The following is a 57,671-nucleotide window of genomic DNA, read 5'->3' as shown; positions in this document are numbered from 1 at the left end:
GCGGGCCGCTCAGCGGGAAACTTCTCTGCCGGTGGTGCTAATGAACGCCCCGGCTGGCAACTGGGCACAGGGTGAACGGGGACTCGCAGCATTGCCCGGTCGAGACCAGGAATTTCATCACAGCCTGAACGTGGCGCGAGATTACGCCACCGCACTGGGTTGTCGCCGGGTTCACGTTATGTCCGGCTTGCGCTGCAATCACCTGACGCTGCACGCCCAGCGCGACCTCCTGACGAATCGACTGCGCATCGCCTGCGATGTGATGGCAGACGCGGAAATCGATGTACTGATTGAACCATTAAATTCGCAGGATATGCCCGGTTATTTTATTGACAGTTTCCCGCTGGCTGAATCTATCATTCACGAGGTTGGTAAGAAGAATATCGGCTTACAGTTTGATATTTACCACTGTCAGAAAACTCATGGCAACGTGGCGAAAAATATCGAACGCTATTTTACCCTTATTAAACATTTTCAAATCGCTTCTGTTCCTTATCGCCATGAACCGGGAACCGGGGAGTTAAATGAAGCATGGCTATTTAATTTTATAAGAAAAATGAATTACCAGGACTGGATTGGCTGTGAATATCAACCATCAACATCAGGGCCGGAATCATTACGCTGGATAACGCCTTACCTATAATTTTAATATCTCTGTACCGGAGGAAAAAATGTCGGATACTGTTATTATTTCGCTGGCACCCGTTGCCGCAGATTGCCCCAGAGTTATACCCGAAGAACTGGCGCAGGAAATACTCGCCAGCGTAGAACATGGCGCGTCCATCGTCCATTTACACGTTCGCGATAAACAGGGACGCCTGACGCCAGATACTACCGACTTTCAGGCAACCATTGACCGCGTTATGCGCCATTCAAACCTGATTATTCAGGCTTCTACCGGCGGCGTCTCTTCGATGTCCATCGCCGAGCGCTGCGCGCCACTGGCCTGCCCCGGCGTGGAGATGGCCTCGCTGAACGTCGGTTCCGTTAACCTCGGTGATGCGGTGTATTTTAATCCCGGTCCGGACGTGGAATATTGTTCACGGCAAATAACTGAACGCAATATTATTCCAGAGTTTGAAGTTTTTGAAATCGGCATGATTAATAACATCCTGAACCTTGAAGATAAAATAAAATTTCAAAAACCTATGCTCTTTAATATTGTTCTCGGTCACCGCGGCAGTACGCCTGCAACCGTTGATGCATTAATTGCTCTGCGTAGCATGATCCCACGCGACGCCTTATGGGGAATTACTCATTTTGGCAGAAGGAATTTCGATATTATCGCTGCCGCGGTCGCTATGGGTGCCAGTGAAGTGCGAATCGGCTATGAAGATAGTTATTATTTAAGCGCCGAAGAAAAAGCTCAGCATAATTATCAGCAGGTCGCCAAACTCGCTACGCTCATTCGCAGTATGGATAAAAAAGTTGCTACGCCGGAAATTGCGCGGCGCATGTTATCTATTCCACCCCGGCAGCAATAACAACAGCAAGGACATTTCAACATGACTATGACCACTGTTATTCACAAAACCGGACTCGGCGTCAGCGTTGCGGGCGTGGCGCTGGCGATTATCGGCGCGCTCATCCAGTCCACGGCGCTGTGGCAGCCGGGGCTGGTGATGTTCACCGTCGGATTCGCCGCCGGTGCAGGCTACTGGCCTAGTTTACGCAGCTATCAGTTTACGCTGTGGATCATCGCCGGCTTTGTTGCCGCCATGACCTGGTCTACGGATCTGATCGTCTGGGGCGGTTTCAATATCACCCATAAATGGATCGTGTTCCTTGTGATTCAGGCCACCATGTTCAGCATGGGCACCAAGCTAACGATCCAGGATTTTATTGATGTCGCCAAAATGCCGTGGGCAGTTTTTATCGGTACCTTCTGCCATTTCGTGATCATGCCCCTGCTCGGCCTGAGCATTACCCTGATCTTTGATTTTCCGCCTGAAGTGGCGGTGGGCATTTTGTTGATTGGCGCTTGCCCCAGCGGTCTCTCGTCGACGGTGATGGTTTACATCGCCAACGCCAACCTCGCGCTGGCGGTGTCAATCGCCGCAGTCTCAACGCTGGCGGCAACGGTAATGACGCCACTGTGGGTTAATCTGCTGGCGGGTTCGATGATCGATATCCAGCTCACCGCGATGGTGATGGACGTGGTGAAAATCGTATTAATTCCCATCGGAGCAGCAATTCTGCATGACTATCTGAAATCCTATGCAGGCGTGCGCGGACGCCGTGTTGTCCAGATGCTGGCCGGGATCGGCGCAATTTGGCTGCTGTATATGATTGCCGGCGGCTGGGACGCGCTGTTTGGTCATGCCAGCGCCGAAGCGCAGATGTACGCGGTGGTCCTCAACTTCGTAGCAGGCGGCCTCGTTTGGGCATTGTTCTACAACTGGCTGTATGGCCGCGTGGCGGGCGTGAAGAAGGTCATGCCAACCATCTCAATGATGGGGATCATTTTCTTTACCACCACCGCCGCCGCAGCCGGGCGCGACAACCTGGTGCAGGTCGGTTTCCTGCTCTGCTTCGCCATGTTGATGCATAACCTCGGCGGCTTCCTGATTGGTTATCTGATGAGCCGCTGGATCTTCCGCATGGACGTGCAGTCTGCCCGTACCGTGGCCTTTGAAGTCGGCCTGCAAAACGGCGGTATGGCGTCAGGGCTTGCCGCCGCGATGGGCAAACTGGCAACGGTTGGACTCGCATCAGCGGTGATGACACCGCTGGGTAACGTTAGCGGCTCGCTGCTCGCCAACTACTGGCGCAAAAAAGACGCCAGACAGGCGCAGGTAACAGCAGCCAAAGATCCCGTTCAACCTGCTTGCGAAAATCTGTCGAAAGGATAATCACGATGACAACTCTCACTCTGGGACAGGCCCTGCGCGCCGTAACCTGTGCGCTCGAACTCGCCGAAACACGTTATGCAAATCGCCCGTTAAGCGTGGCCGTATGCGATGCCAATGGAGAACTGCTTAGCTTTGCGCGGATGGATAACGCCAAACTGTTAACCATCGAGTTAACCCAGCGTAAAGCGCGCACCAGCAGCCGCCTGGGCTGCACCACGCAGGCATTTTTACAGCGTCTGCAAAAAGAGCAGCTGGATATTAGCTATTTTGCCGATCCGCGTTTTACGGCGCTGCCGGGCGGGATCCCGATTCTGCACCAGGGGAAATGCCTTGGAGCCGTCGCGGTGGGCGGTTTATCCGCGCAGGAAGATCATGATGCGGCGCTGTCCGTCGCAGAAATATTACTTAAGGAGATTGCCCAATGAAAAAGGTCGCCATGCTGCATACCAGTGCAGCCACCCTTGCAATGATGCAACAGCTGATCGCCGACATTATGCCGGAAGTGGAAGTGATGCATCTGGTCGAGGAGTCGATGATTAAACAGGTGATGAAAGCCGGAGGCGTATCACCAAATATTGCCGCCCGCATCGCCGACTATGTGCATATTGCTGAAAAGGCGGACTGCGATATCTTTATTACCGCCTGTTCTTCAATTGGTACTGCGGTGGAGCAATGCCAGTTTATGACTCCACTCCAGCTCGCGCGCATTGACTGCGCGATGGTGGAAGAGGCGATTGAAAAAGGCGAACGGATCGCCGTGTTAGCAACCGTGGCAACCACGCTGAAGCCAACGCTGGATTACGTCCAGCGTAAAGTTCAGCAAAGCGGTAAATCGCGAACCATTACGCCTGTATTAATGGAGGAGGCATTCCACGCGCTGCTGGCGGGAAATATGGATACCCATGACCGTATCGTCAGTGAAGGGTTACAGAGCGCCTTTACCCAGGCGGATGTCGTGATGCTGGCACAGGCTTCGATGGCGCGCGTTTTACAACAGCTCCCTTCCCCGCCGGTGCCGGTAATGACCTCACCGGAAAGCGGAATTCGCTGGTTGAAAACGCTGGCTGAACGCTAAATTCCCGGCAAAAAAAAGGCCATCATCAGATGGCCAACCATGTCGAAACGGGACCAGCCCTTGACTATGCAGAGAGTCAGGGCTGTTTTTTTATTTCTTACTTAATAACGGTTTTCAGCGCTTCGCCGATATCGGCCAGGCTACGAACAGTTTTCACGCCTGCGGCTTCCAGCGCAGCGAATTTCTCATCCGCTGTACCTTTACCACCCGCGATAATCGCACCCGCGTGACCCATACGCTTACCTTTCGGCGCAGTCACGCCCGCGATGTAACCTACAACCGGCTTGGTTACATGATCTTTGATGTAAGCAGCCGCTTCTTCTTCCGCGCTACCGCCGATCTCACCGATCATGACGATCGCTTCAGTCTGCGGATCTTCCTGGAACAGCTTCAGGATGTCGATGAAGTTAGAGCCAGGGATCGGGTCGCCACCGATACCCACACAGGTAGACTGGCCGAAACCATAGTCGGTGGTCTGCTTAACCGCTTCATAGGTCAGGGTACCTGAACGGGAAACGATACCCACTTTACCCGGCTTGTGAATGTGGCCCGGCATGATACCGATTTTACATTCACCCGGAGTGATAACGCCTGGGCAGTTCGGGCCGATCATGCGTACGCCAGCTTCATCCAGCTTCACTTTCACGGTCAGCATATCCAGCGTTGGGATACCTTCGGTGATGGTGATGATAAGCTTGATGCCTGCATCGATTGCTTCCAGAATGGAATCTTTGCAGAACGGTGCCGGAACATAGATAACGGTGGCGGTTGCGCCGGTCGCTTCTACCGCTTCACGTACGGTGTTGAACACTGGCAGACCCAGATGCGTGGTGCCGCCTTTGCCCGGCGTAACGCCACCGACCATTTGCGTACCGTAGGCGATCGCTTGTTCGGAGTGGAATGTCCCCTGGCTACCGGTGAAGCCCTGGCAGATAACCTTGGTATCTTTATTAATTAAAACTGACATTATTTCCCCTCCACTGCGGCAACAACCTGCTGAGCTGCATCCGTCAGACTTTTCGCTGCAATAATATTCAGGCCGCTATCAGCCAGTTTTTTCGCGCCGAGTTCAGCGTTGTTACCTTCCAGTCGTACCACGACCGGAACATTTACACCTACTTCTGCTACCGCGCCGATGATACCGTCAGCGATCAGGTCGCAACGTACGATACCGCCGAAGATGTTAACCAGTACGGCTTTAACATTGTCATCAGAGAGGATAATTTTGAACGCTTCGGTTACACGCTCTTTGGTCGCACCGCCGCCAACGTCGAGGAAGTTAGCCGGTTCGCCGCCGTGCAGCTTAACGATGTCCATGGTGCCCATTGCCAGGCCCGCACCGTTAACCATACAACCGATGTTGCCGTCCAGTGCGACGTAGTTCAGTTCCCACTGTGCAGCCTGCGCTTCACGCGGATCTTCCTGAGACTGGTCGCGCATTTCGCGCAGGTCAGCCTGGCGGAACAGTGCGTTGCCGTCAGCGCCCAGTTTGCCGTCGAGGCAGATCAGGTCACCCTGCTTGGTCACCACCAGTGGGTTGATTTCGATCAGCGCCAGATCGCGCTCCAGGAAGATTGTCGCCAGACCCATGAAGATCTTGGTGAACTGCTGAACCTGTTTACCTTCCAGACCCAGTTTGAACGCCAGCTCACGACCCTGGTAAGGCATCGGGCCTGCCAGCGGATCGAGCGCCACTTTGTGGATCAGGTGCGGGGTTTCTTCCGCTACTTTTTCGATTTCCACGCCGCCTTCGGTAGAGGCCATGAAGACCACGCGACGGGAGCTACGGTCAACAACTGCGCCGAGGTAAAGTTCTTTACCAATGTCGGTCGCGGCTTCAACCAGAATCTGATTTACCGGTTGGCCATGAGCGTCTGTCTGGTAAGTGACCAGACGTTTACCCAGCCAGTGTTCAGCAAAAGCGCGAATGTCTTCTTTGCTGTTTACCACCTTCACACCGCCCGCTTTACCACGGCCACCAGCGTGAACCTGACATTTCACTACCCACGGGCCAGCGCCGATTTTAGATGCAGCTTCTTCGGCTTCACGCGGAGTAGTACAGGCATAACCCACCGGTGCCGGTAAGCCATAGCGGGCAAAAAGTTGTTTTGCCTGATATTCATGTAAGTTCATGTGTTCTGTCCATCCTTCAGGTAATCGTTATCTTTTACCCGTAGGTCTGATAAGCGTCCAGACCTACGGGGCAGGTGATACTCTTATTAACTACACGTCCAGCAGCAGACGCGTTGGATCTTCCAGCAACTCTTTAATGGTTACCAGGAAGCCTACTGACTCACGACCATCGATCAGACGGTGGTCATAAGACAGCGCCAGATACATCATCGGCAGGATTTCAACCTTGCCGTCTACCGCCATCGGACGATCTTTGATGGCATGCATACCCAGGATGGCGCTCTGCGGTGGGTTGATGATCGGCGTGGACATCAGGGAACCGAACACACCACCGTTAGTGATGGTGAAGTTACCACCCGTCAGATCTTCGACCGTCAACTTGCCGTCGCGACCTTTAACTGCCAGTTCTTTAATATTCTTCTCAATGTCAGCCATACCCAGCAGATCCACATCACGCAGGACCGGCGTGACCAGGCCACGCGGCGTGGAGACCGCCATGCTGACATCAAAGTAGTTGTGGTAAACCACGTCATCGCCGTCGATGGACGCGTTCACTTCCGGATAGCGTTTCAGCGCTTCAACAACCGCTTTCACGTAGAAAGACATAAAGCCCAGACGGATACCGTGGCGTTTCTCGAACGCATCACCGTATTGCTTACGCAGGTCCATGATTGGCTTCATGTTGACTTCGTTGAACGTGGTCAGCATGGCGGTAGAATTTTTCGCTTCCAGCAGACGCTCGGCTACGCGTTTGCGCAGACGGGTCATCGGAACACGTTTTTCGCCACGCGCGCCCAGTTGAGCCTGCGGTGCAGGTGCTGCAGCCGGCGCTTTTGCTTCGGCTTTCGCAGCCGGAGCTTTCGCCAGATGTTTTTCAACATCTTCACGGGTGATACGACCGCCGACACCGGTGCCGTTGATAGCGCTGGCTTCGAGGTTATGCTCACCCAGCAGGCGACGGATCGCCGGGCTCAGGGCATCGTTGTTCTGCTCAGCAAGAGACGCCTGCTGGCGCTGTGCCGGAGTAGAATCTTTCTCTTCAGACTTAGCACTGGTTTCTTTACCGGTGCTGTTGCCTTCACGCAGGCGACCGAGGATCTGGCGAGAAGTGACGGTTGTCCCTTCATCTTCCAGAACCGCATCAAGAATACCGTCCGCTGATGCCGGTACTTCCAGTACCACTTTGTCAGTTTCGATTTCTACCAGTACTTCATCACGACGTACTGCATCGCCCGGTTTTTTGTGCCAGGTTGCAACCGTTGCATCCGCTACGGATTCAGGCAGGTCGGGAACAAGAATATCTACGCTACTCATTATTTATCCTTTATTTAATCGACGTTCAGCGCGTCATTTACCAGATCTTGTTGCTGCTTCTGGTGAACGGACATATACCCTACTGCCGGAGAGGCAGAGGCCGGGCGACCTGCATAACGCAGAGCTGACCCAAATGGAATTACTTCACGGAAATGATGCTGGCTGCAGTACCATGCGCCCTGGTTGAGCGGCTCTTCCTGGCACCAGACAAAATCATGTACGTGAGCAAATGGTTTCAGCGCTTCCTGCACCGCTTTATGCGGGAACGGATAGAGCTGTTCGATGCGCACAATGGCGACATCTTTTTGGTCGTTCTTGCGGCGTTGCTCCAGCAGGTCGTAATAAACCTTACCAGAACACATCACGACACGCTTCACGCCTTTAGGATCAAGTTCATCTACTTCGCCAATGGCTGGCAGGAAAGTACCATTTGCCAGTTCGTCCAGCGTAGACACCGCCAGCGGATGACGCAGCAGCGACTTCGGTGACATCACCACCAGCGGACGACGCATACCGCGCAGCGCCTGACGACGCAGCATGTGGTAAACCTGCGCCGGGGTAGACGGGACGCAAACCTGCATGTTTTGCTCAGCGCAAAGTTGCAGATAACGTTCCAGACGCGCGGAGGAGTGCTCCGGACCCTGACCTTCATAGCCGTGCGGCAGCAGCATAACCAGACCGCACATACGGCCCCATTTCTGCTCGCCGGAAGAGATGAACTGGTCGATAACGACCTGTGCACCGTTAGCGAAGTCACCGAACTGTGCTTCCCAGATGGTTAGCGTGCGCGGTTCTGCTGTGGCATAACCGTACTCGAACGCCAGCACGGCTTCTTCAGACAGTACGGAGTCCCATACGCGGAAGGTGCCCTGTCCGTTATGCACATGCTGCAGCGGAGTGTAGGTTGAACCGTTCGCCTGGTTATGAATCACCGCGTGACGGTGGAAGAAGGTTCCGCGACCGGAGTCTTCACCCGACAGACGGACCGGAATGCCTTCGTCAACCAGCGTGGCGTAAGCCAGATTCTCTGCACCACCCCAGTCAAACAGCTTCTCGCCTGCGGCCATGGCCTGGCGGTCGCCGTAAATCTTGGCAACACGCGATTGCATTTCAACCGCTTCAGGTACGGTGCTGATGCGTTTTGCCAGCTCCTGCAGACGCTTCATCTCAACTTTGTTCGGGTAGTTTTCATCCCATTCGTGGTTGAGGTACGGCGACCAGGTGAAGGAGTGCATGTTCATTGGACGCCACTCTTTCACTACGCATTCGCCAGCATCCAGCGCGTCACGGTACAGATTGACCATCTCGGTCGCATCTTCCAGCGTGGCGACCTTGTCCGCTTCCAGCTTATCAGCGTAGATTTTGCGTGGGGTCGGATGCTTTTTGATTTTCTGATACATCAGCGGCTGGGTTGCGCTCGGCTCGTCGGCTTCGTTGTGGCCGTGACGGCGGTAGCACACCAGATCGATAAAGACATCGCGTTTAAAGGTATTACGGAAATCCAGCGCCAGGCGGGTCACGAAAGCGACCGCTTCCGGGTCATCCGCGTTCACGTGGAAAATCGGCGCCTGAACCATCTTACCGATGTCGGTACAGTACGGTGTAGAACGCGCATCCAGCGGGTTAGACGTAGTGAAGCCCACCTGGTTGTTGATAACGATGCGAACGGTACCGCCCACTTCGTAACCACGCGCTTTCGACATGTTCAGGGTTTCCTGAACCACGCCCTGCCCGGTAACTGCCGCATCACCGTGAATGGTGATTGGCAGGACTTTATTGCTGCTCGGCTCGTCCAGACGATCCAGACGCGCACGTACGGAACCGATAACCACCGGGCTAACGATTTCCAGGTGCGACGGGTTAAACGCCAGCGCCAGGTGCACCAGACCGCCTTCGGTTTCGATATCTGACGAGAAGCCCATGTGGTACTTCACGTCACCGGTGCCGAGGTGTTCTTTATGTTTGCCCGCAAATTCGTCGAACAGTTCCTGCGGGCGTTTGCCCAGTACGTTAACCAGAACGTTCAGACGACCACGGTGCGCCATGCCCAGTACCACTTCACGGGTACCGCTGTTACCGGCGTGGCGGATCATCTCTTTGAGCATTGGGATTAACGCATCGCCGCCTTCCAGCGAGAAGCGTTTCGCGCCCGGGAACTTAGCGCCCAGGTAGCGTTCCAGACCTTCTGCTGCGGTCAGTTCACTGAGAAAACGTTTCTTCTCTTCGCTACTGAATGCGGCACGGCCAGACTCGATACGCTGCTGAAGCCAACGTTTTTCTTCGGTGCTGGTGATGTGCATATACTCGGCGCCAATTGGGCCGCAGTAGGTTTGTTTCAGCGCAACAACCAGGTCGCTCAGCTTCATCGTGTCTTTGCCGCCGGCAAAAGAACCTACGTTAAAGCTTTCCTGGAAATCCGCATCGGTCAGATCGTGGAAAGACGGGTCCAGATCGGCCACATTTTCTTGCTGCCACAGTCCCAGCGGATCAAGATTCGCATGCTGATGACCGCGGAAACGATAGGCGTTAATGAGCTGCAGGACTTTAACCTGCTTCACATTGGCATCAGGGTCGGAAATAGAAGAAGAGTAACGTGGGGTAATCAACGCCTGTCGACGGAAATAATCACGTGTTTTTGAGTGAAGTTGATCCGGTTTGACTCCGGTACCAGGTAACTGCTGGAACGTCGAACGCCAGTTAGCATCTACCGAGTCAGGGTCGGTTAAGAAGTCTTCATAGAGCTGTTCTATCCAGCTCTGGTTAGAACCAGAGAGGTAAGAAGAGTCCAACCAGGCTTTCAAAGCGCTGTTCTGCATCGTGATCCCTTAAGCATTTGTATGCTTACTTCGCCGTGGATACTACCACGCACACCGATGTGCGTGCCGGGGTTCACTTGTTGCGGACTGTCGTGTCATCTGCGTCCGCTAAGGAACCTTTAAAAACTGTCTAATAATGTGGCAGTTTTTAGAGGTTTCCTGCACTTAAATTGCCTGATGGCGCTTCGCTAATCAGGCCTACAAGGTACGTAACCCGTAGGCCGGATAAGACGCTACGTCGCATCCGGCAACCATTGCCTGATGGCGCTTCGCCTATCAGACCTACAAGGTACATAACCCGTAGGCCGGATAAGACGCTACGTCGCCATCCGGCAACCACTACAACTACTTACGCACTACGTTTGAGCAGCATCGACTTAATATGGCCGATGGCGCGCGTCGGGTTCAGTCCTTTCGGACATACGCTGACGCAGTTCATGATGCTATGGCAGCGGAATACGCTGAAAGCGTCACTTAAACCTTCCAGGCGGCTGTCGGTCTCGGTATCGCGGCTATCAATTAAGAAGCGATATGCTGCCAGCAGGCCTGCCGGGCCAATAAATTTGTCCGGGTTCCACCAGAATGATGGGCAGGACGTTGAGCAGCATGCACACAAAATACATTCATACAGCCCATCGAGCTTCTCACGCTGCTCTGGCATTTGTAAATGCTCACGAGCTGGCGGATTTTTCCCATTATTCAACAAGTAAGGCTTAATCTTCTCATACTGTGCGTAGAATTGCCCCATGTCTACCACCAAATCGCGCACAACCGGTAAACCCGGCAGCGGGCGAATGACAATTTTTTTGCCCGGCTGATTCAGCGCAGAAATAGGAGTGATACAGGCCAGTCCATTTTTGCCGTTCATGTTCAGACCGTCGGAGCCACAAACCCCTTCACGGCAGGAGCGACGAAACGACAGCGACGGATCTTTTTCTTTCAGCTGCATCAATGCATCCAGCAGCATCATGTCGCGCCCTTCTTCCGCCTCCAGGGTGTAATCCTGCATGCGCGGAGCGTCGTCAACATCCGGGTTATAGCGATAAACTGAAAACTCGAGTTTCATTGTCCTGTCTCCGCATTAATAAGTACGAATCTTCGGCGGGAATGCCGGGCGCAGCTTCGGTTCCATATTGACTTGACGTCGCGTCATGGATTCCGACTCTGGCAGGTACAGGGAATGGCACAGCCAGTTTTCATCATCACGTTCCGGGAAGTCGAAGCGGCTATGCGCGCCACGGCTTTCGGTACGGAAGTTTGCAGATACTGCAGTGGCGTACGCGGTCTCCATCAGGTTATCCAACTCCAGACACTCAACGCGCTGTGTGTTGAACTCGCTGGAGGTATCGTCCAGACGGGCATTTTTCAGGCGTTCGCGGATCGCTTTCAGCTCTTCCAGACCTTTCGCCATCGCATCGCCTTCGCGGAATACCGAGAAGTTATGCTGCATACATTCTTGCAGCGCTTTGCGAATCGCCACCGGGTCTTCACCGTTACGGTTACCGTTCCAGCGGTTCAGACGCGCCAGAGAAGCGTCGATTTCATCTTCGGTCGCATCCAGCAGGTCACCCTGCTCAGCGATGGACTCCTGCAGATGCAGACCAACCGCACGACCAAATACGACCAGGTCCAGCAGCGAGTTACCGCCCAGACGGTTGGCGCCGTGAACCGATACGCAGGCGATTTCGCCGACGGCAAACAGCCCAGGGATCACCACATCTTCGCCCTGCTCATTCACGGTCAGCGCCTGGCCAGTTACTTTGGTCGGAATACCGCCCATCATATAGTGGCAGGTTGGGATAACCGGAATCGGCTCTTTGACCGGGTCAACGTGAGCAAAGGTACGGGACAGTTCGAGAATACCCGGCAGACGGGATTCCAGCACTTCTTTACCCAGGTGGTCGAGTTTCAGTTTGGCGTGCGGACCCCACGGGCCGTCGCAGCCGCGACCTTCGCGGATTTCGATCATAATGGAACGCGCCACCACGTCACGACCCGCCAGGTCTTTCGCATTCGGGGCATAACGCTCCATAAAGCGCTCGCCGTGTTTGTTCAGCAGGTAGCCACCTTCACCACGGCAGCCTTCTGTTACCAGAACGCCTGCACCGGCGATACCGGTTGGGTGGAACTGCCACATCTCCATATCCTGCACTGGCACGCCAGCGCGGATAGCCATACCAACACCGTCACCGGTATTGATGTGGGCATTAGTGGTGGACTGATAAATACGGCCAGCACCACCGGTCGCCAGCACGGTCGCGCGGGCTTTGAAGTAAACCACTTCACCGGTTTCGATACACAACGCGGTACAACCGACAACTGCGCCATCGGCGTTTTTCACCAGGTCCAGCGCATACCACTCGGAGAAGATGGTGGTATGGTTTTTCAGGTTCTGCTGATACAGCGTGTGCAATAGTGCATGACCGGTACGGTCGGCCGCTGCCGCAGTACGTGCCGCCTGCTCGCCGCCGAAGTTCTTCGACTGGCCGCCAAACGGACGTTGATAAATTGTGCCATTGTCGAGGCGAGAGAACGGCAGCCCCATGTGGTCCAGCTCCAGAATCGCTTCCGGACCGGTTTTACACATATATTCAATAGCGTCCTGGTCACCAATGTAGTCCGACCCTTTAACGGTGTCGTACATGTGCCATTCCCAGTTATCTTCATGGGTATTACCGAGCGCAACGGTGATGCCACCCTGCGCGGATACGGTATGGGAACGGGTTGGGAACACTTTGGAGAGCAGCGCACAGGTCTGACCGCTCTGGGAAATTTGCAGCGCCGCGCGCATACCTGCGCCGCCGGCACCAATCACAACAGCATCAAATTCTCTGACTGGCAGTTTCATTACACACCCCACACCACAACAAATCCATAAATGACGTAAACCACCAGCGCAACGACGATAGCCAGTTGCAGAATCAGGCGCACAGCCAGAGGTTTAACGTAGTCGGTCAACACCTGCCACATGCCGATCCAGGCATGAATCAAGATGGAGAAAAGTGCCAGCAGGGTGAAGACTTTGGTGAATGCCGATGAGAAGAAACCGGTCCAGACTTCATACGTCAGCTCGCCGCTGGTGGCGAAGAAACCGACCATATAGATGATGTATAACGTCAGAACGATAGCGGTAGCACGGACCAGAATGAAGTCATGTACGCCGTTGCGTCCTAATGCGGAGGCGTTGCTTACCATACGAGGACTCCTGCGAGAAGTGAAAGCACGACAATGATAACGAAACAAATTTTGGCGGAGCGTGTCCCTGCTTCGAGGGTTTCTTCGATATAGCCAAAATCCATCAACAGATGGCGAATGCCCATTACGGCGTGATATGCCAGCGCAATCAGGATCCCCCACAGAATTAACTCCACAAAGAAGTTATTCATAATGGATGACGCGGTGAGGAAACCTTCAGGGGAGGAAAGGCTGGTACCCAATAACCACAACAGAATCCCGACCGCCACAAAGGTGATCACTCCGGATACGCGATGGAGAATGGACGCTATCGCCGTGATTGGGAACCGGATCGTTTGCAGATCCAGATTGACAGGTCTTTGTTTTTTCACATTTCTTATCATGAATAACGCCCACATGCTGTTCTTATTATTCCCTTTAGACTTCGGGTACAGAAGATGAAGACACCTGTAGCCTGAAAGACGACGGGATTTCCTTCCTCCGGTCTGCGTGCGGGTCAGACAGCGTCCTTACTATAACTACGCGTCATATAAAACACTGCTTCCAGATGCTAAAACGACACGTTACAACGCTGGTTGGCTCGGGATTGCAGGGTATTCCGGAGACCTGGCGGCAGTATAGGACGTTCACAAAATCATTACAATTAACCTACATATAGTTTGTCGGGTTTTATCCCGAACAGTGACATAGGTCACGATAACAACATTATTTTAATTTTTAATCATCTGATTTGACAATCATTAAACAAAGTTGTTACAAACGACACCAGAAAAAGCATATAATGCGTAAAAGTTATGGGGTCACTCTTTCACCGGAGATTTAGTTATGTAACAGTGTGGAAGTATTGACCAATACCTTCAGGACAGTTATTAGTGATAGACAGGTTAAATAATTCGGATTGCTAAGTTCTTGATTTGCAGTTTATTCGCCATGAAAAGACCGTTTTACCTGCAAGCGCCCATAGCTCTGTACCCAGGTCATCCCCTCTTTCGCAGAGCGGCGAGCCAAATAACAAACTGGTAACGGTTTATTGATGCACGAAGGCAAATTTAAGTTCCGGCAGTCTTAAGCAATAAGGCGCTAAGGAGACCGTAAATGGCTGATACTAAAGCAAAACTCACTCTAAATGGTGACGCTGCTATTGAACTGGATGTGCTGAAAGGTACGCTCGGTCAAGATGTTATTGATATTCGTAGCCTTGGCTCAAAAGGGATGTTTACTTTTGACCCAGGTTTCACCTCTACCGCATCCTGCGAATCCAAAATTACTTTCATCGACGGTGACGAAGGTGTTTTGCTGCATCGCGGCTTCCCGATTGACCAACTGGCGACCGAGTCCAACTATCTGGAAGTGTGTTATATCCTGCTGTACGGCGAAAAACCGACGCAGGAAGAGTACGACGAGTTCAAAACCACAGTCACTCGCCATACCATGATCCACGAGCAGATCACCCGTCTGTTCCACGGTTTCCGCCGCGACTCTCACCCGATGGCCGTTATGTGCGGTGTAACCGGAGCGCTGGCAGCGTTCTATCATGACTCGCTGGATGTAAACAACGCGCGTCACCGTGAAATCGCCGCCTTCCGCCTGCTGTCCAAAATGCCAACCATGGCAGCGATGTGCTACAAATATTCCATCGGGCAGCCGTTCGTGTACCCACGTAACGATCTCTCCTACGCCGGTAACTTCCTGAACATGATGTTCTCTACGCCGTGCGAAAAATACGAAGTGAATCCGATTCTGGAACGCGCAATGGACCGTATCTTAATCCTGCACGCTGACCACGAACAGAACGCCTCAACCTCTACCGTACGTACCGCGGGCTCTTCTGGCGCTAACCCGTTTGCCTGCATCGCGGCAGGTATTGCTTCCCTGTGGGGACCGGCACACGGCGGCGCAAACGAAGCTGCGCTGAAAATGCTGGAAGAAATCAGCTCTGTTAAACACATTCCGGAATTTGTTCGCCGCGCGAAAGACAAGAATGATTCCTTCCGCCTGATGGGCTTTGGTCACCGTGTTTATAAAAACTATGACCCGCGCGCTACCGTCATGCGTGAAACCTGCCACGAAGTGCTGAAAGAACTGGGTACCAAAGATGATCTGCTGGAAGTGGCGATGGAACTTGAGCACATTGCGCTCAACGACCCGTACTTCATTGAGAAGAAACTCTACCCGAACGTAGACTTCTACTCCGGCATCATCCTGAAAGCGATGGGTATTCCGTCCTCCATGTTCACCGTGATCTTCGCCATGGCACGTACCGTTGGCTGGATTGCACACTGGAACGAAATGCACACCGACGGCATGAAAATCGCGCGTCCGCGTCAGCTGTACACCGGCTACGACAAGCGCGATTTTAAGTCTGCTATTAAGCGTTAATTGTCTGCCGGATGGCGCTAGCGCTTGTCCGGCTTAAAATTATAAACGCTCTCAGGTCGGATAAAGCAGTGATGCCTGTGTCCGGCCTGTTTTTATTTGATCCAAATTATTTTATTCTTATCGTGCTTTCTCTATGATTTACTGAGATTTCTCACATTTTACTCAGGAGCATGGGATGCCTGTTTTGCAGTGGAGCCTGTTGTTTGTGCTATCGCTCCTTCTTTCCCTGCTCTTTCTGTTTATCCATCTTCCAGGCCCCTTGCTGCTCGGTTCGATGATCGTCGGCATCATCTTCAGTATGCGCGGCATCTCGCTGCATCCTCCTCGTTGCACATTTCTTGGCGCACAGGCGATTCTCGGCTGCATGATTGCCCAAAATCTGACCGGTTCAATCTTCACAACCCTTGCAGCCCACTGGCCGATGGTGATTGTTATCCTGCTGGCTACCCTTATCAGCAGCGCGATAATCGGCTGGCTGCTGGTTCGCTATAGTAATCTACCGGGAAATACTGGTGCGTGGGGCTCGTCACCAGGCGGTGCAGCTGCAATGGTCGCAATGGCCCAGGATTATGGCGCCGACATCCGGCTGGTGGCGTTTATGCAGTATCTGCGCGTACTGTTGGTGGTCGGCGCGGCAGCGCTGGTCACCCGGCTGGTGATGGGCGACCAGGCCCAAACGGTCAGTGAACAAATCATCTGGTTTCCGCCGCTAAGCGGCAATCTTTTCAGCACTCTGATGCTGGCCGCCGTTGCCGGCACGGCTGGGCGCCTACTGCGTATTCCCTCTGGCGTTATGCTATTGCCAATGCTGGTGGGTGCCATGCTGAATGCAAGCGGAGTGATGGTGATTGAACTGCCGGAATGGCTACTGGCAATAGCCTATATGTCAATTGGCTGGCAAATCGGTCTTGGCTTTGACAAGCAGATCTTTTTGATGGCGTTACGACCACTGCCACAGATTCTGTTGTCCATTTTTTCACTGATGGCGATCTGCGCAGCCATGGCCTGGGGACTGGCGCATTACATGCAGATCGATTTTCTCACTGCCTATCTGGCAACCAGTCCTGGAGGAGTGGATTCTGTTGCGGTGATCGCCGCAGGAAGCCACGCTGATATGGCGCTCATCATGGCGATGCAAACCCTGCGACTGTTCAGCATTTTGTTAACTGGCCCCGCAGTCGCGCGGTTTATTTCGGTGCACGCACCAAAACAACCCGCTTAGTGCTGACAACCCGGGCACCAGTAAAAGGGGCGCGAAGAGAGCATCGTTTTCTCGATTATTCCACCACAACGCTCACAGGTTTCGCCGTCCCGATGAAAGACCTTAAAGCGAAACAACGCACCGTGATGTTTATTCTCATCGACCAGGCCGCGGGTAGTATAAGACAGCCGCGGAATATCAAGCAGCGCATGTGCCAGTTGATCCAGTTGCTCATCACTAAGCTGCGACGCTTTATGCTGCCCGGTCAACCCAACCTGCCAAAGGATCTCTACCCGCAGGTAGTTACCTAATCCCGCCAGAAACGCCTGGTCCAGTAGCAGACCAGAAAACTGGCGATTGCGAAAACGCGGAGATAACAGACGCGCTTTAACCTCATCGGGCGTTAAACGTAAATCCAGTACATCCGGCCCTACCCGTTGCAGGAACGGATGGGTGGAGAGCTGTTCTGGCGTCAGCATTTCGATATCAGACGCGCTATAGAGCAGGATAGTTTTGTCGTGTGTCTGCAGCCTGACGCGCAGTACCCGCGAAGTTTGCGGAATTTTGCCTGTATCCACCACTCGCCACACGCCATAGAGCTGATTGTGACTGTACAGCGTCAGGCCATTAGAAAAATGGGTCAGTAATGCTTTCCCCCGCGTTTCAAGCTGGGTAACACGTTGCCCAATCAGTTGAGATTGATACGGTTTTAACTGCTCAAAGGCAAACCAGACATCCGTCAGGGGTTTGCCTTTGACTGCCGCCTCCAGGTTATCCGCCGCGCGGCGGATCTCCGGGCCTTCAGGCATAATACTGTCCTTTGTTAATGTGTTGCGCCGCCCGTCACTGCGATATCGCTTTCCACCTGCAAGGCGGTGGCAATCGCAATCTCCAGCGCACGGCGCACCGTTTCTGTCGCCATACTTGGCGCCCCGGGATGCTGTGCAGCCTGTTGCGGCAAATAAGGGATATGAATAAAGCCGCCCTTCACCGCCGGTACGTCGCGTAGTTTATGCAGCAGGCCATACATCACGTGGTTACACACGAAAGTACCCGCAGTCTGGGAAACCGAGGCCGGAATTCCCGCGTTGCGCATGGCGACAACCATCGCTTTAATCGGCAACGAACTAAACCATGCCGCCGGGCCATCGACCACAATCGGCACATCGACCGGCTGTTGCCCCTGGTTATCCGCAATACGCGCATCGTCAACGTTAATTGCCACGCGTTCCACGGTAATATCCGTGCGACCACCCGCCTGCCCCACCGCCAACACCAGTGATGGCGACAACGCGTCAATCGCGGCGTTGAGTACGGCGAGAGACTCGCCAAAGACACACGGTAGTTGGCGGGCTATTACGCGGCATCCGCCGATAATAGCATTGTCGAGGCTCGAGACCACTTCCCAGGAAGGGTTAACTGACTCGCCGCCAAAGGGTTCAAATCCCGTGATGAGTACTGTTTTCATCCTTCCTCCTTACAGGAACATCAGGAAATACATCAGGAACACGTTGACCAGCAGCAGCAGTATGCCGGTTGGCACCTGCGCTTTAATCACCGCATTTTTGTCCGGTAGCTCCAGCAACGCTGCGGGAACAATATTAAAGTTCGCCGCCATCGGCGTCATCAGCGTCCCGCAATAGCCGGAGAACATACCAATCGCCGCCATTACCGCTGGGTTGCCGCCGTGTTGCAGTACGAGGATTGGAATACCAATCCCAGCGGTCACGATCGGGAAAGCAGCAAACGCATTACCCATAACCATGGTCAGCAATGCCATGCCGATGGTGTACACCGCCACCGCGATAAAGCGACTATCCACCGCCAGATATTCCTGCGTCAGGTATGAAATGCCGCTACCGACACCCGCCGCTGTAAACAGCAGCCCAAGCGTAGCCAGAATCTGCGGCAGAATGAACGCCCAGCCAATGGAGTCCAGCAGACGGCGTGCCTCCTGAATCGGTTGATGCACCCGCTCATGGGTCATTTTTATCGCCATCGCCAGACCAATCAACGAGCCCGCTGTCATTGAAAAGAGCGTTACCAGCGTGGCGTGATTACCCGGCCCGAACAGCGCATCCTGTAAGCCCGGAATATGGTTGAACATCAGTACGCCAATGACCGTTACCACCGGAATCGCTAATGCCGGGAAAAACAGGCGGTTGCCCAGGCGGCTGGCGCTTTCTTCGCGCTGTTGCTGCGTGCGTTGATGGTAGCTTCCCAGCTTCACACCACCAAAACCCGCGATCAGGGCCAGCACAACCACCGCAACGCCGACGGCAATATGCACTGCGCGTTTATCGCCAAACAGCGAGTATGTCCAGTCACCAAGCAGAAACAGTACGCCATATATGCCCCAAAACAGGCCTGTGGTGAAACGGCGCGGGTTTGCTTTGTCCTGCCAGGACATCAGCGCCACAATCAGTAATACCGCACCTGCCAGCCAGTAGAGATAGCTTTGTTGAAAATTCATTTCGCTTCCCCTTTCGCTGCGGCATTCGCTTTCGCCACTTCACGTTGCAAATAGCTATCCAGACGCCACAAACGCGTGCCGTGGATCAGGAAAGCACAAATTGCCGTTGGGATCCCCCACAAGGCGATATGCAGAGGTTCGGTCTGGATCCCTCCAGACTCCAGCATAAAGTTGTGCATGAATATGATCGCGCCGAAGGCAACAAAGATATCTTCACCGAAAAACAGCCCGACGTTATCGGTCGCCGCTGACATTGCGCGCAGGCGATAGCGAACCGTGCCGGGTATCTCTCCGTGATTTTTCTCGGCGGCCCCTTCCGCCATTGGCGCCAGCAGCGGGCGCACCATCTGCGGATGCCCCCCCAGACTGGTCAACCCTAACGCAGCGGTCGCTTCGCGAATGAACAGATAGACAATAAGCAGACGGCCACTGGTGGCACTGCGGATTTTCGCAATCCACGCCTGAGCACGCTCTTTGAGTCCGTGACGTTCCAGCAGGCCAATAACCGCCAGCGGGATCAGCAGGATAAACGGCAGGTTGCGGGTGTTAAGAAAACCTTCACCCAGCTTCTCGAGGATGGTGGCGATCGGCATATGCGCCGCCAGTCCCGTGACGATCCCGGCAATAATAACCACCAATACCGGATTAAAACGTAAAAGAAATCCGACCACGATGACGGCGATCCCCGTCAATGGCCAGAGAGAAATTACCTCTCCCATAATTCATTCCCGTATATGTTGTTGTGTAATATATTGTTGTTTTGTATGGTAAATCTTATGCACCAATTTCAATATTGCATGCATTAAAGGCGCTACGCAAGCGACGGGCAAAAGCGAGTGCGTGCTCGCCATCCCCATGAATGCATACCGTCTGGGCGGTCACGCTTGCCCATGTTCCACTTTGGCTTTTTACTCTGCCGGATTGCACCATTTCTAACGTTTGCGCCAGCGCCTGCTCTTCATCCTCAATCAGTGCGCCCGGCTGGTTACGTGGCACCAGACTGCCATCGGCCTGATAACCCCGATCGGCAAAAACCTCTTGACGCGTTATCAAGCCATAGTGTTCTCCAGCGCGAATCAGTTCGCTTCCCGCCAGCCCGACCAGAACCAGCGACGGATCACAGGCATGAACCGCTTTCGCAATCGCATCAGCCAATTGAGGATCTTTCGCCGCCTGGTTATAGAGCATGCCATGCGGTTTGACATGGCGCATCACGCCGCCTTCTGCCCGCGTGATGGCAGCCAGCGCGCCAATTTGATACAGCGTCTGTGCATACACCGTTTGTGCAGGCAGGGTCATGGCGCTACGACCAAAATTTTCCCGATCCGGAAAGCTGGGGTGCGCGCCTACCGCCACACCATTTTTTAACGCATCACGCACGCTTGAGAGCATAGTTTGCGCATCGCCGGCGTGAAACCCACAGGCGATGTTGGCCGATGACACCAATTGCAGCAACGCTGCATCGTTCGCACATCCCTCACCGAGGTCTGCATTGAGATCAATTTTCATTGTTAAGTCGCCATGCTAACTGTTCCAGATAACGCTGCTGGTCGTACCGCGCCTTCAGCGCTTCCTCCAGCGAACACTGCACAAAATGAATCGGCTGACCGAGCGGGATCTGCGCCAGATGATACATATCTGCCTCGATAATACAGGCGATGCGGGGATAGCCACCCGTCGTCTGAGCATCGTTCATCAGCACGATTGGCTGGCCATTATGCGGAACCTGCACCACGCCGGGGAGCAAACCATGCGACAGCAGCTCGCGATCGGTCGTGCGCGTCAGCGGTTGCCCCTGAAGACGATACCCCATACGGTTACTTTGCGGGCTAAGCTGCCACGGCGAGCGCCAGAAAGAGGCCTGCGATACCTCATCAAACTCCTGATATTCAGGGCCGGGCAGTGCGCGAATCAGATTACCCCACATCAGTTGTTTTACACCTTGTGGCCCGCTGAATTGCCGGGTAGATATGCCAATCGCCAGTCGATCGCCATCACGCAGCAGACGCCCTTCAAACCCACCAATGCCCACTTTCAGATCGGTACTACGCGAACCCATCACTTCGGGAACATCAATACCGCCCGCTACAGCCAGATAACTGCGCATACCATGAAGAGGTCGTTTTAGCGTCAGGCGCTGCCCGGCTTTTACCGGTAACCGCCATCCGCTCCATACGGGAGTTCGATCCAGATGCGCTTCGCATCCGGCACCGGTCAGGGCAAACCAGCCATCGGCTTCAAACTCCACCACCAGTTGCCCCAGCGTGATTTCCAGCGCTGCGGCATTCGCATCATTACCCACCAGCAGGTTAGCCACGTTCAGCGCCGGTTTATCCAGCGCGCCACAGTGACTAATTCCGGATTGACGAAAACTATGGCGTCCCCCGTCCTGTACTGAGGTGTACATGCCAGCGCGGATGATGTTTAACATATCCCCTCCTTCTGCGGGACAAAACGCACGGTATCGCCAGCCCGTAACAGAATCGGCTCCTCCCGTTTTGGATCAAATAACGAAACGGAGGTACGCCCAATCAATTGCCATCCACCAGGTGTTGCAAGCGGGTAGATCCCCGTTTGAGATCCACCGATACCGACAGAACCTGCCGGAACAAGCAAACGCGGTTCCGCACGTCTGGGGGTATGCAGCTGTTCAGGTAAGCTCCCGAGATAGGGAAATCCCGGCTGAAAACCGATAAACCACACCACATAGTCAACTGACGCATGAAGTTCGACGACCTGCTTGTCGCTTAATCCGCTGTGTCGGGCGACCTCTGCCAGATCGGGGCCAAACTCACCGCCATAGATCACGGGTATTTCAATAAAACGTGAATCCGGCTCCAGTGCTTCGCTCTCTTCCCACCAGCGCTGCAGGCGTTCAATCGCATCCAGCGCCAGTGTTTGCGGGTCGCGCAGGGTAACCGTGATATTGTTCATTCCCGGAATAGCTTCAAGCACATTCGGGGCATCAACTAAACGCTGAGCCAGACGCCAGATGCGTTTCTGAGTCGCCAGCGTGATGGGGGGTTCCAGTTCGAGAACCACCGCCGTTTCACCTAACAGATAACAACGCGCTCGCTGCACTTTCATCCCTCTTTATTACGCTGGATTAGGAATATCGATAAAGGTTACGTCCAGATCGGAATTTTCATTCAGCCATTCGCTTAATGCGCGAATGCCGCCGCGTTCGGTCGCATGGTGACCGGCAGCATAAAAATGCAGCCCCTGCTCGCGGGCTGAGTGAATGGTTTGCTCAGAGACTTCACCGGTAATAAAGGCGTCGACACCAAATCGGGCTGCGCTATCAATAAAACTTTGACCGCCCCCGGTACACCAGGCAACGCGCTGAACTTTCTCCGGCCCGGTATCACCGCACCATAACGGTTTACGGCCTAAACGCGCTTCAATCCACGATGCCAGCTCCAGCCCCGGTACCGGCATGGAGAGTTCTCCCCATGGCACCAGCGGTTCAATTTCCCCCATCACGGTGATTCCCAACAGCGCGGCCAACTGCGCGTTATTCCCCAATTCCGGGTGTGCATCCAGCGGCAAGTGCCAGCCATACAGGTTGATATCATTTTCTAACAGCGTTTTCAGACGATTGCGCTTCATGCCGTGAATAACCGGAGATTCGCCTTTCCAGAAATAACCGTGGTGAACGATAACCGCATCCGCTTGCTGGCGTACCGCCTCGTCCAGCAATGCCTGGCTTGCAGTCACACCGGTCACGATTTTATGCACCGTCTCTTTGCCCTCAACCTGCAAACCATTCGGCGCATAATCGCTAATGGCGGCGCTGTTTAGTTTGTCGTTGATCAGTTGTTCCAGTTCGGTGTTTTTCATCATCGTCCTCGTAGTCATCATTTCTGCCTGCCCAATCAGCAACACAGCTTAGGTTAAAATAGCGTCCCCGCCTGCGTTCGTCGATAGCCATTTCACTGACACATAAAGAAACAATCACACCCGCTTTGAACGTGATTTGCTTACCACTACGCGATCTAATTCATGTATATTTATGCAATCAGACAGCATATTGCAAAAATAATCAGATCTGTATCAAAGTTACAACTTTAAGGAAACACACTCGCGCAGCACGTTCAGCCAGTCGCGAGGCATTTACTTCGAGAAAATAATGAATAAACAAGCATCTCAACCACGGGCGATATACTACGTTGTCGCGCTACAAATCTGGGAATACTTCAGTTTTTACGGCATGCGTGCGCTGCTGATCCTGTATCTCACTAACCAGCTTAAGTACGACGATAATCACGCATATGAACTGTTCAGCGCCTACTGCTCGCTGGTCTATGTCACCCCTATTCTCGGGGGATACCTGGCCGATAAAGTGCTCGGCAATCGAATGGCGGTGATGATCGGCGCATTTTTAATGGCGGTGGGACATCTGGTATTAGGTGCCAGTGAAATGGCTCCGGCGTTCCTCTATTTGTCGCTGGCGATAATTGTCTGCGGTTACGGTCTGTTTAAATCAAATATCAGTTGCCTGCTGGGCGAGTTATATCAACCTGAAGACCCGCGTCGCGACGGTGGATTCTCTCTGCTCTACGCCGCCGGTAACATCGGTTCGATCATCGCACCAATTGCCTGCGGATACGTGCAGGAAGAGTACAGTTGGGCGATGGGCTTTGCGCTGGCTGCCATCGGCATGCTGGCAGGGCTGGTGATTTTCTTATGTGGTAATCGCCATTTCGCCCAAACCACCGGCGTCAACAAGGCCGTTCTATGTGCTAAAACCTTTATTCTGCCAAACTGGGCCTGGCTGTTAGTTCTGCTAGTTACCACACCGCTGCTGATTACCGTGCTGTTCTGGAAAGAGTGGTCCGTTTATGCACTGATTGTTGCCACTGTTATTGGTCTGGCAGTTCTGGCGAAAATTTATCGCCAGGCACAGACGCAGAAACAGCGCAAAGAGCTGGGGCTTATCGTCACGCTGACCTTCTTCAGCCTGTTGTTTTGGGCCTTTGCTCAACAGGGTGGCAGTTCGATCAGCCTGTATATCGACCGCTTCGTTAACCGCGATATTCTGGGGTATTCCGTCCCTACCGCGATGTTCCAGTCGGTTAACGCTTTTGCCGTTATGCTGTGCGGTATCGTACTGGCGTGGGTAGTCAAAGAAAGCGTAAGTGGCAATCGTACCGTACGTATCTGGGGTAAATTTGCCCTTGGCCTCGGCTTAATGAGCGCTGGGTTCTGTATTCTAACCTTGAGCGCTCGCTGGTCCGCTGCTTACGGCCACTCTTCCATGCCGCTGATGGTACTTGGGTTGGCGGTCATGGGCTTTGCCGAACTGTTTATTGACCCGGTGGCAATGTCGCAAATTACGCGTATTGAGATCCCTGGTGTAACCGGCGTGTTAACCGGCATTTATATGCTGCTTTCCGGCGCCATCGCCAACTACCTGGCAGGCGTTATCGCCGATCAGACCTCGCAAGGTTCGTTTGACGCTGCGGGCGCTATCAACTACTCCATCAATGCATACATTGATGTCTTTAGTGAAATTACCTGGGGCGCGCTGGCCTGTGTGGTGCTGGTGCTGCTGATTTGGCTGTACCAGTCGCTTAAGTTCAGAAACCGTTCACTGGCGGTAGAATCCTGAGTGTAGGGGCCCGATGATGTAATCTGATTCGGGCTTTTTTTCAGGAATTACGCATAGCTGGCAGTCAACTCCTCTTCAGAAAGACCTGTAACCAGAAGCACCATATTGCGATCTATTCCCTGCTCCAACATAGTTTGCGCTATACGTAATGCGGCTTCTCGTTTGCCTTGCTGCAACCCTTCCTGTAATCCATCTAAGCGTAACCGCTCGGCAATCGTCATCAGCTTCTCCTTATGTTGGGGGATCCGTTGCGCCATCTCTTGTATAAATTCATTAAAGCGAGATTCATCGCCGGATTGCAGGATGTAATTAAACATCGCCTGTAGTTGCGTGTCATTAGCGCACCCTGTAAGTAACAGCGTGGCCAGTTGATCTACCAGCCCCATCAAATCCCGCTGACGGATATGTTTTTGCATTAGTTCCAGCAGTGCCATTCGCCTGTGAGCCATGATTTCGTCATCGGGCACCACTGTGATATCCACCAATGGAAATGCGCTGGCATAAAGTTGCCGTGCCGTTACAGGATCGGTAAACGCATCAAGCCAGCACAGTGAGTACGGATACGGACTTCGACAGCCATGATAAAACAGCATGGGTATCACAATCGGCAGTTCTTTGTGCCCGGCATCCAAATGACGCTGCATCGCCGCTATTGCGTAACGCAGCAGACGAAAAGCCATATGCGGATCGGCTGAACTCTGGTGTTCTATAACCACGTATACATAACCTTCACCATCGTGCGTATGCACAGACCAGAGCACGTCGGAGTAGCGGGTACGTAAATCCGCTTCAATAAAGCTTTCTGACTCCAGCTTCAGCGTATTTAAATCGCAAAGCGTTTGCAGATCTGCGGGTAGATGAATTTCGAGGAAGTCCCGAGCTGTTTCTGGATGATGTAAAAACGTTTTAAATACCGCATCGTGCGGTGTAGATGTCGTTGGTGTTGTCATCAAATTCCGTCACCTGAATGAAGATGACGGCACTTTACTGCTGGCGGAAAACCTCTTCATCAAGGCATTAGCAGCCTTGCGTACACGCTTCAGCGCTAAATGCCCCCCACTGCAACATATTCATTCTGCTGGAAGGTATTACGCAGAAATCCGCTGCGTGCTTATCCCTTACGTGCCGCCTCATATGCCGCCAGCGTCGCCAGCCTTGCCTGTTTATGATCCACAATCGGGCGAGGATAACTCAGTGTTACCTGCGCTTTTTCAGCCCACGACCACGGTTCATGAATGGCTTTACCCGGCACGTCGCGCAGTTCCGGCACCCACTGGCGGATAAACTCACCGTCACGATCAAATTTTTCGCCCTGAGTCGTGGGGTTAAAGATACGGAAATACGGTGCGGCGTCAGTTCCGGTTGAGGCTGCCCACTGCCAGCCGCCGTTATTGGCCGCCAGGTCGCCATCGATCAGTTGCGACATGAAATATTGTTCGCCTTTACGCCAGTCGATCAGCAGGTCTTTCACTAAAAAACTGGCGGTAATCATGCGTAAACGATTATGCATCCAGCCCGTGGCGTTGAGCTGACGCATGGCCGCATCCACAATGGGGTAGCCTGTATTCCCTGTTTTCCAGGCCTGGAAATGGGTCGGATTATTCTGCCATTGCACGCGATCGGTCCAACGAATAAAAGGTTGATACCGACATAGCGCCGGATGGTAAGTCATCAGATGACGATAAAATTCGCGCCAGATAAGCTCATTCAACCAAACGCTGCCTGTCCCATCCTCAAGCGCCTGCGGCTGCTCCACGAGCAGTCGATTCAGGCACTGGCGCGGTGATAGTCCTCCTGTCGCCAGGCTCGCGGATAATCGACTGGTTCCATCAATCGCCGGAAAGTCACGCAGTTGTTCATATTCTCCGGCGGCCTGCTGGCAAAAATGGCGTAACTGCGCGATGGCCAATTTTTCTTCTGCCGGAAATTGCTGCGAATCAAAATCCTGCTGCGGGTAGCTCAGCGTGATGGATGTTAATGGAGAGTCAAGAGCACCGCTTTCTCTCACCTTCGGCGCACTGACACATTCTGGGATCCCGTCTTTTATCCGCTTCAGCCAGGCATTTTTAAACGGCGTAAAGACTTTATACATCTCGTGATTACCGGTCATGACCGCCCCCGGAGGCAGGATCACGCTGTCGTCAAACCCTTCGCACACCACCTGAGGTATTGACTTTTCAACGGCAGCATCACGCTGGCGTTCGTTTATTTCATATTGATAGTTATAAAATATTCGACTGACGCCATGCTGTACGCAGACGTTTTTGACGGTTTCCACACTGGTCGCAAAATCACCGACTTCATGAAACAGAAGCGGGATGCCCTTTTCTGCCAGCGCCGTTTGCAACGCGTTCAACTGCGCGTTAACCAATGCCGCCTGACGTGAGGCCATATCATGCGCCTTCCACTGTTCAGGCGTGGAGATATAGAGCGCGAGTACATGTGCAGAACGATCCCGACAAGCCGCCGCCAGCGCGAGATTGTCATGCAGGCGTAAATCACGCCGAAACCAGACCAGATGCGTGGTCATAACACTCCCTGATAAAAATTAATCATTGCCCTGTAAACGCCAAATCGCAGGCCAGAGTTCAAAATAACGTTGCCCGGACAACCAGGTGTTCGGGTGCTCAGCCATATAGTGTTTGAGGAGCATTAAGGGTGCAAGTAGCGGCTGCGCCTCGCGTCGATAGTTATCGATTATCGAGGTCAATTCCTGACGTTGACGCAGATCGAGCTGATTACGGAAATAGCCCTGTACGTGCATCAATACATTGGTATGGTTACGCCGGGTAGCAGGATTTAATAACAGATGGGTCAATCGTAGGCGATACTCGGTAAAAAAAGCATCGAGATCTTGCCATTCATGGATTGCGGCAACGAAGGGGCCAAGCTCCCGATACTCTGGCTGGGAATGCGCCAGTAGTACCAGTTTGTAGCGGGTATGATAGTCAATTAATACGCCCCGCGTTAATTTTCGCTGACGCAGGCGGTGCAATTCATGCAAAGCGTAAACACGTATTAATGTATTTTCGTCGAACTGAGGTGCCTCACTCGCTTCTGTGGTCAGACAGGTGCGGATACCAACAGGAATTCTCGTGCTCATCGCCACTCCTTATCCGTTACTCAGATAAGTGTAGACCTCGGCGTATAAAAAAACCGCCACATTGCTGTTGGCGGTTTTCTTGAACAATAACGACAACTTAATAGAAGTCGCAGGTGGCTTTTTCAGCCTGCTCCATCCACACCGGTTTATCACTGGTTTTGGACCAGACGCGGTGCAGATAGCTGTAAAAACGGGCGCGGTCTTTCCAGAACAACATGACCGGCAGCGCCAGCACGCCCGCCACAACGGCAAAGGTACGGCGCAAGAAAACAATGTGTGCTGGATATTCTTTATAAAAGTCCATAATCCTCTCCCATATATCTGTTCGGTGAATCGCACCGGAAAAATAAACTTGGTTAACTGATGAAAATAATACCGCCTTGTGTGTAATTTTGCTACTCATCCGACCACTTATTTTTATCTATTGATGCTCCGTTTAGCTAAAAACCGTAATTAAGTTACATAAAAGTTAAATTAATACTAATCATTAGTTAAATAATGGTCTTTGCCATTTTTATACTTTTTTTACACCCCTCCCACTGATTTTTGCGAAATCTTTGCAAGCAAAAATCTACGCTCTGGTTATCACATTTATGCCACTGGAGGTGCACCGTGAGTGCAGGCGTGATAACCGGCATTGTGCTGGTCTTTTTATTATTAGGTTATCTGGTGTATGCCCTGATTAATGCGGAGGCGTTCTGATGGCGGCCCAAGGATTTTTACTCATTGCCAGTTTCTTGCTGGTACTGTTTATCATCGCCAGACCGCTGGGTTTTGGCTTGGCTCGGCTGATCAATAATACGTCCCTGCCGGGTCTGGCTGGCGTGGAACATCTGCTCTGGCGCGGTCTGGGCATCTCGCAGCAGGAGATGAACTGGCGGCAGTATCTGTTGGCGATCCTCGTGCTCAATGTGCTGGGTTTGCTGGTCCTGTTTTCAATGCTGATGGCGCAAAACCTGCTGCCGCTAAATCCGCAACAGCTACCTGGGCTTTCGTGGGATTTGGCGCTCAACACGGCGGTAAGTTTTGTCACCAACACCAACTGGCAATCCTATGCTGGCGAAACCACCTTAAGCTACTTCAGCCAGATGGTCGGGCTGACCGTGCAGAACTTCCTGTCAGCGGCAACCGGGATTGCGGTGATTTTTGCCCTGGCCCGTGCCTTTACTCGCCAGAGTATGAACACGCTGGGCAACGCCTGGGTCGATCTGGTTCGCATTACGCTGTGGATCCTGCTCCCCATTGCATTGCTCATTGCGTTGTTCTTCATTCAGCAAGGTGTGCTGCAAAACGTGTTGCCCTATCAGCCCATTACTACCCTTGAAGGGGTGAAACAGCTGCTGCCGATGGGGCCCGTCGCCTCACAGGAAGCGATTAAGATGCTTGGCACTAACGGGGGCGGGTTCTTTAACGCTAACTCATCACATCCGTTTGAAAACCCTACCGCGTTGACCAATCTGGTACAGATGCTGGCCATTTTCTTAATTCCTACCGCGCTGTGTTTTGCCTTTGGTGATGTGGTTGGCGATCGTCGCCAGGGGCGGACCCTGCTGTGGGCCATGTCGCTGATATTTGTAGTCTGCGTAGCCGTGGTGATGTGGGCCGAAGTTCAAGGCAACCCGCACCTGATGGCATTCGGTGCAGACAGTAATATCAACATGGAAGGCAAAGAAAGCCGCTTTGGCGTGCTGGCTACGAGTCTTTTTTCCGTCGTGACGACAGCGGCATCTTGCGGCGCTGTCGATGCGATGCATGACTCCTTCACCGCGCTGGGCGGGATGGTGCCGATGTGGCTAATGCAGATTGGCGAAGTGGTCTTCGGTGGTGTCGGTTCGGGCCTGTACGGCATGTTGCTGTTCGTGTTATTGGCGGTGTTTATCGCGGGCCTGATGATTGGTCGCACGCCGGAATATCTGGGTAAGAAAATAGACGTGCGTGAAATGAAAATGACCGCGCTGGCGATTCTGGTCACCCCTGCGCTGGTGCTGCTCGGTACGGCGATAGCGATGATGAGCGACGCCGGACGCAGCGCCATGCTCAATCCTGGCCCACATGGCTTTAGTGAGGTGTTGTACGCCGTATCGTCTGCCGCGAACAACAACGGCAGCGCCTTCGCCGGATTAAGCGCCAACAGCCCGTTCTGGAACTGTCTGCTGGCCCTGTGCATGTTCTTCGGCCGTTTCGGCGTGATCATCCCCGTGATGGCAATTGCCGGATCGCTGGTCAGTAAAAAGATCCAGCCAGCAAGTCCAGGCACGCTGCCTACCCACGGTGCACTGTTTGTCGGGTTGTTAATCGGTACGGTGTTACTGGTTGGCGCCCTCACCTTTGTTCCTGCCCTGGCGCTTGGCCCGGTCGCAGAATACCTGTCATTACACTGAGTGATGCGGAGCACATGACTATGAGTCGCAAGCAACTGGCGCTGTTCGAACCCTCTCTGGTCGCACAGGCGCTGATGGATGCCGTGAAAAAATTAAGCCCACATACCCAGTGGCGCAATCCGGTGATGTTTATCGTCTGGCTGGGCAGTCTGCTGACAACCCTGTTAACGGTGGCAATGGCAACAGGCCATATGCAAGGCAATCCGTGGTTTACCGGCGCGATAAGTCTGTGGCTGTGGATTACCGTTCTGTTCGCCAACTTTGCCGAAGCGCTGGCGGAAGGACGCAGTAAGGCTCAGGCTAACAGTCTGAAAGGAGTGAAGAAAACCGCTTTTGCTCGCAAACTCCGCGAACCGAAATACGGTGCCGCCATGGATCACGTTCCGGCGGAGGATTTGCGCAAAGGAGATATCGTGTTAGTAGAAGCGGGCGATATTATCCCGTGTGACGGCGAGGTCATCGAAGGTGGCGCATCGGTGGATGAAAGCGCCATTACCGGTGAATCCGCGCCGGTCATTCGTGAATCCGGTGGTGATTTCGCCTCCGTCACCGGCGGGACCCGCATCCTCTCCGACTGGCTGGTGATCAAATGTAGCGTGAACCCTGGTGAAACGTTCCTCGACCGGATGATCGCCATGGTTGAAGGCGCGCAGCGGCGTAAAACGCCGAATGAAATCGCCCTGACGATCCTGTTGATAGCCCTGACCATCGTTTTTCTGCTGGCGACCGCCACGCTGTGGCCATTTTCCGCCTGGGGTGGTAGCGCGGTTAGCGTCACGGTACTGGTTGCCCTGCTGGTGTGTCTGATCCCCACCACCATCGGCGGGCTACTCTCCGCAATTGGCGTCGCCGGGATGAGCCGCATGCTGGGCGCGAACGTCATCGCCACCAGCGGACGTGCAGTAGAAGCTGCGGGTGACGTGGACGTACTGCTGCTGGACAAAACCGGCACCATTACGCTGGGTAACCGCCAGGCTTCAGATTTCCTGCCCGCCCAGGGCGTGGACGAAAAAACGCTGGCCGACGCCGCGCAGCTTTCATCGCTGGCCGATGAAACCCCAGAAGGCCGCAGCATCGTGATTCTGGCTAAACAGCGCTTTAATCTGCGTATTCGCGACGTGCAATCGCTGCACGCCACCTTTGTACCGTTTACCGCCCAAAGCCGAATGAGCGGGATCAACATCGACAACCGTATGATCCGCAAAGGGTCGGTCGATGCTATTCGTCGTCACGTTGAAGCCAACGGCGGCCACTTCCCTGCCGACGTGGAGCAGAAGGTCGAAAACGTCGCACGCCTTGGCGCTACGCCGCTGGTGGTTGCCGAAGGCTCCCGCGTGCTGGGCGTGATTGCCCTGAAAGATATCGTAAAAGGCGGAATCAAAGAACGTTTTGCCCAACTACGCAAAATGGGCATCAAAACGGTGATGATCACCGGCGATAACCGCCTGACCGCTGCCGCGATTGCGGCAGAAGCCGGGGTAGATGACTTCTTAGCTGAAGCCACGCCGGAAGCCAAGCTGGCGCTGATTCGTCAGTATCAGGCGGAAGGTCGTCTGGTGGCGATGACCGGCGACGGAACCAATGACGCCCCGGCGCTGGCGCAAGCCGACGTGGCGGTCGCCATGAACTCCGGGACCCAGGCCGCGAAGGAAGCAGGCAATATGGTGGATCTCGACTCTAACCCCACCAAGCTGATTGAAGTGGTGCACATTGGTAAACAGATGCTGATGACGCGTGGTTCGCTGACCACCTTCAGTATCGCCAACGACGTGGCGAAGTATTTCGCCATTATCCCGGCCGCGTTTGCCGCCACCTACCCGCAGCTCAATGCGCTTAACGTGATGGGTCTGCATTCGCCGGACTCGGCGATCCTCAGCGCGGTTATCTTTAATGCGCTGGTTATCGTCTTTCTGATCCCGCTGGCGCTTAAAGGCGTGAGCTACAAACCGTTATCCGCATCCGCAATGCTGCGCCGTAATTTGTGGATCTATGGTCTGGGTGGTCTGGTTGTACCGTTTATCGGTATCAAAGCAATTGATTTACTGCTGACCCTGCTGGGTCTGGTGTGAGGTTTCAGATGAGTGGATTACGTCCTGCATTATCAACATTGATTTTCCTGATGCTTATCACCGGCGGGGCTTACCCGTTGTTGACCACCGCGTTGGGGCAGTGGTGGTTTCCCCACCAGGCTAACGGCTCGCTTCTACGCGAAGGTCAGGTCGTTCGCGGCTCTGCGCTCATTGGGCAACATTTTACCGCGGCCGGTTATTTTCAGGGACGTCCGTCAGCTACAGCAGAAATGCCCTATAATCCAATGGCTTCAGGCGGCAGCAATCTGGCAGCCAGCAACCCGGAACTGGATAAACAGCTGCAAAGCCGGATAGCCGCACTGCGTGCAGCTAACCCGCAGGCAAATCCTGTCGTTCCGGTAGAGCTGGTAACGGCTTCTGCCAGCGGGCTGGATAACAATCTGACACCCGCCGCGGTGGCCTGGCAAATCCCCCGCGTGGCGCAGGCTCGCAACCTCAGCATTGAAGAGGTCACGCGCCTGGTTGCACAATACACGCAAAAGCCGTTGGTCAGTTTTATCGGCCAGCCGGTGGTGAACCTGGTGGAACTTAATTTAGCGCTGGATAAGCACTGAGAAAAAGGACATGCATAACGAACCCTTACGCCCCGACCCCGATCGCCTGCTGGAGCAGACCGCTGCCCCGCACCGCGGAAAACTGAAAATTTTCTTCGGCGCGTGTGCTGGCGTCGGTAAAACCTGGGCCATGCTGGCAGAGGCCCAGCGGCTGCGGGCGCAGGGGTTAGATGTGCTGATTGGCGTGGTGGAAACCCACGGACGCAAAGAGACCGCCGCGTTGCTGGACGGTCTCAGCATCCTGCCGCTAAAGAGACAGGCGCGCCATGGCCGTCATATTAGCGAGTTCGATCTCGACGCGGCGCTGGCCCGCCGTCCGGCGCTCATTTTGATGGATGAACTGGCACACAGTAATGCGCCTGGCTCACGCCACCCTAAGCGTTGGCAAGATATTGAAGAACTGCTCGAAGCCGGTATTGACGTTTTTACTACCGTCAACGTGCAGCATCTGGAAAGCCTCAATGATGTGGTCAGCGGCGTCACCGGCATTCAGGTTCGCGAAACCGTCCCCGATCCTTTTTTCGATGCCGCCGACGATGTGGTGCTGGTCGATCTTCCCCCCGACGATTTGCGCCAACGCCTGAACGAAGGCAAGGTCTATATCGCCGGTCAGGCGGAAAGAGCCATCGAGCATTTCTTTCGCAAAGGGAACTTGATCGCGCTACGTGAGCTGGCCCTGCGCCGCACGGCCGATCGGGTTGACGATCAGATGCGTGCCTGGCGAGGGCGTCCGGGGGAAGAAAAAGTCTGGCATACCCGTGACGCCATTTTACTGTGCATTGGACACAATACCGGCAGCGAAAAGCTGGTGCGTGCTGCCGCGCGTCTGGCAGCGCGCCTCGGCAGCGTCTGGCATGCAGTGTATGTCGAAACGCCAGCGCTGCACCGACTGCCCGAAAAACAGCGCCGGGCAATCCTAAGCGCTCTGCGGTTAGCCCAGGAGCTGGGTGCAGAAACCGCCACCCTTTCCGATCCCGCTGAAGACAAGGCGGTAATCCGCTACGCCCGTGAGCATAATCTGGGAAAAATTGTCCTAGGACGTCCGACTACGCGACGCTGGTGGCGCAGTGATTCCTTTGCTGACAAACTGGCCCATCGCGCACCGGATCTCGACCTGATGATTGTTGCGCTCGATGAGCCACCTTCGCGCCCTGTGCTACAAACTGCGGATAACCGCACCTTTAAGGATAAATGGCGGGTACAAATTCAGGGTTGTGTGGTTGCCGTCGCGCTGTGCGCCATCATTACGTTGATTGCCATGCAGTGGTTGATGGCCTTTGACGCCGCCAACCTGGTGATGATCTATTTATTGGGCGTGGTGGTTATCGCCCTCTTTTACGGACGCTGGCCGTCGGTGCTGGCAACTTTTATTAACGTCGCCAGCTTCGATCTCTTCTTTATTGCTCCGCGTGGCACGCTGGCCGTTTCCGATGTCCAGTACCTGCTCACCTTCGCCGTGATGCTAACGGTAGGGCTGGTTATTGGTAATCTGACCGCCGGAGTGCGTTATCAGGCGCGGGTGGCCCGTTATCGTGAACAACGTACGCGCCATTTGTATGAGATGTCGAAAGCGCTGGCCGTTGGGCGTAGTCAGCAAGATATTGCCGCCACCAGCGAACAGTTTATTGCCTCAACGTTCCAGGCCCGCAGCCAGGTTTTACTGCCCGGTGAGAACGGTAAGCTGGCCCCTCTCACTCATCAACAGGGCATGACGCCGTGGGATGATGCCATTGCCCAATGGAGCTTTGATAAAGGGCAACCGGCTGGCGCAGGTACTGACACGTTGCCAGGTGTGCCGTATCAAATTTTACCTTTAAAAAGTGCCGACAAAACGCATGGGCTGCTGGTGGTGGAACCGGGAAATTTACGCCAGCTGATGATCCCCGAACAGCAACGCCTGCTGGAAACTTTCACTTTACTGGTCGCCAGTGCGCTGGAGCGTCTGACGCTGACCGCCAGCGAAGAGCAGGCCCGGTTTGCCAGCGAGCGTGAAAGCATTCGCAACGCGCTGCTCGCCGCCCTTTCCCACGATTTACGTACACCGCTAACGGTGCTGTTCGGTCAGGCAGAGATCTTAACGCTTGATCTGGCCAGCGAAGGATCGCCGCATGCGCGCCAGGCCAGTGAGATTCGCCAGCACGTCCTGAATACGACCCGACTGGTTAATAACCTGCTGGATATGGCGCGAATTCAGTCTGGCGGCTTTAATCTTAAGAAGGAGTGGTTAACACTGGAAGAGGTGGTCGGCAGCGCCCTGCAGATGCTGGAGCCAGGACTCTCTGCTCCTATTAATTTGTCGCTACCAGCACCGTTGACGCTGATCCACGTCGATGGCCCACTCTTTGAACGGGTGCTGATTAATCTGCTGGAAAACGCCGTTAAATACGCAGGTCCAGCGGCGCAAATCGGTATTGATGCCAGCGTCGATGGCGAGCACCTGCAACTGGACGTCTGGGATAATGGTCCCGGCATTCCATCGGGTATGGAGCAGCGAGTTTTTGACAAGTTTTCCCGGGGAAACAAAGAGTCATCGGTACCGGGCGTTGGGCTGGGGCTGGCAATCTGTCAGGCCATTGTGGACGTGCACGGCGGTACGATTTCCGTCCACAATCGCGCACAGGGAGGAGCATGTTTCCGTGTTACACTGCCCCAGGAAATCCCCCCTGAACTTGAAGATTTTCATGAGGATATGTGACGAACGTACTGATTGTTGAAGATGAACAGGCTATCCGTCGCTTTCTGCGCACCGCGCTGGAAGCCGATGGTCTGCGTGTATATGAAGCGGAAACGCTGCAACGTGGTCTGCTGGAAGCCGCCACGCGAAAACCCGATCTCATCATTCTCGATCTCGGTCTGCCGGACGGTGACGGCATTGATTTTATTCGTGACCTGCGACAATGGAGCGCGATACCGGTAATTGTGCTCTCAGCCCGCAGCGAAGAAAGCGATAAAATCGCTGCCCTGGATGCCGGTGCCGATGACTATCTCAGTAAACCCTTTGGTATTGGCGAGCTACAGGCGCGATTACGCGTGGCATTGCGCCGCCACGCCAGCGGCGCGTCTCCGGAGCCGGTGGTGCATTTTTCCAACGTAAAAGTAGATATCGCCGCCCGGCTCGTACATCGTGGCGATGAAGAGATTCATTTGACGCCGATTGAGTTTCGCCTGTTAGCGGTACTGCTGAATAATGCCGGAAAGGTACTAACGCAACGCCAGTTGCTAAATCAGGTTTGGGGACCAAACGCCGTCGAACACAGTCACTATCTGCGAATTTACATGGGACACCTGCGCCAGAAGCTGGAACAGGACCCGGCGCGTCCGCGTCATTTTCTGACCGAAACCGGGATTGGTTATCGGTTTATGCCGTGAATCTAAGCCGAATAAAAAAAGCCGGATCAGCGCAAAGCTATCCGGCTTTTTAATTCATGCCAGATAGCGTCGCTAGCGTCTTATCCGGTCTACTGTTTACGCGTTTTTCAGCACTTCGCTGACGATCTCAACCGCTTCTTTTTCGATCTGCTTGCGGTGTTCTTCACCGAGGAAGCTCTCGCAATAGATTTTATAAGCGTCTTCGGTGCCGGACGGACGAGCGGCAAACCAGCCGTTGTCAGTCATCACTTTCAGACCGCCGATAGAAGCACCGTTGCCCGGTGCCGCCGTCAGACGTGCGGTGATCGGGTCGCCCGCCAGCGTGCTGGCACTCACCATTTCCGGAGACAGCTTAGACAGCGCCGCTTTCTGCGCGGAGGTCGCACTTGCCTGCAGGCGGTTGTAGCTCGGCGCACCAAAGCGGGCAGCCAGTTCGTTGTAGTGCTCCTGCGGATTTTTACCGGTCACTGCGGTAATTTCTGCCGCCAACAGGCACATGATGATGCCGTCTTTGTCGGTCGACCACGGTGTACCGTCGAAACGCAGGAAAGATGCCCCCGCGCTCTCTTCACCACCAAAGCCAAAGCTGCCGTCGAACAGACCGTCAACAAACCATTTAAAGCCAACCGGCACTTCGACCAGTTTACGCCCTAAATCATTCACCACGCGGTCAATCATCGCCGAGGACACCAGCGTCTTACCAACGGCAACGTCTTTGCCCCACTGCGGACGATGCTGGAACAGGTAGTTGATCGCCACCGCCAGATAGTGGTTCGGATTCATCAGCCCTGCCGGGGTGACGATACCGTGACGGTCGTAGTCTGGGTCGTTGGCAAAGGCCAGATCGAACTTGTCGCGCAGCGCCAGCAGGCCCGCCATCGCGCACTCGGAGGAGCAGTCCATGCGGATTGCGCCATCTTTGTCGAGATGCATGAAACGGAAAGTCTGATCAACGTGATCGTTAACGATAGTCAGGTTCAGGTTGTAGTGCTTAGCAATACGCTTCCAGTATTCGATACCGGAACCGCCCAGCGGATCGACACCCAGCGTCAGACCCGCTTTTTGGATCGCCGCCATGTCGACGATGTCAGCCAGCCCTTCAACAAACGGCTGAACCAGATCCTGCTCTGTTACATGACCAGATGCCAGCGCAGCGTCCAGCGACATGCGCTTCACGCCTTGCAGACCGTCAGCCAGCAGCGCGTTGGCTCTGTCTTCCACCACTTTGGTGACGTTGGTATCTGCCGGACCACCGTTTGGCGGGTTGTATTTAATGCCGCCATCTTCCGGCGGGTTGTGGGACGGCGTGATCACAATGCCGTCAGCCAGCGGGCCGCCTTTTTTGTTGTGGACCAGGATAGCATTCGACACAGCAGGGGTTGGCGTAAAGCCGTTATTTTCCTGCACGATGACGTCAACGCCGTTCGCAGCCAGCACTTCCAGTACAGAGATAAAAGCCGGTTCAGACAGCGCGTGGGTATCCTTGCCCACATAGCACGGGCCAGTAATCCCGTTTTTCGCACGTTCTTCAGCAATCGCCTGAGCGATAGCCAGAATATGCGGCTCGTTAAAACTATGACGACCTGCACTGCCACGATGTCCGGACGTACCGAACTTAACGGCGTGCTCAGCGTTCCCTGCTGTTGGTTTCAGTACATAGTACTGTGCCGTCAGTTGGGCGACGTTAATCAAATCACTCTGTTGCGCAGGTTGACCTGCACGGTTGTGGATTGCCATTGCCTGGTCCTTCTAATGCAAGGATTAAATTGTTCCGCAAACCTTTTCAATCAATTCCGCAGGGAATTGCATTGACTGCATGATGTGTTCAACCATGCTGCATTTACGGCCGGTATTGGTGTTGGTGATCACCCAGTACGGCGTGCCTGGCACGTGTTTCGGTTTGGTTTGATTACCATTTTTCAGCAGCGTCTGTTCATCCGCTGCAAAATAAACGCGCGTACGGCCATGCAACGATTCCGTTGCTTCGGCGAACGCGTTTTGATCCAGTGAATAGAGTGTAGACAGCACCAGCATAAAGCGATTTACTGCTTTCTTCTGTTCCGCGTATTCGTCGGACAGCAGCAGTTCACGCATCGCGCGCACTTTATCTTTTACGGGGTTAACCGGCTTAGCTTCCACGACAGGTTGCACAGCGCGGACTTCTTTGACTACCGGAGTGACAGGCTGTGATGCGGCGGAAAATTTCAACATACGCCGTAAAATGTCGGATGCGCTCTCGCCAATATGCTTGGTGTGGCTGGCAATATAGCTATAGAGTTCATCATCAACTTCAATCGTTTTCATCTTAATCCAGTGCAGTGTTTAGCTGAATACAAGTTGTCGGGGTAAACACACGTAGTGTAAAGGCAAATCCCAACAGCGGATAGCGTCAAGCCTGGTGGCCAGCAAAACTCAGAGTAACCGTAGTTGTTGCAGCCATGTGGCAGAATGGTCAACATGATACCCTAACCCGTGAGTGTGAAAAAAAGAACTTTGCCATGAAATTGAATATCCGAGCGCAATCTGCGCAAAACCTGCACAATAATTCTCCCATCGTCCTGGTTCACGGCCTGTTTGGCAGTCTGGATAACCTGGGGATCCTGGCACGCGATCTGGTGGTCGATCACGATATCATCCAGGTCGATATGCGAAATCATGGCCTCTCCCCTCGTTCCCCTGAGATGAATTATCCGGCCATGGCGCAAGATTTGCTGGATACGCTGGACGCTCAGCAAATAGAAAAGGCGACCTTTATTGGTCACTCGATGGGGGGGAAAGCCGTCATGGCGTTAACCGCGCTGGCTCCTGATCGTATCGATCGACTGGTGGCCATTGATATTGCGCCGGTCGACTATCATGTTCGCCGTCACGATGCGATCTTTACCGCTATTAATGCCGTAACCGATGCCCAGGCCACTTCGCGTCAGCAGGCGGCCAACGTCATGCGTCAGCATCTGCATGAGGAAGGCGTAATCCAGTTTCTGCTGAAATCTTTCGTAGACGGCGAATGGCGTTTTAACGTTCCCGTGCTGTGGGATCAGTATCCTCATATCGTCGGTTGGGAAACCATTCCTGCGTGGGAGCACCCGGCGCTGTTTATCCCTGGCGGCAACTCACCGTATGTTACCGAAGCGTATCGCGAACAACTGCTGACACAATTCCCACAGGCTCGGGCGCATGTTATTGCAGGAGCCGGTCATTGGGTGCATGCGGAAAAACCGGAGGCGGTACTGCGCGCCATCCGTCGTTATCTGAACGAACAGGCTAACTGATTAAAAACTCAGCGTCTGCGCGCGATTACGCGCGTGGGCGTTGGCGTGTCACCCCTGCTGATGTATTATGGCGCGCTATCCATCCGGGCAGACGCCTGGCTGATTGTTTCCCCGAAGTCACCAAGATCATGGCCAAAGAACAAACGGACCGTACGACATTAGATCTGTTCGCGCAGGAGCGTCGCCCGGGACGACCCAAAACTAATCCGCTCTCGCGTGATGAACAGTTACGTATTAATAAACGTAATCAGCTTAAGCGTGACAAAGTTCGCGGGCTTAAGCGTGTCGAACTGAAACTGAACGCTGATGCCGTTGACGCTCTGAACGAGCTGGCTGAGGCGCGCAACATGAGTCGCAGTGAACTCATCGAAGAGATGCTGATGACCCAACTCAGCACATTGCGCGGTCAGGCATAGTCTGAATTTCTGCTCTAAATCATAAATCGTGTAGCACAGAGTGCAGTCCTGCGTGTTTGCTGTTTCCGCATGCCTGACTGTTCTGCTATGATTGCCCTTATCCGTGGGCAATGCGCCACCACCATTTCAATAAGTTTCAAGAGGTTATTTTACTCATGGCAATCACTGGCATCTTTTTCGGCAGCGACACCGGTAATACCGAAAACATCGCAAAAATGATTCAAAAACAGCTTGGTAAAGACGTTGCCGATGTTCATGACATTGCAAAAAGCAGCAAAGAAGACCTCGAAGGTTATGACATTCTGCTGCTCGGCATCCCAACCTGGTACTACGGTGAAGCTCAGTGTGACTGGGACGACTTCTTCCCTACCCTCGAAGACATTGATTTTAATGGAAAACTGGTTGCATTATTCGGCTGCGGCGACCAGGAAGATTACGCAGAATATTTCTGCGATGCGTTAGGGACCATTCGCGACATCATCGAACCGCGCGGCGCAACTATCGTTGGTCACTGGCCGACGGCGGGTTATCACTTTGAAGCGTCTAAAGGCCTGGCTGACGACGACCACTTTGTCGGTCTGGCTATCGATGAAGATCGCCAGCCAGAACTGACAGCAGAACGCGTAGAAAAATGGGTTAAGCAGATCTCTGAAGAGCTGCACCTCGACGAAATCATTAATGCCTGATTTCGTGCGGCGTAGATTTCCATCTGCGCCGCATCAATAGATAAAACCAATCAAAATAATTGCTACAAATTTGTAACTTTTTCGTCTGACCCTGTACAATGGCTGGATGCCAATCGGGTGTTGCACAGTGTGTTTGTCGGCGATACCACGTTTTGATTAACAATATATGCCAGAGACTTGCAGTTTTCATTTAGCCATGGCAGTTCTATAATGATACGCATTATCTCAAGTGCAATTTCTGTCACTTCTGTTAATGAAGTGAATCGTTTAGCTACAGGACAGATTCCGCATGACTGACAACAATACCGCATTAAAGAAGGCTGGCCTGAAAGTAACGCTTCCTCGTTTAAAAATTCTGGAAGTTCTTCAGGAACCGGATAACCATCACGTCAGTGCGGAAGATTTATACAAACGCCTGATCGATATGGGTGAAGAGATTGGTCTGGCGACCGTGTATCGTGTGCTGAACCAGTTTGATGATGCCGGTATCGTGACCCGCCATAATTTTGAAGGTGGTAAATCCGTCTTCGAACTGACTCAACAGCATCATCACGATCACCTCATTTGCCTCGACTGCGGCAAAGTGGTCGAGTTCAGCGATGATTCCATCGAAGCGCGCCAGCGTGAGATTGCGGCTAAACATGGTATTCGTTTAACCAACCATAGTCTCTATCTCTACGGCCACTGCGCTGAAGGCGATTGCCGCGAAGATGAGCATGCGCACGACGGCAAATAATGTAATGCTTTTTGAAAAGCCAACCTTCCGGTTGGCTTTTTTTATGGGCATTACCTGCCCTTTTCCCCTTCCCTCCGCTCCTGTGTTGCTTTAATGTAAAAATCAATTGCCCCTTCCGGAGAGTCGAAATGGAACTTCGCCAGCTACGCTATTTTGTGCGCATTGTAGAAACCGGCAGCTTGGGTAGCGCGGCGCTCGATCTCAATATCGGGGTTTCGGCACTCAGCCAGCAAATGTCGCGTCTGGAAAACGAACTCGCTATTCGCCTGCTGCAGCGCACCTCGCGAGGCGTGACGCCCACCAGCGCCGGGATGGCTTTTTACTCCCAGGCGCAGCTGGTGCTTCGTCACGCAGACGACGCGATCCTCGCCGCACGCGAGTCCCGGCTTTCCGGGCACGTCAGCGTCGGCATGGCTCCCAGTACTGCTTCCGTTCTCGGAATGCCGTTTATCAACGCCATGCGGGAAAGCTACAGTGATGTCCGTCTGCATGTGGTGGAAAGCCTCTCTGGCAATCTGGAGCGGATGATTAATACCCGCCAGATTGATCTGGCTGTCGTATTTCAGAAAGAAAAGATCCTGCGCTGGAGCGCCATACCAATTCTCGAAGAGCGGCTGTTTTTGATTGGGACTCATGCTTTACTGGCTGATATTGCCGAAGACAATATTGCTCCAGCCCAGCTGGCAAGTATCCCATTGATAATGCCAAGCCCGGGCCACGGTCTGCGCGGCAGGCTGGAAGCGATTTGTCAGGAACACGCGCTGAACATTGAGATCGCCACGGAAATTGATGGTCTGGCGCTACTCATGCGCGCCGTGCGCAGTGGCATTGGTGCCACTCTCCAGCCCGGCGCGGCAATTTCCCATCTCGATAAAGAGACGCTAAGAGTGATCGGCGTCCACAATCCAATACTTAGCCGCCCCAACTTTCTGGTGAGTCTCTCAGACGATGAACTCACCCCGGCAGGCCTCGCGGCCCGCGTGGTGCTGACGAAAGTGATGCATCAACTGGTGGAAGCAGGAAGCTGGCCTGGCGCCATCCTTTACAATAACTAAAGTACCGTTTAGCACCACGTCATAGCGCCCGCACAAGCCGTGCGTATACATTTCAATTACAAATTTAACAATTAGTTAAATGGTAATGGAGTATACGATGGTTGATGTTCTGGTAATTGGCGGTGGCAATGCCGCGTTATGCGCTGCCTTGTCTGCCCGCGAGCAAGGAGCTTCGGTACTCCTGCTCGAAGCGGCTCCCCGTGAATGGCGCGGAGGAAACTCCCAACACACACGTAATTTACGTTGTATGCATGACGCGCCGCAGGATGTGCTGGTGGAAAGCTATCCTGAAGAAGAATTCTGGCAGGATCTGTGGCGCGTCACGGAAGGGAATACCAACGAAGCGCTGGCGCGTCTGGTGATCCGTACCTCTTCACAATGCCGTGACTGGATGCGTCAGCACGGCGTTAACTTTCAACCTCCTCTCTCCGGCGCTTTGCACGTGGCGCGAACCAACGCCTTTTTTATGGGCGGTGGAAAGGCCCTGGTGAATGCCTATTACCGCAGCGCAGAAAAGCTGGGCGTTCAAATTCGCTATAACACCCCCGTTCAGACGCTTGAACTGCGTAATGGTGAGTTCGTGGCGGCGTTGGCAGGCGAAGAGCGCATCACAGCGAAATCCTGCGTGCTTGCCGCTGGCGGATTCGAATCTAACCGGGAGTGGTTGCGCGAAGCCTGGGGGGAAAATGCCCGCGGCGAGTGGCCTGCGGATAACTTCCTGATTCGCGGCACGAGTTTTAATCAGGGCGTACTGCTCAAATTTATGATGGATGCTGGCGCAGACATTATCGGCGATCCCTCCCAGTCACACTGTGTTGCTATTGATGCCAGAGCACCATTATATGATGGCGGGATTTGCACCCGCGTGGACTGCGTTTCGCTCGGTATTGTGGTGAACCGGGATGCTGAGCGTTTTTATGATGAAGGTGAAGATTTCTGGCCCAAACGCTACGCCATCTGGGGACGTCTGGTCGCTCAACAGCCAGGACAGATTGGCTACTCCATCATCGACAGTAAAGCTATCGGACACTTCATGCCTCCGGTCTTTCCTGGCACGCAGGCCAATACGCTGGCTGAACTGGCCTTTCAGTTAGGACTGGATGCCGAACGCTTTACCCACACCGTGACAGAGTACAACAACGCCTGCCAGCCAGGTCAGTTCGACCATACCGTTCTGGATAACTGCGCCACTAAAGATTTGCTACCCGCGAAAACGCATTGGGCGCGACCGCTGGATCAACCGCCTTACTACGGCTACGCCCTGCGGCCAGGAATCACCTTCACTTATCTTGGGTTAAAAGTGAACGAACGCGCCGCTGTGCATTTTGCAGGGCTTCCAAGCCGTAACCTGTTCGTCGCCGGAGAGATGATGGCGGGCAACGTGCTGGGCAAGGGTTACACCGCAGGCGTGGGGATGTCGATCGGCACGACCTTTGGCCGCATTGCCGGAAAAGAAGCCGCGCTGGCCGCACGTAAGGAGACACGTCATGAAGCAGCTTGAGAAACTGATCATCAAAGCGCAAATTATCACCGAACCGGAAGCTGAAGTTGAACGTGTGATGCAGGTGTGCAATGCCTGTCGCTATTGTGAAGGCTTTTGCGCCGTATTCCCGGCCATGACGCAACGTCTGGAATTCGGTAAAGCGGATATCAATTATCTGGCAAACTTGTGCCATAACTGCGGCGCTTGCCTGCACGCGTGTCAGTATGCCCCGCCTCATGAATTTGCCATCAACGTGCCGAAGGCGATGGCGGAAGTCCGGCTCGAAACCTATCAGCATTACGCGCAGCCCGCCGCTTTTGGAGCGCTATATCGTCGCGCAGGCGTAACCGTGACGCTGGCGCTGGTATTCGGTCTGATCCTGTTTTTACTCCTCGCTATAGGTTTGAAAGGTTCACTATTCCATCCTCCGCTGGCCGGGGATTTCTATCAAATTTTCCCGCATAACCTGCTGGCCTGGATGTTTGGTTCGGTCTTTGTTCTGGCGATCGGTTTGCTGATGGCAGGCGTGATCCGCTTCTGGCGCGAGATTTCTCCGGGCATGCCGCGTTCCGCCGAGATTGCTGAAGCCTCGCACAATGCGCTGACGCTGAAGTATCTCGATGGAGGCCATGGCAAAGGTTGTAACGAAGCGGATGATGCTTTCACCCTGATGCGTCGCCGTTTCCACCACTTTACCTTCTATGGTTTTATGCTCTGCTTTGCCGCCACCGTGGTGGCAACGGGCTATCACTACTTTGCAGGCATAGAAGCACCCTACCCGTTCTTCAGCGTTCCGGTCATGCTGGGCACGTTGGGTGGCATTGGCCTGGTTGTCGGTCCGGCTGGCTTGCTATGGCTTAATCTCAGGCGCTCACCGCTACACGGCGACGCCCGGCAAAAACCGATGGATCGCGGTTTTATTTTGCTGCTGCTGCTGACCAGTCTGACCGGTCTGGCGCTGCTGGCGGGAAGAGATACCTCATGGATGGCTATTTTACTGGCCATTCATCTCGGCATGGTCATGGCGCTTTTTCTGACCATTCCTTACGGAAAATTTGCCCACGGATTTTACCGCTGCGCAGCCTTACTCAAGTGGGCGATTGAGAAACGGCGCGGCAAACAGGCGGGGGTCACAGGCGACTAACCCGCACACTCTTACCTCTATAAATATTATGATAAGACAGTGGAGCAAACCCAATGACACAACAACCATCGCGCACCGGAACTTTCGGCGCAATACTGCGGGTAACCAGCGGTAATTTTCTCGAACAGTTCGACTTTTTTCTGTTCGGGTTTTACGCCACCTATATCGCAAAGACTTTCTTCCCCGCGGAGAGTGAGTTTGCCGGGCTCATGTTGACCTTTGCGGTTTTCGGTTCGGGTTTTTTAATGCGGCCCGTTGGCGCAATCGTGCTGGGTGCTTATATCGACAGAATTGGTCGCAGGAAAGGGCTGATGGTGACGCTGGCCATTATGGGATGCGGTACCCTGCTGATTGCCCTGGTACCCGGTTATCAAAGTATTGGCCTGCTGGCTCCTGTGCTGGTATTAGTCGGTCGATTATTGCAGGGCTTCTCTGCGGGCGTAGAGTTGGGCGGCGTTTCGGTTTATCTTTCTGAAATCGCCACGCCTGGCAATAAAGGTTTCTACACCAGCTGGCAGTCCGCCAGCCAACAGGTTGCCATTGTGGTGGCAGCGCTGATTGGCTACGGCCTGAATGCCACGCTGGGGCACGATGAAATCTCTGAATGGGGCTGGCGCATTCCGTTCTTTATTGGTTGTATGATTATTCCGTTGATCTTCGTCCTGCGCCGCTCGCTTCAGGAAACGGACGCATTTTTACAACGTACACACCGTCCCGACACCAGGGAAATTTTCACCACTATCATCAAAAACTGGCGTCTGATCTCAGCGGGTACACTGCTGGTGGCGATGACCACAACGACGTTTTACTTTATTACCGTCTATACCCCGACCTATGGCAGGGCTGTACTCCATCTGAGCGCTCGCGACAGCCTGATCGTCACCATGCTGGTCGGTATTTCTAACTTTATCTGGCTGCCGATTGGCGGAGCGATTTCTGACCGAATTGGTCGCCGCCCGGTGTTGATGGGGATTACCGTACTCGCACTGCTCACCACCTGGCCGGTCATGCACTGGCTCACCGCCGCGCCAGATTTTATGCGCATGACGCTGGTCCTGCTTTGGTTCTCGTTCTTTTTTGGTATGTACAATGGGGCAATGGTCGCGGCACTCACCGAGGTAATGCCTGTCTATGTCCGTACGGTGGGTTTTTCACTGGCCTTCAGTCTGGCTACGGCGATTTTTGGCGGTCTGACACCCGTCATATCCACGGCGCTGGTCCAGCTAACCGGAGATAAAAGCTCGCCGGGATGGTGGCTGATGTGCGCGGCACTTTGCGGACTCGCCGCCACGGCAATGTTGTTTGTCCGCCTGAGTCGTCATTATCAACCGGCCGAACAGAAACTCTGACATGCAAACGGGCGGAGAATTCTCCGCCCGTTGTATTTTCATTTTTCGATTTACTGCGCAGTATTCTTACTGCGTATTTCCTGCCAGACCTTGTCACAATCAGCATTGACGGACTGACCGTTACCCGTGCGCGTGGCCTGGATACACTGCTGATAATCCAGCACGCGTACGCTTTCTTCATTGGCAAACTGTTGGTGCTGTTTTTCTTTCTTCAGCACATTCAACACGCTTTGGCAGGCTTCAATTTTCTCCGGCGATCCCTGCGCGGTATTAATACACGCGCTGTAGGCTTCTTTCAGACGGCTGTCCTCTTTCGGCGCAGGAGATTGCGCACACGCCACCAGCCCTGATGCCATAACGGCGATGAGTATCAGTTTTTTCATAGCACTTTCCTCAACGAGGCGGCAGGCACCCGGCCTGCCGCTGTTGGCATTAGAAGATGGTGAACGGAGCAATAACGATGAACTTCACGTCGCGCTCATCCTGGAACATGTTGCCGTAGCCACCGCCCCAGCTCGGAATGTCTGAATGGTTGTCGTACTGAGTGAAGTGCAGCTTAAACATGGTGCCCTTCGCACGACCTTCCTGCAGGGTGTAGACCGCATCCAGGCTGTAAGAAGATTCTTCGATAGTCCGGTTTTTGTCGTAGTACGCATCCGGGTTGAGCTGCCAGGTTGATGGCTTAGCATCCCATGCGTAAACGTAGGACGCGCCTACCGCCCAGCCCGGCAGATTCCAGTTCTTCAGGTCATACATTGCGCCGAAGAAGACTGCCTTTTCACCGTTGGCGTTGAAGTCAGAACGGTTATCCCACCAGACATCCAGACGACCGTTTGAAGAGGCGTAGGTTGGGGTCATACGCTGCAGGAAGTAACCCTGCTGGCCGTCCGCTTTAACCCAGGTCCCTTCCAGACGAAGGTCAACGACTTCTGCCACTTTGTAGCCAAAGGTCAACGCCTGCAACCAGGCAGTGCCATCATAAATATCGTTCACGGTACGATCATCAACCTTGTCGCGTGCACCGTAGAACTGGTAGCTGGTGGTAAATGGGTTACCGCCTAAATCGAATTTGTAGCTGGCTTTTGCGAAGTACTGATCGACGTAACCTTCAGACTGACCAAATGCCGCTTCCAGCAACAGGTTATTTTTGAAGTCATATTTCGCGCCAATTGAGTGCAGGTAATCAACGCTGGTCTTTTTATCAGCCTGATAGAATTTATCGACTTCGGTGTGCCACGGTGCTTTATATTCGTTAGCCCACATATAGGAGAAGCTCAGTGCGCCAGCATCACCGTAATCGAAGTTGGCACCGGCTTCAGCACCCTGATAGGTACCTGGCATAAAACTCCAGTGCGGTGCCAGCAGAGTCTGCCCGGTTGGTTGAATGTAACCGGCGCGCGCCCAGGTTGGGCCGTATTTAAATTTGGCTGCTGCTTTATAAAGGCTAATCCCGCTCTTATCGCCGGAGTAATCCTCGTCATAGCCTTTATTTTTAGAAGAGAATGCGATTTCGTTTGGATGGCCGCTTTCGCTACTTTCGTTCATTTCAATAGCGGTAAATGCTGCGATATCAATACCAAACATATCGGCCGCGTAACCGGACTGGAAGTCGAGGTTAGCGTTCCAGGTGGAGTGAGAAAGGTTGGTTTTATATTTGTCATGATCGGTCACATCTTTACGGTCACGCTCACGCTGCCAGTAATAGATGCCGCCGGTTAAGGTTGAGTCATCAATAAATCCTTCGGCGTGTACCTGCGGAGCGACAACAAAACCCGACATTGCTGTGATACCGGCGATAGCCAGCGCCAGCGTACTACGTTTGCCACTAAACGTACGCATATGTTAATCCTCTTTGACGTATAAAATGCTGCCGACAAAAGCGGACAGCGAAAAAACAAAAAATAAAAAAGTAGCGCTAAGAAAACCTCAGTGACTACAATGAATAGACTATTTTTCGCGACGCGAATTATCAATCTCTTTCTGTAACGAGTATGTAATAGTATGAGCAACCGCACATATTTGATTGCTTTCTGTTACATTTTCATTGGAAGATAAAAAAGCGTTGAAAAAATGAAAAAATCGCTTGTTTTCCATGGAGATGAAATCGGTTTCAGCCCATTTCATATTGAGGTAAGTTATTTAAACGTAAAAACATTCGCCCAGTCCATTATTACGGACATGTAATTAATTCGCTCCGCAAACGGAGCCTGGAACACGGTTTTTTTGCGAAAAAAAACGCCGCATGAAGCGGCGTTTAGAGAGGATGTGTTGCGGCTTATTCGCCCGCTTTAGCCCACGTGTCACGTAGACCAACGGTACGGTTAAACACCAGCTTGTCAGCCGTTGCATAACGACTGTCCAGGCAGAAGTAACCTTCACGCTCAAACTGGAACGCTTTACCTGCAACCGCTGCCTTCAGCGACGGCTCACCGTAACCCTGCTTAATGACCAGCGATTCCGGGTTAATAACGGACAGGAAGTCTTCCGCCGCGCCTGGATTTGGCACGCTAAACAGACGATCGTACAAGCGGATTTCAATCGGCAGCGCATGGGACGCGCTCACCCAGTGAATAACGCCTTTGACTTTACGACCATCGGCCGGGTCTTTGCTCAGGGTGTCGGCATCGTAGGTGCAGAAAATGGTGGTGATATTCCCTTCCGCATCTTTCTCAACACGTTCGGCCTTGATCACATAAGCATTACGCAGACGTACTTCTTTGCCCATCACCAGACGCTTGTACTGCTTGTTCGCTTCTTCACGGAAGTCTGCGCGATCGATCCAAATTTCACCGCTAAATGGCACTTCGCGGCTGCCCATTTCCGGTTTGTTCGGATGGTTAGGCATGGTGACCAATTCGCTTTCGCCCTGCGGATAGTTTTCGATAACCAGTTTAACCGGATCGATAACCGCCATCGCGCGCGGGGCGTTTTCGTTCAGATCTTCGCGGATACAGGATTCCAGAGAAGCGATCTCAATGGTGTTGTCTTGCTTGGTCACGCCAATGCGTTTGCAGAACTCACGGATCGCGGCAGCGGTATAACCGCGACGACGCAGGCCAGAAATCGTCGGCATACGCGGATCGTCCCAGCCTTCAACGTGCTTGTCGGTCACCAGCAGGTTCAGCTTGCGCTTGGACATCACGGTATATTCCAGATTCAGGCGCGAGAATTCGTACTGACGCGGATGAACCGGAATGGTGATGTTGTCCAGCACCCAGTCGTACAGACGACGGTTATCCTGGAACTCCAGCGTACACAGGGAATGCGTAATGCCTTCCAGCGCATCGCTGATGCAGTGGGTAAAATCGTACATCGGGTAGATGCACCACTTGTTGCCGGTCTGGTGGTGTTCGGCGAACTTAATGCGGTACAGCACCGGATCGCGCATCACGATAAACGGCGACGCCATATCGATTTTCGCGCGCAGGCAGGCTTTACCTTCTTCAAAGCCACCGGTACGCATTTTTTCGAACAGCGCCAGGTTCTCTTCGACGCTACGATCGCGGTACGGGCTATTTTTGCCAGGCTGAGTCAGCGTGCCGCGGTATTCGCGGATTTCGTCCGCTGACAGTTCGTCAACGTACGCCAGGCCTTTATTAATAAGCTCTACTGCATAGGCGTGAAGCTGATCGAAGTAATCCGAAGAGTAGCGAATGTCGCCAGTCCAGTGGAAACCTAACCATTCAACGTCGTTTTTAATCGACTCAACGTACTCGATATCTTCTTTAACCGGGTTCGTATCATCAAAACGCAGGTTGCACTGGCCCTGGTAATCTTGCGCAATGCCAAAGTTCAGACAAATGGATTTCGCGTGGCCAATGTGCAGATAGCCATTTGGCTCCGGCGGAAAACGGGTATGGATAGTGGTGTGCTTACCACTGGCCAGATCTTCATCGATGATCTGACGAATAAAATTACTCGGGCGGGCTTCAGCCTCACTCATCGTGGATTCCTCAAAGCGTAAACAACGTATAACGGAGTATGATCTTATAAGCGACGTCAGGAGACAACTATTAGTTGCACAAAAAAGGTGTTTCAACAGGATATATGAGGGCATTTGCTGCAAAAAAAAGCGGCGGAGGAATATCCCCCGCCGCTTAAGGCACTTAACTCACTTTACTCAGGAGCAGTTATTTACCTTTAATCTCATACAGTGGTGTTTGACCGGCAACCACATGACCTTCGGCTTTAATAACCAGAGCGCCGAAATCATCGCTGTTGCTGCACACAACCGGGCTTATCATCGAACGTGCGTTAGCGTTCAGGAACTCCAGATCCATTTCCAGAATCGGTTGGCCTGCAGTAACTTCCGCACCTTCTTCAACCAGACGCTTAAAGCCTTTGCCTTCCAGCGCTACGGTATCGATGCCCATATGGACCACGATTTCCGCGCCTTTAACAGTTTCCAGGCAGAACGCATGGTTAGTGTTGAAGATTTTCACGATAGTGCCCGCAGCCGGAGCAACCACGATTTTATCCGTTGGTTTCACTGCCACGCCGTCGCCTACTGCTTTGCTGGCGAAGGCTTCATCAGGAACCTGTTCCAGCGCAACTACGTCACCAGTAATCGGAGAAACCAGCGCTTCAACGGTGACTGCATTCGCTACAGCCTGCGGTTTTGCTACTGGGGCCGCTGCTGCTGGCGCACTTTCACCAGATGCTGCTGCCACCGGACCACGCGCGACAACTTTCTTCATTTCGTCGCCGATGGATTCGGCTTTCGCACCCACGATGACCTGGATAGTTTGCTTGTTCAGCTTAACTACTCCAGATGCACCTAAACGCTTACACATCGCATCGTTTACGCGACCGGAGTCGGCAACGGTCAGACGCAGACGAGTGATACAGGCATCAATCGCTTTCAGGTTATCAGTACCGCCAACCGCTGCAATGTAGTTGGTTGCCAGTTGAGCCAAACCTTCTTCAGTGTTGCTGTTGGCTTCTTCAGTAACGATATCGTCTTCTTTATCTTCGCGGCCCGGCGTTTTCAGGTTAAACATACGAATAACCGCGCTGAACAGCACAAAGTAGATAACGAAGAACACCAGACCCATCACCACCAGCATCCAGACGTTCTTACTTGCTGCTGGCAGGTTGTACATCAACACGTAGTCGATAGCACCTGCGGAGAAGGAGAAGCCTGCGTGGATCCCCAGCAGTGTTGCAACGAACAGGCTGATACCCGTTAACAGTGCGTGCAGGAGGTACAGCAGTGGAGCCAGGAACATGAACAGGAATTCCAGCGGCTCGGTAACACCGGTCAGGAACGCGGTGATCGCAACGGACAGCAGCATACCGCCAACCATCGGACGACGTGCTTTCGGAGCCGCGAAGTACATCGCCAGCGCCGCACCCGGCAGACCAAACATCATGATTGGGAAGAAGCCAGACATGAACATACCCGCAGTGCCGTCACCCGCGTAGAAGCGGTTGATGTCACCGTGGAATACGGTACCTGCAGCGTTAGTAAATTCGCCAATCTGGAACCAGGCGATGGTGTTCAGCACCTGATGCAGACCGGTTGGGATCAGCAGACGGTTGATGAAACCAAAGATACCGGAACCCAGCGCGCCAGCGCCCACGATCCACTCACCACCCGCATGGATGGCGTTCTGTACCGGCGGCCATACGTAACCGAAGATAGCAGCCAGCACCAGACAGAAGAAGCCAGTGGCGATCGGCACAAAGCGTTTGCCGCCAAAGAAGCTCAGGAAGTCAGGCAGTTTGATACCAGACCAGCGGTTATACACGGCACCGCCGACCAGACCGGTGATGATACCAGCCAGCACGCCCATATTGATTGCAGGGTTAATGGTAACCATTGCTTTGGTCAATATGAAATAACCGACCGCACCTGCCAGCGCTGCTGCACCTGCGCTGTCTTTTGACCAGCTGGAAGCAACACCGATCGCAAAAATTAACGCGAGGTTATCAAAGATGGCCCCACCCGCTTGCGCGATGAAGGGTACGTTAAGTAAATCTGGTTGGCCGAATCGCAGCAGCAGTGCCGCGACTGGCAGCACAGCGATGGGGAGCTGTAACGCCCTACCCAGCCGCTGGAAAAAACCTAAAATATTCATTTTATTCCCCCTACGAGACCCCGATTAGGCTTCTTTGAAGCCATATTTTTATTGTGCGACCATTCCTGACAGCAAGATTCTGGAACAACGATATTAACCATTCATCTACATTCAGAGTGTGTGAAAAATTAATTCGTATCGCAAATTAAACGCGTGTTTTTTGTGATTCCAGTCACCAAATATCGTTATTAACCCTCCCTTTCACTGGCTAACCAGGAAAACTTATTTTATCATTCAAAAAATCGAAACGGATTGATCCTTACCGATGCAAAACCAGGTTACGCTTATTACTGCACAGAGACTCAATCCGCCAACTGCTTACTTTTACTTTTGAGGTGAAGAATGAGACTGATCCCCCTGAATACCGCTGAACAAGTCGGCAAATGGGCTGCTCGCCATATCGTTAACCGTATTAACGCGTTCAAACCAACGGCAGATCGTCCGTTCGTTCTGGGCCTGCCGACTGGCGGTACTCCGCTGACAGCTTATAAAGCATTGGTTGAAATGCACAAAGCGGGCCAGGTGAGCTTCAAGCATGTTGTTACGTTCAACATGGACGAATATGTTGGCCTGCCGAAAGAGCATCCGGAAAGCTACCACAGCTTTATGCACCGCAATTTCTTTGATCACGTTGATATTCCAGCAGAAAACATCAACCTCCTCAATGGTAACGCGCCGGATATTGATGCAGAATGCCGTCAGTATGAAGAAAAAATCCGTTCTTACGGTAAAATCCACCTGTTTATGGGCGGTGTAGGCAACGATGGTCACATCGCGTTCAACGAGCCAGCTTCCTCTTTGGCTTCCCGTACCCGCATCAAAACGCTGACTCACGACACACGTGTTGCTAACTCACGCTTCTTTGACGGCGACGTAAGCCAGGTGCCTAAATATGCGCTGACCGTTGGCGTGGGCACCCTGCTGGATGCTGAAGAAGTGATGATCCTGGTTCTGGGCCACCAGAAAGCACAGGCGCTGCAAGCCGCCGTTGAAGGCAACGTTAACCACATGTGGACCATCAGCTGCCTGCAGTTGCATCCAAAAGCCGTTGTGGTCTGCGATGAGCCTTCCACCATGGAACTGAAAGTGAAGACGCTGAAATACTTCAACGAGTTAGAAGCGGAAAATATTAAAGGTCTGTAATTGATGTCTCCGCCCTGTCGATAAGTTGCAGGGCGGCATTTTTTTGAAATCGGGGGTCGGAATGTATGCTTTAACCCAGGGCCGGATCTTTACCGGTCACGAAATTCTTGATGACCATGCGATTGTTGTCGCCAATGGCCTGATCGACAGCGTTTGCCCACTGGCTGAATTACCGTCAGGGATTGAACAGCGCTCACTGAATGGGGCCATTGTTTCCCCCGGTTTTATTGATGTACAGCTGAACGGCTGCGGCGGTGTGCAGTTTAACGATACGGCAGAAGCCGTAACCGTTGAAACGCTGGAAATCATGCAGAAAGCCAATGAAAAATCTGGCTGCACCAACTATTTGCCAACGCTTATCACCACCAGCGATGACCTGATGAAACAAGGTGTTCGCGTGATGCGTGAATACCTGGCGAAACACCCGAATCAGGCATTAGGACTTCATCTTGAAGGCCCGTGGCTGAACCTGGTGAAAAAAGGCACCCATAATCCGGGATTTGTCCGTCAGCCGGACGCTGCACTGGTTGATTTCCTGTGCGATAATGCGGATGTGATCACCAAAGTCACACTGGCACCAGAAATGGTCCCGGTAGAGGTCATCACCAAATTGGTGAATGCGGGTATCGTGGTTTCTGCGGGTCATTCCAATGCAACGGTAAAAGAAGCAAAAATCGGATTCCGTGCAGGTATTACCTTTGCAACGCATCTGTTCAACGCGATGCCGTACATTACCGGCCGCGAACCCGGTCTGGCGGGCGCTATCTTGGATGAAGCCGATATCTACTGCGGTATCATCGCCGATGGCCTGCACGTTGACTACGTTAACATTCGTAATGCTAAGCGCCTGAAAGGCGACAAGCTGTGCTTGGTTACTGACGCGACCGCGCCAGCAGGTGCAAACATTGAACAGTTCATTTTCGCTGGTAAAACAATATACTACCGCAATGGACTGTGTGTTGATGAGAACGGTACGTTGAGCGGTTCATCATTAACCATGATTGAAGGCGTACGCAATCTGGTCGAACATGCGAATATCGCTCTCGACGAAGTCTTACGCATGGCAACGCTCTACCCTGCTCGCGCCATTGGCGTCGACAAACAACTCGGCAGCATCGCGCCAGGCAAAGTAGCCAACCTGACTGCGTTCACGCACGACTTTAAAATCATCAAGACCATCGTTAATGGCAACGAGGTCGTTACTGAGTAAGAGAAAGAATGACACCAGGCGGACAAGCTCAAATAGGTAATGTTGATCTCGTAAAACAGCTTAACAGCGCGGCGGTTTATCGCCTGATTGACCAACACGGGCCAATCTCGCGAATTCAAATTGCCGAGCAAAGCCAGCTTGCCCCCGCCAGCGTAACCAAAATTACGCGTCAGTTGATCGAACGCGGGCTGATCAAAGAAGTCGATCAGCAGGCCTCCACCGGGGGCCGCCGCGCTATCTCTATCGTCACAGAAACTCGCAATTTCCACGCCATTGGCGTACGACTGGGTCGCCACGACACAACGCTCACGCTCTATGATATGAGCAGTAAAGTTGTCGCCGAAGAGCATTACCCCCTCCCGGAGCGCACCCAGGAAACGCTGGAATATGCGCTGCTCAACACCATTGCCATCTTTATTGAGAGCTGCCAGCGGAAAATCCGTGAGCTGATCGCAATTTCTGTCATCCTGCCAGGCCTTGTCGATCCTGAAAGCGGCGTCATCCGCTATATGCCACACATTCAGGTCGAAAACTGGGGACTGGTCGAAGCGCTCGAAAAACGCTTCAAAGTCACCTGCTTTGTTGGTCACGATATTCGCAGCCTGGCGCTGGCTGAGCACTATTTCGGGGCAAGCCAGGATTGCGAAGACTCCATTTTGGTGCGAGTGCACCGCGGAACCGGTGCGGGTATCATCTCCAATGGCCGAATTTTCATCGGTCGCAATGGCAACGTCGGCGAGATTGGTCATATTCAGGTAGAGCCGCTGGGTGAGCGCTGTCACTGCGGTAATTTCGGCTGCCTGGAAACCATTGCCGCCAATGCTTCTATTGAACATCGCGTGCAGAACTTACTGAAGCAGGGTTATCCAAGTCGACTCACGCTGGATGATTGCAGCATCAAAGCCATCTGTAAGGCCGCGAATAAAGGCGATAATCTGGCAGCAGAAGTCATTGAGCACGTTGGTCGCCATCTGGGTAAAACTATCGCCATTGCCATCAACCTGTTTAACCCGCAAAAAATCGTCATTGCGGGCGAAATTACCGATGCAGATAAGGTGCTGCTGCCTGCAATAGAAAGCTGTATCAACACGCAGGCGTTAAAGGCGTTTCGCCATAATTTACCGGTGGTTCGGTCCACGCTGGATCACCGCTCCGCCATTGGCGCCTTTGCGCTGGTGAAGCGCGCAATGCTCAACGGTACACTGCTGCAACGTTTGCTGGAAAACTAATACACGTCATCCTTCGAGCTGCCTCTGCGTTAGCTGCATCTGCTCACCCCGGTCACTTACTTCAGTAAGCTCCAGGGGTTCGCAGACTTGCCGCCTTGATGCAACTCGAATGATGTAGTGTATTTTGTGTATAGTAATGCCTTCTTTTTTTAATGTCGGATTGTCCATGGCCATTAAGAATGTAATTTGTGATATCGACGGCGTGCTGATGCACGACAATGTTGCTGTACCGGGTGCGGCAGAATTTCTGACTGGGATCCTGGAAAAAGGCCTGCCGTTAGTCCTGCTGACTAACTACCCTTCGCAGACCGGGCAAGATCTGGCAAACCGCTTCGCCACCGCGGGTGTGAATGTCCCTGATAGCGTCTTTTATACTTCCGCGATGGCTACCGCTGATTTTCTTCGTCGCCAGGAAGGGAAAAAGGCCTACGTGGTGGGTGAAGGCGCGTTAATTCACGAACTGTATAAAGCTGGATTTACCATTACCGACGTGAACCCCGATTTTGTGATTGTTGGCGAGACACGTTCCTATAACTGGGACATGATGCATAAAGCAGCCTATTTTGTCGCCAACGGCGCGCGTTTTATCGCTACTAACCCGGATACCCACGGTCGCGGCTTTTATCCCGCCTGTGGAGCACTCTGTGCCGGTATTGAGAAGATCTCAGGTCGTAAACCGTTTTATGTCGGCAAACCCAGCCCGTGGATTATTCGCGCGGCTCTCAACAAAATGCAGGCGCACTCGGAAGAAACCGTTATCGTTGGTGACAACCTGCGTACCGATATTCTGGCAGGTTTTCAGGCGGGTCTGGAAACTATCCTGGTACTGTCTGGCGTATCCAAGCTTGATGATATTGACAACATGCCGTTCAGACCAAGCTGGATTTACCCGTCCGTTGCTGAAATAGACGTCATTTAATCTCTTTAGCCGGATAACAACATCTGCAAGTTATCCGGCCTGAAAAATACATCCATTCAATAAAATCACCACTTCACTGTTGATTCATCAATAATAGCGTTCATTACATAATCTTTTTTCATCAATCAGCAATGACCATTGCGTTTTTTATTTTCTGACCCGTAATTCGCTTGCGCCCTCTCCAGCTTTGCGGCATTTTCTTTATCAAGCAAACATAAAAAGCATCACGCAACAGGTTAACGGAGAAGGTTATGTGTTCTATTTTTGGCGTATTCGATATTAAAACTGACGCAGTTGAACTGCGTAAAAAGGCCCTGGAACTGTCTCGTCTGATGCGCCACCGCGGCCCGGACTGGTCAGGTATTTACGCCTGTGATAACGCCATTCTGGCGCACGAACGTCT

54 protein-coding genes and 1 pseudogene (2 of these 55 only partly in view) are annotated in these 57,671 nt (G+C 53.2%); 29 read left to right on the top strand and 26 right to left on the bottom strand.

Annotated features, from left to right (window positions below; genetic code table 11):
* The 5 genes in view from BZK40_RS10860 to BZK40_RS10840 are tightly spaced (at most 28 nt apart) and all read left to right on the top strand, a layout consistent with a single transcriptional unit that may run on beyond the window.
* A protein-coding gene (locus BZK40_RS10860; RefSeq protein ID WP_079934621.1) for a hydroxypyruvate isomerase family protein crosses the window boundary here: on the top strand, positions 1-643 show its 3' portion. Its footprint begins 134 nt before the window's first position; 643 of the gene's 777 nt are visible here — the last part of the coding sequence; the start codon falls outside the window, past its left edge; its stop codon occupies positions 641-643.
* Between the two features lie 28 nt (positions 644-671).
* Positions 672-1,484 (top strand): beta-keto acid cleavage family enzyme, encoded by an 813-nt coding sequence (locus tag BZK40_RS10855; protein ID WP_008784143.1) that lies wholly within the window; start codon positions 672-674, stop codon positions 1,482-1,484.
* A gap of 21 nt (positions 1,485-1,505) precedes the next feature.
* Positions 1,506-2,852, top strand: coding sequence for a bile acid:sodium symporter family protein (locus tag BZK40_RS10850; RefSeq protein ID WP_079934620.1), 1,347 nt, complete (start codon positions 1,506-1,508; stop codon positions 2,850-2,852).
* 5 nt (positions 2,853-2,857) lie between these two features.
* Positions 2,858-3,277 carry a GlcG/HbpS family heme-binding protein gene (locus BZK40_RS10845; protein WP_060682564.1) on the top strand — a complete coding sequence of 140 codons (420 nt, stop codon included), beginning with the start codon at positions 2,858-2,860 and terminating at the stop codon, positions 3,275-3,277.
* A complete protein-coding gene (locus BZK40_RS10840; protein ID WP_079934619.1) occupies positions 3,274-3,927 on the top strand; it encodes an aspartate/glutamate racemase family protein in 654 nt (217 codons plus the stop codon). The genes BZK40_RS10845 and BZK40_RS10840 overlap by 4 nt, the downstream gene beginning before the upstream one ends.
* A 97-nt stretch (positions 3,928-4,024) precedes the next feature.
* Here the strand turns inward: BZK40_RS10840 and sucD are convergent, their stop codons facing one another.
* The 8 genes from sucD to sdhC all read right to left on the bottom strand — a co-directional run bounded on the left by sucD (position 4,025) and on the right by sdhC (position 13,783).
* On the bottom strand, positions 4,025-4,894 hold the full coding sequence (gene sucD / locus BZK40_RS10835; protein ID WP_003022929.1) for a succinate--CoA ligase subunit alpha: 870 nt from the start codon (positions 4,892-4,894) through the stop codon (positions 4,025-4,027).
* Positions 4,894-6,060, bottom strand: a complete 1,167-nt coding sequence (gene sucC / locus BZK40_RS10830; protein WP_003022927.1) for an ADP-forming succinate--CoA ligase subunit beta — start codon at positions 6,058-6,060, stop codon at positions 4,894-4,896. The genes sucD and sucC overlap by 1 nt, the downstream gene beginning before the upstream one ends.
* A gap of 90 nt (positions 6,061-6,150) precedes the next feature.
* Positions 6,151-7,374, bottom strand: a complete 1,224-nt coding sequence (gene odhB, locus BZK40_RS10825; protein ID WP_003022925.1) for a 2-oxoglutarate dehydrogenase complex dihydrolipoyllysine-residue succinyltransferase — start codon at positions 7,372-7,374, stop codon at positions 6,151-6,153.
* A 14-nt stretch (positions 7,375-7,388) separates the two neighbouring features.
* A complete protein-coding gene (gene sucA, locus BZK40_RS10820) occupies positions 7,389-10,190 on the bottom strand; it encodes a 2-oxoglutarate dehydrogenase E1 component (RefSeq protein ID WP_003831411.1) in 2,802 nt (933 codons plus the stop codon).
* Between the two features lie 349 nt (positions 10,191-10,539).
* Positions 10,540-11,256: a succinate dehydrogenase iron-sulfur subunit SdhB gene (sdhB, locus tag BZK40_RS10815; protein WP_003022921.1), complete on the bottom strand. Its 717-nt coding sequence runs from the start codon at positions 11,254-11,256 to the stop codon at positions 10,540-10,542.
* Between the two features lie 15 nt (positions 11,257-11,271).
* Positions 11,272-13,038, bottom strand: a complete 1,767-nt coding sequence (sdhA, locus tag BZK40_RS10810) for a succinate dehydrogenase flavoprotein subunit (RefSeq protein ID WP_003831409.1) — start codon at positions 13,036-13,038, stop codon at positions 11,272-11,274.
* A complete protein-coding gene (gene sdhD, locus BZK40_RS10805) occupies positions 13,038-13,385 on the bottom strand; it encodes a succinate dehydrogenase membrane anchor subunit (protein ID WP_003831408.1) in 348 nt (115 codons plus the stop codon). The genes sdhA and sdhD overlap by 1 nt, the downstream gene beginning before the upstream one ends.
* Complete coding sequence (gene sdhC / locus BZK40_RS10800) at positions 13,379-13,783, bottom strand: succinate dehydrogenase cytochrome b556 subunit (RefSeq protein WP_003831406.1); 405 nt, start codon at positions 13,781-13,783, stop codon at positions 13,379-13,381. The genes sdhD and sdhC overlap by 7 nt, the downstream gene beginning before the upstream one ends.
* Before the next feature lie 383 nt (positions 13,784-14,166).
* Between sdhC and BZK40_RS24695 the strand changes: the two are divergent.
* The 3 genes and pseudogenes from BZK40_RS24695 to BZK40_RS10790 all read left to right on the top strand — a co-directional run bounded on the left by BZK40_RS24695 (position 14,167) and on the right by BZK40_RS10790 (position 16,986).
* A pseudogene (locus tag BZK40_RS24695) lies at positions 14,167-14,277 on the top strand (hypothetical protein).
* Positions 14,278-14,480: 203 nt separating this feature from the next.
* Positions 14,481-15,764, top strand: a complete 1,284-nt coding sequence (locus BZK40_RS10795) for a citrate synthase (RefSeq protein WP_060682567.1) — start codon at positions 14,481-14,483, stop codon at positions 15,762-15,764.
* A gap of 175 nt (positions 15,765-15,939) precedes the next feature.
* On the top strand, positions 15,940-16,986 hold the full coding sequence (locus BZK40_RS10790) for an AbrB family transcriptional regulator (RefSeq protein ID WP_008784134.1): 1,047 nt from the start codon (positions 15,940-15,942) through the stop codon (positions 16,984-16,986).
* Here BZK40_RS10790 and nei read toward each other — a convergent pair.
* The 8 genes from nei to ybgI are packed head-to-tail and all read right to left on the bottom strand — an operon-like array spanning position 16,983 to position 23,278.
* Positions 16,983-17,774, bottom strand: coding sequence for an endonuclease VIII (nei, locus tag BZK40_RS10785; protein WP_060682568.1), 792 nt, complete (start codon positions 17,772-17,774; stop codon positions 16,983-16,985). The two genes, BZK40_RS10790 and nei, sit on opposite strands and share 4 nt — an antisense overlap.
* Positions 17,775-17,788: 14 nt before the next feature.
* Positions 17,789-18,433, bottom strand: coding sequence for a pyroglutamyl-peptidase I (gene pcp, locus BZK40_RS10780; protein WP_008784132.1), 645 nt, complete (start codon positions 18,431-18,433; stop codon positions 17,789-17,791).
* A 9-nt stretch (positions 18,434-18,442) separates the two neighbouring features.
* Positions 18,443-19,438, bottom strand: a complete 996-nt coding sequence (locus BZK40_RS10775; RefSeq protein ID WP_032942722.1) for a DUF979 domain-containing protein — start codon at positions 19,436-19,438, stop codon at positions 18,443-18,445.
* The gene (locus tag BZK40_RS10770) at positions 19,435-20,157 is read right to left on the bottom strand and encodes a DUF969 domain-containing protein (protein ID WP_079934618.1); all 723 of its coding nucleotides are present in this window, start codon (positions 20,155-20,157) and stop codon (positions 19,435-19,437) included. Before BZK40_RS10770 ends, BZK40_RS10775 begins: the two co-directional genes overlap by 4 nt.
* Positions 20,158-20,212: 55 nt before the next feature.
* A complete protein-coding gene (pxpA, locus tag BZK40_RS10765; RefSeq protein WP_008784130.1) occupies positions 20,213-20,947 on the bottom strand; it encodes a 5-oxoprolinase subunit PxpA in 735 nt (244 codons plus the stop codon).
* Positions 20,937-21,869 (bottom strand): 5-oxoprolinase subunit PxpC, encoded by a 933-nt coding sequence (gene pxpC / locus BZK40_RS10760; RefSeq protein WP_057067723.1) that lies wholly within the window; start codon positions 21,867-21,869, stop codon positions 20,937-20,939. Before pxpC ends, pxpA begins: the two co-directional genes overlap by 11 nt.
* The gene (gene pxpB / locus BZK40_RS10755) at positions 21,863-22,519 is read right to left on the bottom strand and encodes a 5-oxoprolinase subunit PxpB (RefSeq protein WP_079934677.1); all 657 of its coding nucleotides are present in this window, start codon (positions 22,517-22,519) and stop codon (positions 21,863-21,865) included. Before pxpB ends, pxpC begins: the two co-directional genes overlap by 7 nt.
* A gap of 15 nt (positions 22,520-22,534) precedes the next feature.
* Positions 22,535-23,278, bottom strand: coding sequence for a radiation resistance protein YbgI (gene ybgI, locus BZK40_RS10750; protein WP_079934676.1), 744 nt, complete (start codon positions 23,276-23,278; stop codon positions 22,535-22,537).
* Between the two features lie 289 nt (positions 23,279-23,567).
* Here ybgI and dtpD point away from each other — a divergent pair, with 289 nt between their 5' ends.
* The gene (dtpD, locus tag BZK40_RS10745) at positions 23,568-25,049 is read left to right on the top strand and encodes a dipeptide permease DtpD (protein WP_079934617.1); all 1,482 of its coding nucleotides are present in this window, start codon (positions 23,568-23,570) and stop codon (positions 25,047-25,049) included.
* Positions 25,050-25,096: 47 nt separating this feature from the next.
* Here the strand turns inward: dtpD and BZK40_RS10740 are convergent, their stop codons facing one another.
* From BZK40_RS10740 to BZK40_RS10725, 4 genes are all read right to left on the bottom strand, one after another.
* Positions 25,097-25,999, bottom strand: coding sequence for an Rpn family recombination-promoting nuclease/putative transposase (locus BZK40_RS10740; protein ID WP_048235870.1), 903 nt, complete (start codon positions 25,997-25,999; stop codon positions 25,097-25,099).
* A gap of 161 nt (positions 26,000-26,160) precedes the next feature.
* Positions 26,161-27,579 (bottom strand): deoxyribodipyrimidine photo-lyase, encoded by a 1,419-nt coding sequence (gene phrB / locus BZK40_RS10735; protein WP_079934616.1) that lies wholly within the window; start codon positions 27,577-27,579, stop codon positions 26,161-26,163.
* Positions 27,580-27,597: 18 nt separating this feature from the next.
* Positions 27,598-28,152: a DUF1722 domain-containing protein gene (locus BZK40_RS10730; RefSeq protein WP_095533127.1), complete on the bottom strand. Its 555-nt coding sequence runs from the start codon at positions 28,150-28,152 to the stop codon at positions 27,598-27,600.
* A gap of 97 nt (positions 28,153-28,249) precedes the next feature.
* Positions 28,250-28,456: a YbfA family protein gene (locus tag BZK40_RS10725; RefSeq protein ID WP_003022870.1), complete on the bottom strand. Its 207-nt coding sequence runs from the start codon at positions 28,454-28,456 to the stop codon at positions 28,250-28,252.
* Positions 28,457-28,764: 308 nt separating this feature from the next.
* On the opposite strand from BZK40_RS10725, the gene kdpF reads away from it, so the two are divergent.
* The 6 genes from kdpF to kdpE are packed head-to-tail and all read left to right on the top strand — an operon-like array spanning position 28,765 to position 36,546.
* Entirely contained in the window at positions 28,765-28,854 is a 90-nt protein-coding gene (kdpF, locus tag BZK40_RS10720) for a K(+)-transporting ATPase subunit F (RefSeq protein WP_001670793.1), read from the top strand.
* Complete coding sequence (gene kdpA / locus BZK40_RS10715; RefSeq protein ID WP_060682569.1) at positions 28,854-30,533, top strand: potassium-transporting ATPase subunit KdpA; 1,680 nt, start codon at positions 28,854-28,856, stop codon at positions 30,531-30,533. Before kdpF ends, kdpA begins: the two co-directional genes overlap by 1 nt.
* A gap of 20 nt (positions 30,534-30,553) precedes the next feature.
* On the top strand, positions 30,554-32,602 hold the full coding sequence (kdpB, locus tag BZK40_RS10710; protein ID WP_079934615.1) for a potassium-transporting ATPase subunit KdpB: 2,049 nt from the start codon (positions 30,554-30,556) through the stop codon (positions 32,600-32,602).
* An 8-nt stretch (positions 32,603-32,610) separates the two neighbouring features.
* Entirely contained in the window at positions 32,611-33,177 is a 567-nt protein-coding gene (gene kdpC, locus BZK40_RS10705; RefSeq protein WP_048235873.1) for a potassium-transporting ATPase subunit KdpC, read from the top strand.
* 10 nt (positions 33,178-33,187) lie between these two features.
* A complete protein-coding gene (kdpD, locus tag BZK40_RS10700) occupies positions 33,188-35,872 on the top strand; it encodes a two-component system sensor histidine kinase KdpD (protein WP_032942706.1) in 2,685 nt (894 codons plus the stop codon).
* The gene (gene kdpE, locus BZK40_RS10695; RefSeq protein ID WP_048226088.1) at positions 35,869-36,546 is read left to right on the top strand and encodes a two-component system response regulator KdpE; all 678 of its coding nucleotides are present in this window, start codon (positions 35,869-35,871) and stop codon (positions 36,544-36,546) included. The genes kdpD and kdpE overlap by 4 nt, the downstream gene beginning before the upstream one ends.
* Before the next feature lie 96 nt (positions 36,547-36,642).
* Here the strand turns inward: kdpE and pgm are convergent, their stop codons facing one another.
* Positions 36,643-38,283, bottom strand: a complete 1,641-nt coding sequence (gene pgm, locus BZK40_RS10690; RefSeq protein WP_008784117.1) for a phosphoglucomutase (alpha-D-glucose-1,6-bisphosphate-dependent) — start codon at positions 38,281-38,283, stop codon at positions 36,643-36,645.
* Between the two features lie 24 nt (positions 38,284-38,307).
* Positions 38,308-38,850, bottom strand: a complete 543-nt coding sequence (seqA, locus tag BZK40_RS10685) for a replication initiation negative regulator SeqA (RefSeq protein WP_048214679.1) — start codon at positions 38,848-38,850, stop codon at positions 38,308-38,310.
* Between the two features lie 194 nt (positions 38,851-39,044).
* Here seqA and ybfF point away from each other — a divergent pair, with 194 nt between their 5' ends.
* From ybfF to BZK40_RS10645, 9 genes are all read left to right on the top strand, one after another.
* The gene (gene ybfF, locus BZK40_RS10680; protein WP_079934674.1) at positions 39,045-39,818 is read left to right on the top strand and encodes an esterase; all 774 of its coding nucleotides are present in this window, start codon (positions 39,045-39,047) and stop codon (positions 39,816-39,818) included.
* A gap of 128 nt (positions 39,819-39,946) precedes the next feature.
* Positions 39,947-40,234 (top strand): LexA regulated protein, encoded by a 288-nt coding sequence (gene ybfE / locus BZK40_RS10675; protein ID WP_003831362.1) that lies wholly within the window; start codon positions 39,947-39,949, stop codon positions 40,232-40,234.
* Between the two features lie 155 nt (positions 40,235-40,389).
* The gene (fldA, locus tag BZK40_RS10670) at positions 40,390-40,920 is read left to right on the top strand and encodes a flavodoxin FldA (protein ID WP_003022839.1); all 531 of its coding nucleotides are present in this window, start codon (positions 40,390-40,392) and stop codon (positions 40,918-40,920) included.
* Positions 40,921-41,130: 210 nt separating this feature from the next.
* Positions 41,131-41,217, top strand: a complete 87-nt coding sequence (locus BZK40_RS24425; RefSeq protein ID WP_100247215.1) for a ryhB-regulated fur leader peptide — start codon at positions 41,131-41,133, stop codon at positions 41,215-41,217.
* Complete coding sequence (fur, locus tag BZK40_RS10665) at positions 41,210-41,656, top strand: ferric iron uptake transcriptional regulator (protein WP_003022836.1); 447 nt, start codon at positions 41,210-41,212, stop codon at positions 41,654-41,656. Before BZK40_RS24425 ends, fur begins: the two co-directional genes overlap by 8 nt.
* A 128-nt stretch (positions 41,657-41,784) precedes the next feature.
* Positions 41,785-42,711: a tricarballylate utilization LysR family transcriptional regulator TcuR gene (tcuR, locus tag BZK40_RS10660; protein ID WP_079934614.1), complete on the top strand. Its 927-nt coding sequence runs from the start codon at positions 41,785-41,787 to the stop codon at positions 42,709-42,711.
* Between the two features lie 97 nt (positions 42,712-42,808).
* Positions 42,809-44,212, top strand: a complete 1,404-nt coding sequence (gene tcuA, locus BZK40_RS10655) for an FAD-dependent tricarballylate dehydrogenase TcuA (RefSeq protein WP_079934613.1) — start codon at positions 42,809-42,811, stop codon at positions 44,210-44,212.
* Positions 44,199-45,338, top strand: a complete 1,140-nt coding sequence (tcuB, locus tag BZK40_RS10650) for a tricarballylate utilization 4Fe-4S protein TcuB (protein ID WP_079934612.1) — start codon at positions 44,199-44,201, stop codon at positions 45,336-45,338. Before tcuA ends, tcuB begins: the two co-directional genes overlap by 14 nt.
* Positions 45,339-45,391: 53 nt before the next feature.
* Entirely contained in the window at positions 45,392-46,687 is a 1,296-nt protein-coding gene (locus tag BZK40_RS10645) for an MFS transporter (protein ID WP_079934611.1), read from the top strand.
* Positions 46,688-46,737: 50 nt separating this feature from the next.
* On the opposite strand, the gene BZK40_RS10640 is transcribed toward BZK40_RS10645, so the two are convergent.
* The 4 genes from BZK40_RS10640 to nagE form a co-directional block, all read right to left on the bottom strand.
* The gene (locus BZK40_RS10640; protein ID WP_008784106.1) at positions 46,738-47,070 is read right to left on the bottom strand and encodes a ChiQ/YbfN family lipoprotein; all 333 of its coding nucleotides are present in this window, start codon (positions 47,068-47,070) and stop codon (positions 46,738-46,740) included.
* Positions 47,071-47,119: 49 nt separating this feature from the next.
* Positions 47,120-48,526, bottom strand: coding sequence for a chitoporin ChiP (gene chiP, locus BZK40_RS10635; RefSeq protein WP_008784105.1), 1,407 nt, complete (start codon positions 48,524-48,526; stop codon positions 47,120-47,122).
* Between the two features lie 436 nt (positions 48,527-48,962).
* Positions 48,963-50,630: a glutamine--tRNA ligase gene (glnS, locus tag BZK40_RS10625; protein WP_008784103.1), complete on the bottom strand. Its 1,668-nt coding sequence runs from the start codon at positions 50,628-50,630 to the stop codon at positions 48,963-48,965.
* Between the two features lie 187 nt (positions 50,631-50,817).
* On the bottom strand, positions 50,818-52,767 hold the full coding sequence (gene nagE, locus BZK40_RS10620; protein WP_048235881.1) for a PTS N-acetyl glucosamine transporter subunit IIABC: 1,950 nt from the start codon (positions 52,765-52,767) through the stop codon (positions 50,818-50,820).
* Positions 52,768-53,109: 342 nt separating this feature from the next.
* On the opposite strand from nagE, the gene nagB reads away from it, so the two are divergent.
* The 5 genes from nagB to asnB form a co-directional block, all read left to right on the top strand.
* Positions 53,110-53,910 (top strand): glucosamine-6-phosphate deaminase, encoded by an 801-nt coding sequence (gene nagB / locus BZK40_RS10610; RefSeq protein WP_003022803.1) that lies wholly within the window; start codon positions 53,110-53,112, stop codon positions 53,908-53,910.
* Between the two features lie 61 nt (positions 53,911-53,971).
* The gene (nagA, locus tag BZK40_RS10605) at positions 53,972-55,120 is read left to right on the top strand and encodes an N-acetylglucosamine-6-phosphate deacetylase (RefSeq protein ID WP_003831339.1); all 1,149 of its coding nucleotides are present in this window, start codon (positions 53,972-53,974) and stop codon (positions 55,118-55,120) included.
* 8 nt (positions 55,121-55,128) lie between these two features.
* On the top strand, positions 55,129-56,349 hold the full coding sequence (gene nagC / locus BZK40_RS10600; protein WP_079934610.1) for a DNA-binding transcriptional regulator NagC: 1,221 nt from the start codon (positions 55,129-55,131) through the stop codon (positions 56,347-56,349).
* A 166-nt stretch (positions 56,350-56,515) separates the two neighbouring features.
* Complete coding sequence (gene nagD, locus BZK40_RS10595; protein ID WP_003022792.1) at positions 56,516-57,268, top strand: ribonucleotide monophosphatase NagD; 753 nt, start codon at positions 56,516-56,518, stop codon at positions 57,266-57,268.
* 251 nt (positions 57,269-57,519) lie between these two features.
* On the top strand, positions 57,520-57,671 hold the 5' end (the start) of the coding sequence (gene asnB / locus BZK40_RS10590) for an asparagine synthase B (RefSeq protein WP_008784099.1). The gene runs 1,513 nt beyond the window's last position; the window shows 152 of its 1,665 coding nt (coding positions 1-152); its start codon is at positions 57,520-57,522; the stop codon falls past the right edge of the window.

The sequence above is a fragment of the Citrobacter portucalensis genome (assembly GCF_002042885.1).
Classification (GTDB): Bacteria; Pseudomonadota; Gammaproteobacteria; order Enterobacterales; family Enterobacteriaceae; genus Citrobacter; species Citrobacter portucalensis.
Note: the sequence above shows the minus strand (reverse complement) of the source record. Positions and strands in the feature narration are given on the sequence as shown.

Excerpts from the sequence above, each read along its gene's own strand:
- nagB (WP_003022803.1), top strand. The coding sequence starts at position 53,110 with ATGAGACTGATCCCCCTGAATACCGCTGAACAAGTCGGCAAATGGGCT.
- ybgI (WP_079934676.1), bottom strand. The coding sequence starts at position 23,278 with ATGAAAAACACCGAACTGGAACAACTGATCAACGACAAACTAAACAGC.
- BZK40_RS10640 (WP_008784106.1), bottom strand. The coding sequence starts at position 47,070 with ATGAAAAAACTGATACTCATCGCCGTTATGGCATCAGGGCTGGTGGCG.
- pxpC (WP_057067723.1), bottom strand. The coding sequence starts at position 21,869 with ATGTTAAACATCATCCGCGCTGGCATGTACACCTCAGTACAGGACGGG.
- nagE (WP_048235881.1), bottom strand. The coding sequence starts at position 52,767 with ATGAATATTTTAGGTTTTTTCCAGCGGCTGGGTAGGGCGTTACAGCTC.
- BZK40_RS10645 (WP_079934611.1), top strand. The coding sequence starts at position 45,392 with ATGACACAACAACCATCGCGCACCGGAACTTTCGGCGCAATACTGCGG.
- nagA (WP_003831339.1), top strand. The coding sequence starts at position 53,972 with ATGTATGCTTTAACCCAGGGCCGGATCTTTACCGGTCACGAAATTCTT.
- sdhA (WP_003831409.1), bottom strand. The coding sequence starts at position 13,038 with ATGAAACTGCCAGTCAGAGAATTTGATGCTGTTGTGATTGGTGCCGGC.
- chiP (WP_008784105.1), bottom strand. The coding sequence starts at position 48,526 with ATGCGTACGTTTAGTGGCAAACGTAGTACGCTGGCGCTGGCTATCGCC.
- sucC (WP_003022927.1), bottom strand. The coding sequence starts at position 6,060 with ATGAACTTACATGAATATCAGGCAAAACAACTTTTTGCCCGCTATGGC.
- BZK40_RS10855 (WP_008784143.1), top strand. The coding sequence starts at position 672 with ATGTCGGATACTGTTATTATTTCGCTGGCACCCGTTGCCGCAGATTGC.
- pgm (WP_008784117.1), bottom strand. The coding sequence starts at position 38,283 with ATGGCAATCCACAACCGTGCAGGTCAACCTGCGCAACAGAGTGATTTG.
- BZK40_RS10730 (WP_095533127.1), bottom strand. The coding sequence starts at position 28,152 with ATGAGCACGAGAATTCCTGTTGGTATCCGCACCTGTCTGACCACAGAA.
- nei (WP_060682568.1), bottom strand. The coding sequence starts at position 17,774 with ATGCCTGAAGGCCCGGAGATCCGCCGCGCGGCGGATAACCTGGAGGCG.
- sdhD (WP_003831408.1), bottom strand. The coding sequence starts at position 13,385 with ATGGTAAGCAACGCCTCCGCATTAGGACGCAACGGCGTACATGACTTC.
- BZK40_RS10840 (WP_079934619.1), top strand. The coding sequence starts at position 3,274 with ATGAAAAAGGTCGCCATGCTGCATACCAGTGCAGCCACCCTTGCAATG.
- BZK40_RS10775 (WP_032942722.1), bottom strand. The coding sequence starts at position 19,438 with ATGAATTTTCAACAAAGCTATCTCTACTGGCTGGCAGGTGCGGTATTA.
- dtpD (WP_079934617.1), top strand. The coding sequence starts at position 23,568 with ATGAATAAACAAGCATCTCAACCACGGGCGATATACTACGTTGTCGCG.
- kdpD (WP_032942706.1), top strand. The coding sequence starts at position 33,188 with ATGCATAACGAACCCTTACGCCCCGACCCCGATCGCCTGCTGGAGCAG.
- BZK40_RS10725 (WP_003022870.1), bottom strand. The coding sequence starts at position 28,456 with ATGGACTTTTATAAAGAATATCCAGCACACATTGTTTTCTTGCGCCGT.
- ybfF (WP_079934674.1), top strand. The coding sequence starts at position 39,045 with ATGAAATTGAATATCCGAGCGCAATCTGCGCAAAACCTGCACAATAAT.
- BZK40_RS10770 (WP_079934618.1), bottom strand. The coding sequence starts at position 20,157 with ATGGGAGAGGTAATTTCTCTCTGGCCATTGACGGGGATCGCCGTCATC.
- sdhC (WP_003831406.1), bottom strand. The coding sequence starts at position 13,783 with ATGTGGGCGTTATTCATGATAAGAAATGTGAAAAAACAAAGACCTGTC.
- sucA (WP_003831411.1), bottom strand. The coding sequence starts at position 10,190 with ATGCAGAACAGCGCTTTGAAAGCCTGGTTGGACTCTTCTTACCTCTCT.
- glnS (WP_008784103.1), bottom strand. The coding sequence starts at position 50,630 with ATGAGTGAGGCTGAAGCCCGCCCGAGTAATTTTATTCGTCAGATCATC.
- BZK40_RS10790 (WP_008784134.1), top strand. The coding sequence starts at position 15,940 with ATGCCTGTTTTGCAGTGGAGCCTGTTGTTTGTGCTATCGCTCCTTCTT.
- fur (WP_003022836.1), top strand. The coding sequence starts at position 41,210 with ATGACTGACAACAATACCGCATTAAAGAAGGCTGGCCTGAAAGTAACG.
- pxpA (WP_008784130.1), bottom strand. The coding sequence starts at position 20,947 with ATGAAAATTGATCTCAATGCAGACCTCGGTGAGGGATGTGCGAACGAT.
- odhB (WP_003022925.1), bottom strand. The coding sequence starts at position 7,374 with ATGAGTAGCGTAGATATTCTTGTTCCCGACCTGCCTGAATCCGTAGCG.
- BZK40_RS10795 (WP_060682567.1), top strand. The coding sequence starts at position 14,481 with ATGGCTGATACTAAAGCAAAACTCACTCTAAATGGTGACGCTGCTATT.
- nagC (WP_079934610.1), top strand. The coding sequence starts at position 55,129 with ATGACACCAGGCGGACAAGCTCAAATAGGTAATGTTGATCTCGTAAAA.
- phrB (WP_079934616.1), bottom strand. The coding sequence starts at position 27,579 with ATGACCACGCATCTGGTCTGGTTTCGGCGTGATTTACGCCTGCATGAC.
- sdhB (WP_003022921.1), bottom strand. The coding sequence starts at position 11,256 with ATGAAACTCGAGTTTTCAGTTTATCGCTATAACCCGGATGTTGACGAC.
- BZK40_RS10740 (WP_048235870.1), bottom strand. The coding sequence starts at position 25,999 with ATGACAACACCAACGACATCTACACCGCACGATGCGGTATTTAAAACG.
- tcuA (WP_079934613.1), top strand. The coding sequence starts at position 42,809 with ATGGTTGATGTTCTGGTAATTGGCGGTGGCAATGCCGCGTTATGCGCT.
- pcp (WP_008784132.1), bottom strand. The coding sequence starts at position 18,433 with ATGAAAACAGTACTCATCACGGGATTTGAACCCTTTGGCGGCGAGTCA.
- BZK40_RS24425 (WP_100247215.1), top strand. The coding sequence starts at position 41,131 with ATGATACGCATTATCTCAAGTGCAATTTCTGTCACTTCTGTTAATGAA.
- kdpB (WP_079934615.1), top strand. The coding sequence starts at position 30,554 with ATGAGTCGCAAGCAACTGGCGCTGTTCGAACCCTCTCTGGTCGCACAG.
- ybfE (WP_003831362.1), top strand. The coding sequence starts at position 39,947 with ATGGCCAAAGAACAAACGGACCGTACGACATTAGATCTGTTCGCGCAG.
- tcuR (WP_079934614.1), top strand. The coding sequence starts at position 41,785 with ATGGAACTTCGCCAGCTACGCTATTTTGTGCGCATTGTAGAAACCGGC.
- kdpC (WP_048235873.1), top strand. The coding sequence starts at position 32,611 with ATGAGTGGATTACGTCCTGCATTATCAACATTGATTTTCCTGATGCTT.
- BZK40_RS10845 (WP_060682564.1), top strand. The coding sequence starts at position 2,858 with ATGACAACTCTCACTCTGGGACAGGCCCTGCGCGCCGTAACCTGTGCG.
- nagD (WP_003022792.1), top strand. The coding sequence starts at position 56,516 with ATGGCCATTAAGAATGTAATTTGTGATATCGACGGCGTGCTGATGCAC.
- kdpA (WP_060682569.1), top strand. The coding sequence starts at position 28,854 with ATGGCGGCCCAAGGATTTTTACTCATTGCCAGTTTCTTGCTGGTACTG.
- sucD (WP_003022929.1), bottom strand. The coding sequence starts at position 4,894 with ATGTCAGTTTTAATTAATAAAGATACCAAGGTTATCTGCCAGGGCTTC.
- BZK40_RS10850 (WP_079934620.1), top strand. The coding sequence starts at position 1,506 with ATGACTATGACCACTGTTATTCACAAAACCGGACTCGGCGTCAGCGTT.
- tcuB (WP_079934612.1), top strand. The coding sequence starts at position 44,199 with ATGAAGCAGCTTGAGAAACTGATCATCAAAGCGCAAATTATCACCGAA.
- fldA (WP_003022839.1), top strand. The coding sequence starts at position 40,390 with ATGGCAATCACTGGCATCTTTTTCGGCAGCGACACCGGTAATACCGAA.
- seqA (WP_048214679.1), bottom strand. The coding sequence starts at position 38,850 with ATGAAAACGATTGAAGTTGATGATGAACTCTATAGCTATATTGCCAGC.